Source organism: Sphingomonas olei, from assembly GCF_045369765.1.
Classification (GTDB): domain Bacteria; phylum Pseudomonadota; class Alphaproteobacteria; order Sphingomonadales; family Sphingomonadaceae; genus Sphingomonas; species Sphingomonas panaciterrae.
The window spans coordinates 280159-335965 of record NZ_JBIQEU010000003.1 but is presented as its reverse complement, the minus strand read 5'-3'; the positions used below and the strand labels follow the sequence as shown (position 1 = coordinate 335965).

Genomic DNA, 55807 nt, shown 5'->3' with positions numbered 1-55807 from the left:
GCGTGGCGACATAGCCATCGCCCGCCGCTCGTAGCGCGGTTGCCTCGATCAGCCCTGCCATGATGCGACGCCCTTCGCGGTACGCCGCATCATGCCATCAGCGCCAGAGCATCGCAGTCGATCGCCTGCGCACACCCGCCCCGCGCCATGGCAAGGAACATCGCGTCGCCGCGCTCGGTACGCTTGGTCGATGCCGAGGCGAAAACCGCGGTCGACACGCCGGACAGCAGCGTCAGGCGATAGTCACGATAAAGATCTTCATAATCATAGTCTTGCACGCCATAGCTGCGAAGATGATCGAGGTAATATTCCAGCAGGTGCCGCTCATGCCGGCGGCGATCCTCGATCGAGATGGCGAGGCCCATGAAATAGGCGACGTCGACGGCGCCCAGCCCGATCGCCGGCGATTGCCAGTCGAGCACCGCCAGCGGTACCTCACCGCCGCGCGCGTCGAACAGCATGTTGTCGAGCCGGAAATCGCCATGGGTCAGCGTGAAATTGCCCGGCTCCGGCGCCTTCGCGCTGGCGATCAAGGCGCCGTAGCGATCGCACACCGCCATATATTCCGGCTCCAGGATGCCGTCATAGCGGCGGTGGAACTCGGCAAGGCAGTCGGGAAACACGCTGATCACGAAATCGCGCGCGCCGCTGACGTTGAGGAAGGCATGGTCGCGCAGCGTCGCGTCGTTCCAGCGCGGCCCGTGCAGCGCCGCCGCCTGCTCCATCGCGCGTTCGGCATCGGCGATGTCGCAGCCGGTCAGCTGGTTGCCGGGCCGTGACGGCGTCAGATCCTCCAGCAGCAGGGCGAAGGTGCCGTCGGCCGGGTCATGCTCGGCCGTGATGCAGCCGGGCGAGCGGATCGCCACCGAATCCGCGATATGCCGGTAGAAGCCGACTTCGCGCTCATAGAGGCCGAAGCCCGCGCCGGTCTGCCGGCTGGTGGGATCAGCGCTGGCAAACTTGCCGACGAACGATCCGGGCGCCCCCTCGTCGCGGTCATAGCGCATTTCGAAGCGGATCGAATCGCCGAGCATGCCGACGCCGACCGGGGTCGCGGTGACATCGACGACGCTGGCCTCCCGCAACACGCCTGCCCCGCGCAGCCGCTTGGTCAGCCACGCAGCGTCGACGGCGCCTGCCTCTAGATCGGCGCTCATCAGCAGCCCCCGTCGCAGCGAATGACGCTGCCGGTGACGAAGCTTGACGCTGGGCTTGCGAGGTAGAGCGCGCTGGTCACGATCTCCTCCGGGCGGCCCGGGCGGCCAGCCGCGTTGTCGGCGGTTTCGCGCGCCTCCTCGGTCCAGGCCTTGGAAATGTCGGTCAGGAACGGCCCGGCGGCGATGCCGTTGATCCGGACCTTTGGCCCATATTCATGCGCCATGCTGACCACCATCGCGTTCAGCGCCGCCTTTGCCCCGGCATAGGGCACAACGCGCGGGGTGGGGCGCAGCGAGGCGATCGAGGAGGTCGCGAGGATCGCCCCGCCCTTCCCCTCCGCCATGCGATGAGCAACGTTGGCCATCAGCCGGAACGGGCCCTTGAAGTTCAGGCCGACGACGCTGTCGAACAACGCCTCCGACACCTCGTGGCTGGGGACCAGCGGCCCCATGCCGGCGTTGGCGACCAGGATGTCGAGCCTGCCGAACGCAGCCCATGCCTCGTCCGCAAGCCGGTCCATCTCGTCCCACTTCGCCGCATGCGCCGGGATCGCGACGGCGCGCCGGCCCTTCGCCTCCACCTCGGCAACCACCGCCTCGCAGGCGTCTGCCTTGCGGCTCGACACGATAATGTCTGCGCCGGCATCCGCGAAGGCGAGCGCCATCTGGCGCCCCAGCCCGCGCGAGCCACCGGTAATCAACGCAACCTTGCCCGACAGGTCGAACAACGGATGTGGTACGGCCATCCTCGTCTCCTAAGCGTCGCCGATCGTAAGCCGGCTGACTTAGGCGTGTTATGCCGATTGCGGCGGCGGCTGCAAGTGACGCGGGCAATGCCTATCTTGGCCGCGATGGGACGCGTGAAGCGGATGATGGGGTTGCGGGAGGCCGAGCGGCGGGTGGCTGCCAGCGGGCCCGAGCGATGCGCGCTGTGTGATCGGCCGCTGGGCGTGCGGACGGAGTGGCATCATGTCGTGCCGCGGAGCGAGGGTGGCACGCAGACCGCGCCGCTTCACCCGATCTGCCACCGCGCCATTCACGCCGCGGCGGACAATGCGACCTTGGCGCGGCTGGGTGATCTTGCCGCATTGAAAACCCTGCCAGCGATCACGCGGTTCCTGAAGTGGATCGCGCACAAGCCGGCCGACTTCCATGCGCCGACGCGGCGCGCGCGCTGACCCGCCGCGATCTCAGCCGGCGAGCAGCGAATCCCCGCGCACCAGCACCCGCAACGCGAGGCCCGCCTGCGCCGCACGATCCAGCGCGAGGCGCGTCGGTGCGGAAATGGTCGCCAGCAGGGGGCAGCGGGCGAGAACAGCCTTCTCCACCAGTTCGTAGGAACAGCGCGACGTCAGCAGCGCGAAGCCGCCGTTCCAGGTGAGGCCCGCCCGGGCACCGGCGCCGATCAGCTTGTCGAAGGCATTGTGCCGGCCGACATCCTCGCGAACCATCAGGATCGTGCCGTCGGCGCTGCACCACGCCGCCGCATGCACCCCGCCGGTAGCGGCATTCAGCGGCTGGTGCGCGGCGATGGCATGATAAGCGCGGAAGATCGCCGCATCCTCCCCCGCCCAGCGCGCGGCCGGGGGCAGCGGCCGCATCGCCTGTTCCATCGTCGCGATGCCGCACAGGCCGCAGGAGGCGTCCGACGCGCGATGGCGCACGCGATCATTGACCCGCTGCGCGACGCGCCGGGCGAGCGTCAGCCGCACGACGACGCCGCCCCCGGCCTCGTGAACGTCGATCGCGCGGACATCCTCCGGCGTGTCGATCAACCGCTCGGTGAGGGCGAAGCCGACGGCCAGATCCTCGAGCGCGTCCGGTGTCGCCATCAGCACGGCATAGCCGATGCCGTTGCATTCGATCGCGATCGGCCGTTCTTCCGGCACCGGGCGCGTGGCCGCTGATTGCGCCCCATCAGCGACGATCAGGCGAAACGGCCGCGCGGCGGCGGTACGATCATCGAGCAGCTGCGTCATGAGATTACCCTGCGCCCGCCCCGGGGGCGGGGCAAGGCATGAGGCTCAGCCGGCAAGTTCCTCCTCCAGCGCGGACAGGAGCGCGCGGTTGAAGGCCGGGATATCATCCGGCTTGCGGCTGGTGATCAGGTTCTCGTCGATCACGACTTCCTCGTCGACGACATCGCCGCCGGCATTCTCCAGGTCGGTGCGCACCGATGGCCAGCTGGTCACGCGGCGCCCCTCGACCACGTCAGCCTCGACCAGCAGCCAGGGCGCGTGACAGATGGCGGCGACGATCTTGTTGTCGTCCATGAATTCGCCAACGATCGACACGGCACGATCGTTCATCCGCATCGTGTCGGGATTGCCGACGCCGCCGGGCAGCAGCAGCGCGTCGAATTCCTCCGTATCGACCTGATCCAGCGTCAGATCCGGCGTGATGGTGCGCGTGGGATCCTTGTCACCCTTCACACCCTGGATCGGATCGGTCTTGATCGAGGCCAGCGTCACCTGTGCGCCGGCATCCAGCAGCGCCTGACGCGGTTCGAACAGCTCGGAATCCTCGAAGCCATCGGTTGCCAGGATAAGGACGCGGGCACGCGAAAGATCGGCCATAGGGGGTAGCTCCTGTCTCGGGGGATTGCCCTTCACAACCCGCCGGCGGGACCGCCGTTCCGGAACCGTGCGATAGCCCGCGCATTTCCTGTGCCACGCGGAGGTCTTTCCAGTGGCATCGACGACAATCGTTTATCACGACGATGAGGAACCCGGGATCACCCGGCGCAAGATGCGGCATGGCTGGGGATATTTCGACCCCGATGGTGCCCGCATCACCGATCGCGAGGAGATCGACCGGCTGAACAGCATCGGCCTGCCCCCCGCCTATCGCGACGCGTGGTTCTGCCCCGACCCGATGGGCCATATCCAGGCCGTCGGATGGGACGAGAAGGGCCGCAAGCAATATCGCTACCATCCCGAATTCCGCGCCGCGCGCGAGGATGAGAAATATAATCTGTGCGCGGCATTCGGGCGCGGCCTTCCGCGACTGCGCGAGCGGGTCGAGCAGGACCTGAAGAGCCGCCGGCACAGCAAGGAGAAGACGATCGCCGCGATCGTCAAGCTGCTCGACACCGCGCACCTGCGGATCGGGAACGAGACCTATGCGAAGAGCAACAAGAGCTTCGGCGTGACGACGCTGCGTGATCGTCATGCCCGGATCAAGGGCAGCACGCTGCGCCTGCAATATCGCGCAAAGTCGGGAAAGATGCGCACGCTGACGATCACCGACGGCAGCCTCGCCCGCTTCGTCAAGAAGTGCCAGGACCTGCCCGGGCAGAAGCTGTTCCAATATGTCGACGCGGACGGCGAGCCCCGTCCGGTCACCTCCTGCGACGTCAACGCCTATATCAAGGAAGCGATGAAGGGGGATTTCACCGCCAAGCATTTCCGCACCTGGGGCGCCAGCGTCATCGCGTTCGAGACGCTGGCGCAGGCGGACAAGGACATCAGCCTCAAGACGCTTCTCGCCCCCGTCACGGAGAAGCTGGGCAACACGCCGGCGATCGCGCGCAAATCCTATGTCCACCCGGCGCTGATCGCGCTGATCAAGGATGGGCAGGAGGCGTTCCGCGCCGCGCTGCACCTGCCGCGCTCGACCCGCTGGCTCAGCCGCGCCGAACGCGGCTTGATCGCCTTCCTTGAAACGGGTGAGAACGGCAGCGCGCAGCAAGCCGCCTGATTGAACCAGAAGGTCATAATGACAGCAAAGAAAACCGAGGCGTCGTTACCGAAGATTTCCTCGGAAGAGGTCGAGCGGCAGATCTCCACCTTTTCCTTCACCAGTATCGACTGGATCAAGGATCATTGGCTGCAGATCACGATTGCCGCCGCCATTGGCGCCGGCATCGTTCTTGCCCTGCTGTGGCTGCGCAACCTGGGGCCACGCCTCGCCCGACGATCGACGTCGGGCGCCGGCTGGTCCGCGATCATCGGCCGGGTGATCGCGCGCACGAGCACCTTCTTCATCGTCATGGTCGCCGCCCGCCTCGTCGTCGGCTATGCGGACCCGCCCGAGATCGTCGCCCGGACGATCCACTTCCTCTTCACCGTGGCGGCCGTTTTCCAGGCAGCGATCTGGGCCCGCGAGCTGATCCTGGGCGCCATCGAGCACCGTACGCGCGCGGAGAATTACTCCGGCGAGGCGCTGATGAACGCGATGGGGCTGATCCGCCTCCTCGTGACCATCGTGGTCTTTGCGATCGCGCTGGTGGTTGTCCTCGACAACCTTGGCGTCAACGTGACGGGTCTCGTCGCTGGCCTTGGCGTCGGCGGCATCGCCATCGGTCTGGCGGCGCAGGGCATCTTCGCCGATCTGTTCGCGGCGCTGGCGATCATCTTCGACCGCCCGTTCCGTCGCGGCGATTCCATCACCTACGATTCAAGCTCGGGCACGGTCGAGGAGATCGGGCTGAAGTCGACCCGCATACGCGGCGTCAATGGCGAGCAGCGGATCATCTCCAACCGCAACCTGCTCGACAAGGAGATCATCAACAATTCGCAGCGGGAGCGCCGCCGCACGAAGCTGGCAATCGGTGTCGCCTATGAGACCGACCGCGACGTGCTCCAGCGTCTGCCGGAGATCTTCAAGGAAGTGGTCGAGGAACAGGGCCTGGCGTTCGTGCGCGCCGGTTTCGTCTCGTTCGGCGCCTCCTCGCTCGACTATGAGTTGGAGTTTGAATCGCCGTCAGCCGACTATCAGGAGGCATATGACGGGCGGCATAATGTCGGCATGGCGCTGTATCGCCGGCTGGATCAGGAGGGAGCCTCGATCCCCTATCCGACGCAGACCACCTATACCGCCGCGCCCGACGGGCGGCTCATCATGCCCTTCCCCGACGTCCAGCCGATCCGCGACGTGACGACGCAGGGCCATGGCGACGCGGAACGAGCGAGCGGGAAGCGCAGCAACATCGTCTGAGGACGACTGACCGCTGGATTGAGACGGAAAGAGGGCACCATGCGAGCGGCATGGTGCCTTTTTTCTTAGCGCTGCTTGGCGAACAGGCTCGACATGAAAACGCCGGCCGCATCGCTCAGCGCGTCGACCACGCGGCTGGGATCAACCGTGGTGCCTGCGGTACCGGGAGCGCCGGCAGCGCCAGCGTCCGCCCCGGGCGCATTGTCCGCGCCGGTCGCCTGGTCCGTGGCGGCGGCGCGCTGATCATTCTTGCAGCCATGCTCGCGCGCCTGCCGTGCCGCGACGGCCGCAGCGGCGGTCGCTGCCATGGCAAGGCCGGAGGCGATCGCCTGGCGACCGGCCGGGGTGCTCGCCTTCTCGATCAATGCTTCACCGGCACGACGTGCTTCCTTGGGCACCTTGATCCCGCCGATTTCCTTGGGGATCCGAAAGCCCTTCTTGTCCTTCTTCGCCATACCGTCCTGTCCGCTGGTGTTTCGGCAACATAATACACCAACGAACTTGTTCAATAGTCACGCACCTTGCCGCGGCCGGCCTTTACCGCGCTGCGCCCCTTCTTGGCGTCGACGCGGCGCGCCTTGGCCGCGCGTGACGGCTTCGTCTTCACGCGCCGCGCCTCGCGCTCCTCCGCCTTTTCCAGCAATTCGGCGAGGCGGGCGCGCGCGTCGGCGCGGTTGGCCTCCTGCGTACGGTAGCGCCGCGCGGTGAGAACGAGCGTTCCGGCGGCGGTCAGCCGCGATCCCGCCAGCAGCTTCAGCCGGCGAAACGTCTCGGGATGCAGCCCTAGCCGATAGACGTCGACGCGCAGCTGGCACGCCGTCGCGACCTTGTTGACGTTCTGCCCGCCCGGCCCGGTGGCGGCGAGGAAGCGCTCCTCCAACGCCTCCTCCGGCACATCAACCATCGAAGCCGATCTCGGCAAAGCGCGCCGGCCATGGCGCCTGCGCCGCCGCATCCGGCTTGCCGGGGCGCGGCACGACCAGTTCCGCGGCGTGGAGCATCATGCCCGCGGGATGCGCCGTGCCGTACACCGGGTCACCCAGCACCGGCACGCCGAGCCCCTCCAGCGCGTGCACGCGGATCTGATGGGTGCGCCCGGTCGCGGGATGAAGCTCGACCAGCGCCTTGCCGTCCTTCTCACCCAGCAGGCGCCAGCGCGTGCGCGCTGCCTTGCCGGCCGGATCGCCTGTCATGCGCCAGCCGCGCTCGGCCGACGAGATCTTGACCAGCGGCAAGTCAATTTCCCCCTCCTCACCCTGCGGCACGCCGTCGAGGATGGCGACGTAGCGCTTGCGCACCGTCCCCGCCTCGAACGCCTGCTGCAATCGCGCGTGCGCCTTCGGATTGCGCGACAGGAGCAGGCAGCCGCTGGTGTCGCGATCCAGCCGGTGCACCGCGCGCGGCCAGCGGCGAAACCCGAAGGTGAGGTTCGCCAGATGGTTTTCCAGGCTGATGCCCCCGGCGCGCGGGGGATCGACCGGCAGCCCCGCCGGTTTGTCGATGATCAACGCCTCGCCATCGAGGAACAATACCCGTTCATTCAGCATGAGACTGCCCTTGCCATCGCGACCGCGCGGAGGCCAGAGAGAGACACGGATGCAACCACACCTTCCTCTTTCTCTCGCCGCGATCGCACTTGTCGCCGGTGGGCCGGCGCAGGCGCAATTGTGCAATGGCGTCAGTATCACCAAAAGCCCGGACGGCCGCGCGCTCGGCCACTTTCCCTATGGCGATGCTGCTCCCGACGCACTGATGGCGGTACCGCCGTCGATGGCGATCGGCGCATGCCGGTTGCGGCCCGAAGCCGCCGCCGCGCTGCAGCGCCTGCTGACCGCTGCGGCCGGCGACCCGGCGGTGCAGGGCCGGCTCTACGCCTTCTCCTGCCATCGCTCGCTCGTTCACCAGCAATGGACCTTTTGCCGGACGCGCGAAAGCGCCACTGGCGTCGATCGCGCCATCTCCGCCGCGCCGCCCGGACACAGCGAACATGGCACCGGCTATGCCGTGGATTTCACCGTGCGCCCGGCCGACGGCTGTCCCGATGCCGAGGCGTGCATGGCGGCCAAGCCCGCGTTTCGCTGGCTCACCGCCAATGCTCCCCGCTTCGGCTTCGAACTGTCCTTCCCCACCAGCAACAAGCAGGGCGTGAAATGGGAGCCGTGGCATTGGCGCTGGGTGGGAACGTCGAGCGCAGAGCCTGGCGCTGCGCGCGCGCGCTTCCTGTTCGCCAAGGCGCGCGCGGCCTTTCCCGCCAATCCGGCGATCGACCCGGTGTTGCCGCGCGTCGTACCCCCGGTGGTGGTGCGGACGATCGAGCAGGCGCCCGCTGACGAGAAGGGCAAGAAAAAGCGGCGCCGCAAGGAGCGACGCCGCGACTGATGTCTTCCCCCCGCACGCCAAGGATCGTGCAGGAGGGAAGCTCGTGGTCAGGCCTTCAGCTTGGCCGCAACCTCGGCAATGCGCTTGCCCTGGTAGCGCGCGCCGCCCAGGTCGATGTCGCTCGGCTGGCGGCTGCCGTCACCGGCGGCCAGCGTCGTCGCGCCATAGGGCGAACCACCGTGGATCGCCTCCATGTTCATCTGCGCCTGATAGCCATAGTCGAGACCGACCACCGTCATGCCGAAGTGCAGCAGGTTGGTGATGATCGAGAACAGGGTGACTTCCTGACCGCCATGCTGGGTTGCCGTGGAGGTGAAGGCGCCGCCAACCTTGCCGTTCAGCGCGCCCCTCGCCCACAGGCCGCCGGCCTGGTCGAGGAACGCGGCCATCTGGCTCGGCATGCGGCCAAAGCGGGTCGGCGCGCCAATGATGATCGCGTCATAGTCGGCGAGCGCGTTCACGCCCTCGATCTCGGGATGCGAGGTATCGACCTGGAAGCCTGCGGCCTCCGCCACCTCCCTGGGGGCAGTCTCCGGCACGCGGCGCACGTCGACCGTGACGCCCGCCTCGCGCGCACCCTCGGCCACGGCGTCCGCCATCTTCGCGAGGTGGCCGTAGGACGAATAATATAGCACCAGAACCTTGGTCATCGTGATTGCTCCTTGCTCCCTTTCCGCGCCGGAAAGGCGTTTGATTTGCCGGGCCAGGGGCCCGATTGGCTGTAGAACGACCTATTGCGGCCGGCTGGCCCGGCTATTCGGCGTCGACCAGCACCAGTTCGGCATCCTCGCGGGCGACGATCTCGTACGTGCCGCCGCCGAGCGCCGCGCCGTCACGCGCGTCGAACGGCTCACCGTCGATGGTGATCGCGCCGCGCGCCGCCACCAGATAGGCGTGGCGCCCCTCACCCACCGTATAGGTCACCTGCTCGCCGGCGTTCAGCGTCGCGCCCATGACGCGGGCGTCGGCACGGATCGGCAGCGCGTCGGCATCCTCGGCAAAGCCGCTGGCGAGCGTGACGAACCGGCCGGAGCGGTCGCCCTTGGGAAAGGGCTTTGCGCCCCAGCTGGGGCTGCCGCCGGTCGAGCGCGGCTCGATCCAGATCTGGAACAGCGTGGTCGGCTCATTCTCCAGATTATATTCCGCGTGGCGCACGCCGGAGCCCGCGCTCATCACCTGGACGTCGCCGGCGCCGGTGCGGCCGGCATTGCCCATCGAATCCTGATGCGTGATCGCGCCGCTGCGGACGTAGGTGATGATCTCCATGTCGCGGTGCGGATGCGGCGGGAAGCCGGTCTGCGGCGCGATCGTGTCATCGTTCCACACCCGGATCGCGCCCCACCCCATGCGCGCGGGATCGTAGTAGTTGGCGAAGCTGAAGTGATGCCGGGCGTCGAGCCAGCCGTGGTCGGCATGGCCAAGCGATGCAAAGGGCCGGCGTTCGATGCGGGTGCGGATGTCGGTCATGAGAACCTCCGAAGTGTTGCTGCGGAGATAGGATCAACCCTGCATCGCGAAAACAGAAACGATTGAAACGTATTGTTTCCGTCATGAGGTTGAGGCTATGCGGGGTGACGTTCTTTGGAGACGCCACAGATGCGCTTACCCGACCTCGAAGCCTGGGCGATTTTCGCCACCGTGGCCGAACACCGGTCCTTCACCGGAGCAGCCGAGACCCTGGGGCTCAGCAAGGCCACGGTGTCGAAGGCGATCGCGCGGCTGGAAAGTGATCTGGGCCAGTCGTTGTTCCACCGCACCTCGCGCCGCTTGGCGCTGACCGAGGCGGGCCGCCCGCTCGCCGAACGTGCCGCGATGATCCTGGCATCGGCACATGCGGCGGAAGAGGCGGCACGTGACGCGGCGCGCACACCGGTAGGCCGGGTCCGTCTGGCCGCGCCGATGACCTTCGGCGTCAGCAATGTCGCCCCCCTGCTGGCCGATTTCCTGAGCGCACACCCGGGGATCGAGGTGGAGCTGCACCTCTCCGACGCGCGGGTCGATATCGTCGCGGAAGGGTTTGACGTGGCATTGCGCATTGCCGAACTGCCCGACAGCTCGCTGCGGGCGCGGCGGCTGTGCTCGATCCAATCCTATCTGGTCGCAGCGCCCGCCTATCTCCAGCGGCGGGGCACTCCGACCCATCCGGGCCAATTGGGGGAGCATGAACTGCTCGGCTACACCAATTTGTCCGGGCCCTGGCGATTCCGCGGTCCCGGCGGTGCCGAAGTATCGGTGAAGGCGCAGGGGCCGCTGGCCGCGAACAGCGGCGAGGCGCTGATCCCTGCGCTGGTCGCCGGGCTCGGCATCGCACGCCTGCCCGCCTTCATCCTGGGCGACACGATGGAGACCGGGCAGGTGATGGAAATCCTGCCCGACTGGCGCCCCGCCCCGGTCGGCCTCCACCTCCTCACCCCGCCAAGCCCGTTGCGCCCCGCCCGGGTCGAAGCCTTGATCGCGTTCCTGGGCGAGCGCCTGCGCGATTGAGGCCGCTCAGAAGGCGGCCGACAGCGTGAAGCCCCAGGTGCGCGGGTCGCCCGGCTGGCCGACGATCAGCCCGGTCGAGCCCGACTGGGTGGCGAGCAGCTCGTAATAATCTTCGTCAAAGGCATTACGCAGCCAGGCGAACAGGTTCAGCCCGTCGTCCGTCTTGAACCCGAGGCGGAAGTTGGACAGCGCATAGCCATCGACCCAGGTATAAGCGGATGGCGAGGGATTGGACGAGAAGCGGGAGCGATAGCTGCCGTCATAGCCGATATAGACCTGCCCCTCGCGGCCGGCGATCGACGTCGGGATGCCGTATTCCGCGCCATAGCTGAACGCCCATTTGGACACGCCCGGCAGTACCTGGCCGGAAATGTCGCACGACGGCGGGCTGATCGCACCGGGCACGCCGGCGGGACCTGGCCGCTGCCCCGGCGCCGCGGCGGGGCCGCCGGACAATTCGGGCGGGCACGGCGCATCGACGAAGCGGACATATTTGGCGTCGGTATAGGCGCCGTTGATGTAGAGGTTCAGGCCGCTCACCGGCCGGAACGCGCTGTCCACCTCGATCCCGCGCGTGCGCACCTTGCCCGCATTGGCGAGATAGCCGCGCAGCACGCCGACCTGCTGGTTGTTCACCGTCGCCTGATAATCATCGATCTCGGTCCAGAAGGCGGCGACATTGACGGTGGCGCGGCGATCCCAGAACTGGGTCTTCAGCCCCAGCTCGAAATGATTGACCGTTTCCGGATCGATCGTCTGAACCGCCAGGATCGGATTGTTGGCCGCGTCGAGCGGCGGGCCCGACAGGTTGATCCCGCCCGATTTGTAGCTGTGCGCGTAGGTCGCGTAATAATGGATGTTGGAGGTGATGTCGTACGACACGGTGATGTCGCCCGAGATGTTCCAATTGTCGAATTGCGGCTGGTAGCTCTGCGGTGACAGGACGCCGCGCTGGTCGTTGGTCAGCACCGCGCTGCCGCTGCCGTTGGTGACGACGGCGACATAATCGCCCTCCTTCTTGTCGTAATTGACGCGAAGGCCCGGCGCTATTTCCAGCCGATCGGTAGGCCGCCACGTCAATTTGCCGAACAGCGCGGCCGACGTGTTCTTGAACCCGATCGTGTTGCGCGAGGTCAGCCCGTTCAGCACCGCCGGGTTGCAGGCGGCGCTCGTCGGGGTGGCGCAGCCATTGGGGCCGAAGGGCGGATTGCCGGGATTGAGCAGGAAGCGGCTGGCCGCCGACCCTTGTGACTGAAGCCCCTGCGTGTCGATCGTCTGGTAGAAGTAAAATGCGCCCACCGTATAATCGACCGGCCCCTTCGTATCCGAGGCGTAGCGGATCTCCTGCGTGAACTGGCTCTGCTGCGACGGGTTGGCCGAAACAGGGGTGATCGGCAGCCCGATGAAGTCGCGGTCGTTGGATGGGTTCCAGTGCCAGAAGCGCCACGCGGTGACCGAGGTCAGCGTGCCCGAGCCGAGCGTCCAATTGGCCAGCGCCGATGCGCCGCCAAGCTCCTGCTCGGCGCGCAGATCGGTATCGACGTCGGTCAATCGGTCAAAGGCGTTGGTCGACGGCGGCGCATAGCCGAAGGCGGCGGAGAGGGCGGCGAACTGCCGGCTGACCGGGCGCTGCGTCGTCCCTACCCGCGCATAATATTGCACGCAGCAATTGGGGTTCTGGCGGTTGTAGTCGGCGAACAAGGTGACATCGAGGTCAGGGCTGGCGCGAAACAGCATCTGGCCGCGCAGCCCGACATTGTCCTGGCTGTTCTGCCATTCGCGCTGGAGCGTGTTGTACACCGTGCCGCGCCGCGTGGTGATCGAGCCGGAGATGCGGGCGGCGACCACATCGGCGACGATCGGCCCGGACACCGAGAACTTGCCCTGGAAGAATTCGTAATTGCCGCCGCTCACCTCGACCCGGGCCTCGGGATCGAAGCTGGGCCGCCGGGTCGTGATGTTGATCGCGCCGGCGGTCGTGTTCTTGCCGTACAGCGTCCCCTGCGGGCCGCGCAGGATCTCGATCCGTTCGGTGTCGGTGAAGTCGAACGTCGCAGAGGCGATGCGGCTGTAATAGACCTGGTCGACATAGATGCCGACGCCCTGCTCGATCCCGTCGTTGGTCAGGCCGAACGGCGCGCCGAGCCCGCGGATGTTGGCCGCCGAGTTGCGCGGATTGGTCGAATAGAATTGCAGCGTGGGCTGAAGCTGGGTCAGGCGATTGACGTTATAGGCGCCCGTTTCCGCCAACGCCTCACCCCCGATCACCGACATGGCGATTGGCACGCTTTGCACCGTTTCGGCGCGGCGCCGCGCGGTGACCACGATGTCGCCGCCGCCCTGCTGCGCGGGGCCGAGCCGCCCCGCCGCCCCCGTCTCCGTCTCCGGCACTGATGCAGGGTCCTGATCCGCGGCCGGCGCCGGTGACTGTCCCTGTGCCGTTTGCGTCACGCTTTCGGATGGAGAAGCGGCCGGAGCGGCCAACAGGATGGCAAGCGTAATCGACATCGACATCGTCCCCTGAACTGTTGATGCAACGTCCATCAACAAAGTGGGGATTGCAATACCCGATCAACTTAGAGGGATTTTGAGAGGCCTCTTGAAATATGTCTTGACCTTACCAGATTTCCTCCGTGCGGCGCCGATGCCGGGCCGTACAGACGGTGGCGCGACGCTGGTCGTGCGCCTCCGCTTTCAACTCGCTCATTGGAGGAATTGAAGATGCGTCTTGACCTTACCCCCTACCGCCGTTCGACCATCGGCTTCGACCGGCTGTTTGACTTGATCGAAACCAACGCCCGCAATGCGAGCGACAATTATCCCCCCTTCAACCTCGAGCGCGTCGCTGATGATCGCTACCGGATCACGCTTGCCGTGGCCGGCTTCTCTCGCGACGAGATCGAGATCACGGCACAGCAGAACCTGCTGCTGGTGTCCGGCAAGAAGGACGACAAGGCCACTGGCCCGAACTTCCTCCATGTCGGCATTGCCACCCGCAGCTTCGAACGCCGGTTCGAACTGGCGGACTTCGTCTTTGTCGAGGACGCTCGGCTGAACGACGGTCTGCTGGTGATCGACCTGGTGCGCGAAGTGCCTGAGGCGATGAAGCCCAAGAGCATCGCCATCAAGACCGGCCAGAAGCCGACGGTCGTCGAGGACAAGTCCGGCGAGACCGCGCAGGCTGCGTAACTGTTCGGCGCCTCTTTGCTCCCTTTCGAGGCGTCGTGGGGCGTCCGGGCCAATCGGCTCGGGCGCCTTCGCTTTGTCGGGATCACGTGGCGCGCGTCGCTTGCGCTCAATCCAGCGGCGCGGCCCAGTGTTGCGGCAGCGCCATGGCGAGCGCGGCAACGTGCATTGCGTGTACGATCGCGCCGCTGCGCGCCTGCGCGATTACCTCCGCCACCGGCCTGATCGACAGGCGTAGCCGCTCGGTCGGCTCGTCCACCGGTTCGGCCAGCCGGCGAACGCCCGTGGCGAGAACGGTGTGGCAGCGGTTCGTCTGAGTCGCGGGATTGGGCGCGAGCGTCGCGGCCAGCCGCCACGCGCCGCCGCCAAAGCCGGTTTCCTCCAGCAATTCGCGCTGGCCAGCGGCGATCGGGTCCGCGTCCTCGGGATCGATCGCGCCGGTCGGCAGCTCGCGCGAGGTGACGCCCCAGCCGTGGCGATATTGATCGACCAGCAGCAGGTCGCCCGCCTCGTCCAGCGCGACCACGATCACCCAATCGGGATATTCGGTGACGAAGAAGGGCGCGATCCGCACCCCCTCCGCCGTCACGCAATCATCGGCGCGCACCCGCAGCCAGCGGTCATCGACCACCAGCCGCGATGCCTCGACCCGCCATGCCGGCAGGTCGCCCTCGCGCGTGTCAGACAAGCCGGCTCTGCTTGACCGCCGCGGCGATGAAGCTGGCGAACAGCGGATGCGGATCGAACGGCTTGGACTTCAGCTCCGGGTGGAACTGGACGCCGACGAACCAGGGGTGGTCGGGCCGCTCGACGATCTCGGGCAAGGTGCCGTCGGGCGACATGCCGGAGAACACCAGGCCGCCCTTTTCCAGCGGTTCCTTATACGCCGTGTTCACTTCGTAACGGTGGCGGTGACGCTCGTAGATCGTCGTGTCGCCATAGATGGAGGCGACGACGCTGTTGCCGGCGAGCTTCGCCTCATAGGCGCCAAGCCGCATCGTGCCGCCCAGATCGCCCTCGGCCTCGCGCTTCTCCAGCCCGTCGCGGCCCATCCATTCGGTGATCAGGCCAACCACCGGCTCGGTCGTGGGGCCGAATTCGGTCGAGGATGCTTCCTTGATCCCGGCCAGATCGCGCGCGCCCTCGACGCACGCCATCTGCATGCCGAAGCAGATGCCGAAATAGGGAATCTCGCGCTCGCGAGCGAAGCGCACGCTGGCGATCTTGCCTTCCGCGCCGCGCTCACCGAAGGCGCCGGGCACCAGGATCGCGTCGCACGGCTCGAGCTGCGCGGCGATTTCCGCGTCGTCATTCTCGAACAGCTCGGCGTCGATCCAGTTGATGTTGACCTTCACCCGGTTGGCGATGCCGCCATGGACCAGCGCCTCGTTAAGCGACTTGTACGCATCCTGCAGGCCGACATATTTGCCGACCACGCCGATGGTGACTTCGCCTTCCGGATTGGTCAGGCGATCGACAATCTCGGTCCAGCGCGACAGGTCCGGCGCGGAGGACGGGGTGATGCCGAAGGCGCGGAGCACCTCGGTATCCAGCCCCTCGCCATGATATTGCAGCGGCACGGCATAGATGCTCTTCGCATCGAGCGCCGGGATGACCGCGGTTTCGGGCACGTTGCAGAACAGCGCGATCTTGGCGCGATCCGACGGCGGCAGCGGCTTTTCACAGCGGCAGACCAGAACGTCGGGCTGCACGCCCAGCGCCGCGAGCTCGCGCACCGAATGCTGCGTCGGCTTCGTCTTCAGCTCTCCGGCGGCGGCGATGTATGGCACCAGCGTGACATGGACGCTGATCGCATTGCCGCGGCCAACCTCGTTCTTCAGCTGGCGAATCGCCTCGATGAACGGCAGCGACTCGATGTCGCCGACCGTACCGCCGATTTCGCACAGCACGAAATCGAGGTCGTCGGTCTGGTCCTTGGCGAATGCCTTGATCGCATCGGTGACGTGCGGGATCACCTGCACCGTTGCACCCAGATAATCGCCGCGACGCTCGCGCGCGATGATCTGCTGATAGATGCGGCCGGACGTAACGTTGTCGCTCTGCCGCGCCGCGACGCCGGTAAAGCGTTCATAATGGCCAAGATCGAGGTCGGTCTCCGCCCCGTCGTCGGTGACGTACACCTCGCCATGCTGGTACGGGCTCATCGTGCCCGGATCGACGTTCAGATAGGGATCGAACTTGCGGATCCGCACGCGATAGCCGCGCGCCTGAAGCAATGCGGCGAGGCTCGCCGCCATGAGACCCTTGCCGAGCGAGGAGACCACGCCGCCGGTGATGAAAATAAACCGCGCCATGGGGATATCGACTTAGCCTCGAACAAACATGGGGGACAAGCGCCCGCTTTCACGGACGCGATGAAATTCCGGCGAACCGGGGGGATCAGCGGGCGAGCGGAACGCCGTTGTCGGCCGGGGCCGTCTGGTTCGCCGCCGCTGCCGCCGCCGCGGCTTCTGCCGCCGACAGGCCGGCATCACCCTCGGGCTGCGGCGCCGTCTGGCTGACCGGGGCACGCCGCTCGAGCGAGGTGTCGACGCTGGTGCCGCCACGCGTTGCCGCCAGCACCGCCAGCGCGATCGACATCAGCACGAAAAGCGCCGCGAGCACCGAAGTCGCCCGCGTCAGGAAATCCGCCGCGCCGCGCGCCGACATCAGGCCCGACGGGCTACCGCCGGTCGTCAGGCCGCCACCTTCCGATCGCTGCATCAGAATCACCGTCACGAGGGCGGCGGCAATGATCGCCTGAACGACGAGAAGGAAGGTGAACATGTCGAATCCGATGTTGTGCCGGCGCTGGCTGGCCGATGCGCGCACATAGGCGCGGCGGGCCGCGCGATCAACCATTGCCGGATTTCGTGACAGTACTGAAACCAGCCGCGCAGGCAGACGTTATCTGTCGCGAACGGCGCGCATAAGCCGCCTGGTATCCGGATGACGCATTGTGGCAGTTCTCGCGAATTCCGAATTGAGCTCCTGGATGAACACCCTGGTGGACTATGTCCGCTCGGGGGAGCCTGACCTGACCAACCGCCAGATGGCGCTTCTGCTGGTCGTTTATCTGAAACCGGGCCCGCATACGGTGCGCGGCCTGGCCCGGATCTTAAACGTGTCGAAGCCGGTCGTCACTCGCGCCTTGAACAGACTTGGCGCGCTCGGCTATCTGCGCCGCCAACGCGACGACAGCGACAAGCGCAACATCTTTGTCGCACGCACATCCGAAGGGGCAAATTTTCTTGAGGAGTTCGGCCAGTTTCTCGGCGACGGCGATGAGCCAGTCCCCAGCCGCGCCAGCGCAACCGCAGGTGCCAGCGCGTAGATCGTTCGCGCTGGTCGGCCGTTCGCGCACGCTTGATCCGACTCGTTTTGCCGTGCGCAGCGACCTTGCCGACGTGCGGCTCGCCGATCAGGTATTCGCCCCGCATTATGCCGCGCACCAGCCGCGCCGTGCCGCCGTTGCCGCCGATCTGCGCACTGCGCGCGCGGCCGATTCGGCTGTGCTCGCGACCCTCGCGCCAGGCGATGCGTTTGAACTGCTCGACGTCACCGGTGACACGGCATGGGGCATAGCCCCGGCGTCCGGCTTTGTCGGCTATGTTCCGGCCGCGGCGCTCGAGGAGCAGTCATGACTGCAACCGTTTACATCGATGGCGCGGTCGGCACGACGGGGCTTGAGATCCGTGAGCGGCTGGAAGGTCGCAGCGACATCAGGCTCGTCACCCTGAGCGAGGATCGGCGCAAGGACGTCGCCGCCCGGCGCGAAGCGATCAACGACGCCGATGCCGTGATCCTGTGCCTGCCCGATGAGGCGGCGAAGGAAGCGGTTACCTTGGTGGAGAACCCGCGCGTTCGCGTGATCGATGCGTCCAGCGCGCACCGCGTCGCCGACGGCTGGACCTATGGCTTCCCAGAGCTTGGCTTCGACGTTGCCGGCGCGCAGCGCGTGTCAAACCCGGGCTGCTACCCCACCGGCTTTCTCGCGCTCGTCACGCCGCTGGTGCGCGCCGGGCTGATCAAGTCGGACGCTGGCCTCGTCGTGCATGGCACGTCGGGCTATTCGGGCGGCGGCAAGGCGATGATCGCCGAGTTCGAGGCGGGCAATGGCTCGGCCCACCGCGCCTATGCGCTGCACCTCGGGCACAAGCATGTGCCGGAAATGACGCGCCACGCCGCGCTTGCCTGTGCGCCGATCTTCCTGCCGTCCGTCGCGAACATCCATCGCGGCATGGTGATCGAGGTGCCGATCCACGCGGCGCAGCTCGCCCCCGGCACCACGGTCGCGGCGATCCGCGACGCGCTGGCCGCCACCTTCGACGATACGCCGCTGGTGCGCGTGTCGACCGACGACGTGACCCTGATCCGGATCGAGGATGACGCGGGCACCGACCGCATGACGCTGCACGTGTTCGGCAGCCCGGCGGGGGATCAGTTCCGGCTCGTCGCCACGCTCGACAATCTCGGCAAGGGAGCGTCGGGCGCTGCGGTCCAGAACCTGAACCTGATGATCGGGGCCGACCCGCTGACCGGGCTGGTCTATTAAGCCGCGACCGGCATAAGTCGTCGCGCGTTCCCCAAGGGCGAACGCCGACAGCCAACAGGAGAAGCAAACATGCAGCGCAACCCGGTCGGGAAGCTATTGTTGTTTGGCGCGACGGGCGACCTGGCGCAGCGCATGCTGCTGCCCTCGCTCTACGGCCTCCACGCCGACAAGCTGCTGCCCGATGGGTTGACGATCACCGGCACCGCGCGGTCGGAGCATGACGACGACAGCTTCCGCGAGTTCGCGCGCAAGGCGCTGGACGAATTCGTGCCCAAGGATCGCTGCGATCCGGACACGATCGACACCTTCGTCGCGCGGCTGCAATACCAGCCACTCGATGCCACCGACACCGACCATTACGGCGCGCTGGCCAAGAAGGTCGGCGACGTGTCGGGCGGGCTCGCCATTTTCCTGTCGACCGCGCCGTCCCTGTTCGAGCAGGTGATCCGCGGGCTCGAAGGCGCGGGCCTTGCCGGCGAGACGGTGCGCATCGGGCTGGAAAAGCCGCTAGGCTATGACCTCGCCTCCAGCCGCGAGATCAACGACACCGTCGCCACCGCCTTCCCCGAGGAGCGGATTTTCCGCATCGACCATTATCTGGGCAAGGAAACCGTCCAGAACATCATGGCGCTGCGTTTCGGCAACTCCTTCTTCGAACCGGTGTGGAATGCGCGCGGGATCGACAACGTCCAAATCACCGTCAGCGAGACCGTCGGGCTGGAGGATCGCGCCAGCTATTACGATGGCGCGGGCGCGCTGCGCGACATGGTAGCAAACCATATCCTGCAGCTCGTCGCGCTGATCGCGATGGAGCCGCCGGCGCGATATGACGTGGCCGAGATCCGCGACGAAAAGGCCAAGGTGTTCCGATCGCTGCGCCAGCTGAAGCCGGAGGAGGTCCCGCAGAACAGCGTCATCGGCCAGTATCTGGGCGGCGCGATCAACGGCGAGATCGTCAAGGGATATGACGAGGAGCTGGGCAAGGATTCCAACACCGAGACGTTCGTCGCGCTGAAGGCGCATGTCGACAATTGGCGCTGGCAGGGTGTCCCCTTCTACCTGCGCACCGGCAAGCGCATGCCGACCCGGCGCAGCGAGATAGCGATCCAGTTCAAGCCGGTGCCGCATTCGATGTTCGCCGGTCGCGGCGGCCTGCTTCAGCCCAACATGCTGATCATCCGCCTGCAGCCGGAGGAATATATCCAGCTGCTGGTGATGGCGAAGGAGCCGGGGCTGGACCGCGAGGGCATCCGCCTGCGCGAAGTGCCGCTGAACCTCAGCCTCGATGCCGAATTCGCCGGCAAGCGCCGCCGCATCGCCTATGAACGCCTGCTGCTGGACCTGATCGAGGGCGACCAGACGCTGTTCGTCCGCCGTGACGAGGTGGAGGCGCAATGGACCTGGATCGACGCCATCCGCGAAGGGTGGAAGGCGAACGACATGAAGCCCAAACATTATGCCGCCGGCACCTGGGGGCCCGCCGCCTCGATCGCGCTGACCGAGCGTGACGGCGTGAGCTGGCAGGACGATTAACAAGCGGGGACCTTGCACGGTCCCTCGGCCGTTCGTCCCCCATCATCGGGGGCACGGTTCCAGAACAGGGTCCGCCCCGTGCGGAACAACGAAAGTGACATCATGAGCGACGAAATCGAATGGTGGGAATATGACGACGCGCAGGAGATGGCGGAGGCGGTAGCCGGCGACATCCAGTTCATCATCGAAAGCGCGATTGACGCGCGCGGCGCGGCCGTCGTCGCGCTGTCTGGCGGCAAGACCCCCATCCCGATCTACAAGAAGCTGGCGGAGGCGAAGCTCGACTGGAAGCGCGTGACGATCGTGCCGACCGACGAGCGCATCGTGCCGCTGGGCGATCCGCTCAGCAACGTGACGATGATCGGCAAGACCTTCATCCCGAAGGGCGCGCGCGTGATCCCGATCGTGCCGGGCGCGACGGACGACTACAAGGCCGCCGGCCGCTCGGCGGATGCGTTGATGCAGGACCTGCACTGGCCGCTCGACCTGTGCCTGCTGGGCGTGGGCGGTGACGGGCACACCGCGTCGATCTTCCCGGGCCCCGACTATGACGAGGCGCTGAACGGCCCGCGCGAACGCCGCGCGCTGGGCGTCATGCCCGATCCGCTGCCGCCGGAGGCGCCGGTCGCCCGCGTCACGCTGTCGCGCGCGGGAATCATCTCGGCCAAGGCGCTGATGATCGCGGTCACTGGGGCCAGCAAGCGCAAGGTGTTGGAAGACGCAATCGCACAGGGCGCCGGCTCGGCCTATCCGATCGGCCGCGTGCTGGCCGATGCGGAACTGCCGGTCGACATCCACTGGGCCGAATAGCGCCTGGCGGGCGCTGGCGCGTCATCAGGCTCGTGTGAACGGAAGTAGAGTGCAACAATGCCCCAGCTGAACGCCATCGTATCCGCCGTCACCGATCGCGTGATCGCGCGATCGCGTGACAGCCGGGCGCGCTATCTCGATCTCCTGCTGCGCGAGCGCGACCAGTGGATCGGTCGCCCCGCGCTTGGCTGCGCCAACCTCGCCCATGCCTATGCCGGAACGGAGGAGGACCGCCCCGCCATGCGCACGGGCGAGGGCATGAACATCGGCATCGTCACCGCCTATAACGACATGCTCTCGGCGCACGCCGTCTATTACCGTTATCCCGAGCAGATGAAGGTCTGGGCGCGCGAGGTCGGCGCGACGGCGCAGGTTGCGGGCGGCGTGCCGGCGATGTGCGATGGCGTGACCCAGGGCTATGCCGGCATGGAATTGTCGCTGTTCAGCCGCGACACGATCGCGCTGTCCACGGCGATCGCACTCAGCCATGGCACATTCGAGGGCGCGCTGCTGCTCGGCATCTGTGACAAGATCGTGCCCGGCCTGCTGATGGGCGCGCTTCGCTTTGGTCACCTCCCGATGCTGATGGTGCCGGGCGGCCCGATGCCGAGCGGCATTTCCAACAAGAGCAAGGCCGAGGTGCGCGAGCGGTTCGCGGTCGGCGAGGCGGATCGCGAGGAGCTGCTCGACAGCGAGATTGCCGCTTATCACACGCGCGGCACCTGCACCTTCTTCGGCACCGCCAACACGAACCAGATGATGATGGAGGTGATGGGCCTCCACGTTCCCAACGCCGCCTTCGTCAATCCGGGCACCAAGCTGCGTCAGGAGCTGACCCGCGCCGCCGTGCATCGCGTGGCCGGGCTTGGCTGGCGCGGCGAGGATTACCGCCCGATCGGCCATTGCGTCGACGAACGCGCGATTGTGAACGCCGCCGTGGGCCTGCTCGCCACCGGCGGTTCGACCAACCACCTGCTCCACCTGCCCGCCATCGCGCGCGCGGCCGGCATCGTCATCGACTGGGAGGACATGGACCGGCTGTCGAGCGAGGTGCCGCTGATCGCGCGCGTCTATCCCAATGGCGCCGCCGACGTGAACGGCTTCGAGGCGGCGGGCGGCATGGCGTTCGTGATCCGGGAGCTGCTCGCCAGCGGCCATCTGCATGGCGACATCCTGACCGCGGGCGGCACGTCGCTGGCCGATTATGCCGCCAAGCCCGTGCTGGAGGATGACCGGCTCGCCTGGCGCGATCCGGGGCCGAGCGGCGACGACACGATCCTGCGCACGCCGGACAAGCCCTTCTCCGCCGACGGCGGCATGCGCATCCTGGCGGGCAACATCGGCCGCGCCTGCATCAAGGTGTCGGCGGTCGACCCTGACCGCTTGATCGTCGAAGCGCCAGCCGCCGTCTTCTGCGACCAGGCAGCGGTGCTCGCCGCCTTCCAGCGTGGCGAACTGGACCGTGACGCGGTGGTGGTCGTCCGCTTCCAGGGGCCGCGCGCCAATGGCATGCCCGAATTGCACAAGCTGACCCCGCCGCTCGGCGTGCTGCAGAACAGGGGCTATCGCGTGGCGCTCGTCACTGACGGGCGCATGTCGGGCGCGTCGGGCAAGGTGCCCGCGGCGATCCATGTGTCGCCGGAGGCGCTGCCGGGGCTGAATGGTGTCAGCGGGCCGATCGCGCTGATCCGCGACGGCGACATCATCCGGGTCGACGCCGTGGCGGGAACGCTGGAGGCGCTGGTCGACCCCGCGGAGTGGGCCGCGCGCACCCCGGCCGAGGCGCCGCCCGCGGCCGACGGGTTCGGGCGCGAGCTGTTCGGCATGTTCCGCGGGCTGGCGGACGAAGCGGAAAAGGGCGCGTCCGCCGTGCTGGCATGTGCCGGGCTGTAAGCCGAAGCCGCGCGCGATGACCGCCGCGCGTCGATGACAGTGTTTTGCGTACGGCGGTGCCGCGCGGCTTGGGAGTTTGAATGATGGACATCGTTTCGGTCGATATCGGCGGCACGCATTCCCGCTTCGCCATCGCGGAAGTGGAAAACGGCCGCGTCGTGTCGCTGGGCGAGCCGATCACGCTGAAGACCGCCGAATATGCCAGCCTTCAGACCGCGTGGCAGATGTTCGAGAAGAAGCTGGACCGTCCGGTGCCGCGCGCCGCGGCGATCGCGGTGGCATCGCCCGTCACCGGCGACATCATCCGGCTGACCAACAACCCCTGGGTGATCCGCCCCTCGCTGATCCCCGAGCGGCTGAACGTCGACAGCTATACGATCATCAACGATTTCGGCGCGATCGGCCATGCCGTGGCGCAGCTTCCCGATGAGAATTTCGATCATCTGTGCGGCCCCGAAATCCCCCTCCCCTCCAGCGGCGTGACCACCGTCTGCGGCCCGGGCACCGGGCTGGGCGTGGCGCAGGTATTCAAGACCGGCGGCAGCTATCACGTGCTGCCGACGGAAGGGGGCCACATCGATTACGCCCCGCTGGACGATATCGAGGACGCGCTGCTCAAGCGGCTGCGGCGCAGCTACACGCGCGTGTCGGCCGAGCGGATCTGCGCCGGCCCGGCAATCGTCGCCATCTATGAAATGCTGGCCGAGATGGAAGGCCGCCCGGTGCGCATGCGCGACGACAAGGCGATCTGGACCGAGGCGCTGGAGGGCACCGATCCGATCGCGCTGGCGGCGCTCGACCGTTTCTGCCTCGCCCTGGGCGCGACGGCGGGTGACCTCGCGCTGGCGCATGGCGCCAACGGCGTGGTGATCGGCGGCGGCCTTGGCCTCAGGATCAAGGATCGGCTGCTGCGTTCCGGCTTTGCCCACCGCTTCGTCGCCAAGGGACGTTTCCAATCCATGATGAGCGGCATCCCGGTGAAGCTCGTCACCCATCCGCAGCCGGGCCTGTTCGGCGCCGCCGCTGCCTTTGCACAGGAACATACGGCATGAGCGAGATCGGCACCATCATGCGGACCAGCGCGGTGATCCCGGTGCTGGTCATCGACGACGCCGCCACCGCACGGCCGATGGCCGAGGCACTGGTCGCCGGCGGGCTGAAGGTTCTGGAGGTGACGATGCGCACCCCCGCCGCGCTCGATGCGATCCGCGAGATGAAGCAGGTGCCCGGCGCGATCGTCGGCGCCGGCACGGTGGTGACGAACGAACAGTTCGTTCAGGTGATCGATGCCGGCGCCGAATTCATCGTCGCGCCCGGCCTGACCGAGCGGCTGGCCGATCCGATCATCGCCAGCGGCGTGCCGTTCCTGCCGGGGGTGGCCACTGCGGGCGACATCATGCGCGGGCTCGACCTTGGCCTGACTCACTTCAAGTTCTTCCCCGCCGAGACATCGGGCGGGCTGAAGGCGCTGAAGGCGCTCGCCGCGCCCTTCTACCAATGCCACTTCTGCCCGACCGGCGGCATCACCGAGGAAAGCGCCCCGACTTGGCTCGGGTTCGATCGCGTGCTGTGCGTCGGCGGCAGCTGGGTCGCCAGCGGCACCCCGGCGGAGATCGAGGCCAAGGCCCGCGCCGCCGCCGCGCTGCGCGGCTGACGCCTGTCCCCTCCACGGGCCGCGCGCCATTGCGGTGCGCGACCGGGGCGGCATTCACGCCGCGGCGTCTGCCTCCGCGATCAGCTTGGTAAGCGGGCGCGCCGCCTGTTCCACCACCGGCGGCGCCTCGATCGCCTTGCCCGCGGTGTCGATCTTCAGCGCCTCGAAGCGGCGCGCCTGGGTCAGCACCTGCGATTCCAGGCTGCCGACGAACTGATTGTACGCCGTCATCGCGGTATCGAGGTTCTTGCCCAGCTTCGCGACATGGCCGCCCATCACCGACAGCCGCGCGTACAGGTCCTTCCCCAGCTGGGCGATCTCGCGCGCTTCCTTCGCCAGCATCTCCTGTCGCCACACCGCCGCGACGGTGCGCGAGATGGCGATGAGGTTGGTCGGCGTGGCGAGCAGCACCTTGCGATCGAAGGCATAGTCCCACAGCGACGGATCATGCTCCAGCGCGGCGGACAGGAAATGTTCGCCCGGCACGAACATCACCACATAGTCGGGCGCGTCGTCGAACTGGTTCCAATAGGCCTTGGCACCCAGACCGTTGACGTGCGCGCGCATCGCGGCGGCATGGGCGGTGAGGCCGGCGGTCCGCTCCGCCTCATCCACCGCGCCGAATGCATCCTGATAGGCGTTGAGCGACACCTTGGCGTCGATGACCAGCGACTTGCCGCCGGGGATCCGCACGATCACGTCAGGGCGGAAGCGCGCCCCTTCCGCGTCGGTCACCGACACTTCGGTCTGGAAATCGGCATGTTCGGAGAGGCCACAGCTTTCCAGCACGTTGCGTAGCTGCTGCTCGCCCCAGCGCCCGCGCGCCTTGGGGGCGTTGCGCAAGGCGTTGACCAGCCGCGCTGCCTCGCTGCGCACCGATTCCTGCCCGATGCGCATCTGTTCGATCTGGCCGCGAAGCTCGCCAAAGGCGTCGCGACGCTCGGCCTCGACCTTCGCCACGCCTTCCTCATAGCGTTGCAGCCGGTCGCTTACCGGTTGCAGCATCGCCTTCAGGTTCTGCCCGGCGGTTTCCTCTGACTCGCGGAAACGTTCGTTGGCGCGCTGAAGGAAGCGGTCCTGCGCCTCGGCGAGCAGCTTCTGCCCCACCTGTCCGAATTGCGCGGCGAGTGCGTCCTTTGCCTCGCGAAGCTCGGTCAGCCGCGCGTCGAAACCGCGCGCCTCCGCCTCCAGCCGGGCGATGTCGGCGCGTGCCGCATCGCGATCGTCGCGGATCACAGCGAGTTCCTGACGCAGCGCGTCAGCGGCCCGGGCGCGCTCCTCCGCGCCGGCCAGATCGACAATCGCCTTCTTGAATTCCGTGGCGCGGGCATCACGCTCGGCCCGGAGCGTGGCAGCGGTGCGGCTGGCGAACCACCAGCCCGCGGCCAGCCCAAGCACCAGCGCCACGAAGATGAACAGGACGGCGACAGGCTCCACGCTTCCTCCAATCTGGAACGAAGCGCGAACCTATCCGGCACATCCTGTTGTGGCAAGCCGCCTCAGGCGGCGTTCTTGCGTGCCTTCGCCAGCTTCTTCAGCAGCATGTCGCGCTTCAGGCGCGTGATGTGATCGATGAACAGCACGCCGTTCAGATGGTCGATCTCGTGCTGCATGCAGGTGGCGAGCAGCCCGTCCATTTCCTCTTCGTGGCGATTGCCATCGACGTCGAGCCACGCGACGCGGCAGCGCGCGGGGCGCTCCACCTCGGCATATTGCTCGGGGATCGACAGGCAGCCTTCCTGATAGCGCGACAGCTCGTCCGACACCCACAGGATCTCGGGATTGATGTATGCCTTGGGATCGCGGACGGTGGCTGGCGCCTCGCCCTCCTCCACCGGCTCGTCGCTCTGCCGGTCCTGCAGGTCGATGACGACCACGCGGCGCAGCACGCCGACCTGGATCGCGGCAAGGCCGATCCCGTGCGCGTAATACATCGTGTCGGTCATGTCGGCGACGAGCTGACGCACCTCGTCATCGATCGTGGCAATGGGTTCGCACATCTGGCGAAGGCGGGGATCGGGAATCTCTACGATTGGAAGAACGGCCATGGCGGGCAGATATTGGCAGCAGTCCGCTGAATCAAGCGAAGGGGGTGCGCCGCGCCCCGATCACGCCACCGGACGGCGCGCGCGCAGCGCCTGCGCCAGCGTGCCTTCGTCGAGATAATCGAGCTCGCCGCCGACCGGCAGGCCGTGCGCCAGCTGAGTCAGCCGCACCGGATAGCGTTCCAGCCGCTCGGCAATGTAATGCGCCGTGGTCTGCCCCTCCAGCGTGGCGTTCATCGCCAGCACCACTTCGTCGATCCCGCCCGCCTCGATCCGGCGGACGAGCTGATCGATCGTCAGATCCTCCGGGCGGACACCCTCCAGCGCGGACAATCGCCCGCCCAGCACGTGGAAGCGCCCCGGAAACAAGCGCGATCGATCGAGCGCCCAGAGGTCCGCCACCTCCTCCACCACGCACAAGGAACGCGCATCACGGCGGGGATCGGCGCAGATCGCGCAGGGATCGACGGTATCGACATTGCCGCAGATCGAGCAGGTCGCCAGCCGTTCCTCCACCGCCTGAAGCGCGGACAGCAAGGGGATCAGCGCGCCTTCGCGCTTCTTGACGAGGTGAAGCACCGCCCGCCGTGCCGATCGCGGCCCCAGCCCGGGCAGCCGCGCCAACGCGCCCGTTAGCGCCTCGATCTCCTGTGATGCCATCGCGTGAACAGATAGGGGGTTGCGTCCGCGTCCGCCAGCGCGTTGAAGCGCGCCCCATGCGGATCATCTTCATGGGCACGCCCGCGTTCGCCGTGCCGGCGCTGGAAGCGCTGGTTGCCGCCGGTCATCAGGTCGTCGCGGCCTATAGCCAGCCGCCACGGCCCGGCGGGCGGCGCGGGCGCGCCCTGGTCCCCTCCCCCGTTCACGCGGCGGCCGAGGCGCGCGGCATCCCGGTGCATACGCCCGTGTCCCTGCGCAATGCGGAGGAGCAGGCGGCGTTCGCCGCGCTGGAGGCGGACGTGGCCGTGGTCGCGGCCTATGGCCTGATCCTGCCGCAGGCGATCCTCGATGCCCCGCGCTTCGGCTGCCTCAACATCCACGGATCGCTGCTGCCACGCTGGCGCGGCGCGGCGCCGATCCAGCGCGCGATCCTCGCGGGTGACGCAGAGACCGGCGTCGGCATCATGCAGATGGAGGCCGGGCTCGATACCGGCCCGGTCAGGCTGGAAGGTCGTACGCCGATCGCCGGCAAGACCGCGGGAGAGCTGACCGACGAACTGGCGCAGATGGGCGCGCGGCTGATGGTGGAGGTGCTGGCCGATCTCGATGCGCACCCGGCGGTCGCGCAGCCGGCGGACGGCGTTACCTATGCGGCCAAGATCGCCAAGGAGGAGATGCGGCTCGATTTCGCCCCCGCCGCCGAGGTGGTCGAACGGCAGGTCCGCGCCTTCAACCCGCCGGGTGCCTGGTTCGAGGTGAATGGTGAGCGGGTTCGGCTGCTGGCGGCCGATGTGATCGCGGATGCCGGCGCCCCGGCAGCGCCCGGCGAGGTAGTCGACGATCGGCTGACGATCGCCTGCGGCAGCGGCGCGCTGCGCCCGACCCGGGTCCAGCGCGCCGGGCGCGGCGTGATGAGCGTCGACGAACTGCTCCGCGGCTTCCCGATCCCCGCCGGCACCCGCCTGTGACCCGCTTCGCGCTGACCGTCGAGTTCGACGGCCGGCCCTTCATGGGTTGGCAACGGCAGGATCACGGCCCCAGCGTTCAACAGGCGATCGAGGACGCGGCCTTTGCCGTCACCGGCGAGCGCACCACGGTCCATGCCGCCGGGCGCACCGATGCCGGCGTCCACGCCACCGCGATGCGCGCGCATGTCGACATCGCAAAGCCGATCACCGCCTTCCGGCTGGGCGAGGCATTGAACGCCCGGCTTCGCCCCAACCCGGTCGCGATCCTCGCCTGCGAGATCGTGCCCGACGGTTGGCACGCGCGCTTCTCCTGCCTTGGCCGCGCCTATGAATATCGCATCGTCAACCGCCGCGCGCCGCTGACATGGGAAAAGGGGCTGGCGTGGCAGGTCGCCCAGCCGCTCAATGCCGCGGCGATGCACGATGCCGCGCAATTGCTGGTCGGGCGGCACGATTTCACCACCTTCCGCTCGGCGCATTGCCAGTCGGCCAGCCCGGTGAAGTCGATCGACCGGCTCGCCGTCCGGCGGGAGGGCGACCGCATCATGGTGGAGGCGGCGGCGCGATCTTTCCTCCACCATCAGGTGCGCTCGATGGTCGGCTGCCTCGCGCTTGTCGGCCTGGGCCGCTGGTCCGCCGCTGACCTGCGCGACGCGCTGGAGGCGGCGGATCGTGCCCGGCTCGGCCTCAACGCCCCGCCCGACGGGCTGTTCTTCATGGGCGCGCGCTATCCCGCGCGCCCCGAAGCGGCGGCCTAATAGGCGAGCGCGCAGCCGTCGGCGCGCATTTCGCTCGCCGCGCCATAGACCCGCGTCGCACCGTCCATGCGATGCTCGACGCATTGATAGCGGCCGAAGCTGCCGTCGGGATCGCCGATCGACCAGCCCATCTCGGCGAGCTTCTGCCGCGTCGCCAGCGGCACGCCGCTTTCCAGCCGCAACCGCCCCTTGGGCCCGAGCCCCGGATCATCCTCGCCCATCGACTGCGACGATCCTTCATGGTGCCAGCGCGGCGCATCGCCGGCGGATTGCGCCTCCAGGCCGTAATCGACGCGATTGACGATGATCTGCGTCTGCCCCTGCGGCTGCATGTCGCCGCCCATCACGCCGAAGCTCATCCACGGGTCCGCGCCGCGCGTCGCAAAGCCGGGGATGATCGTCTGGAACGGCCGCTTGCCCGGCGCATAGATATTGGGGTGGCCGTCCTTCAGGCTGAACAATTGCCCGCGATCCTGGAACATGAAGCCGAGGCCATCCGCGACCAGCCCCGATCCCATGCCGCGGAAATTGGACTGGATCATCGACACCATCATGCCGTCCGCGTCGGCGCAGGAGAAATAGGTGGTGTCGCCGCGGCTGGGCGCCTGCCCCGGATAGACCGGCGTCAGGATTCGGTCGGGGCGGATCAGCTTGGCGCGCTGCGCGGCATATTCCTTCGACACCAGCCAATCGACCGGCACGTCGGCGAATTTGGGATCGGCATAGAAGCGCGCACGATCCTCATAGGCCAGCCGCTTCGCCTCCGCCTGCAGGTGGATCGACAAGGGCGACTGGAAGCCCGCATCCTTCAGGTCGAAATGCTCGAGGATGTTGAGCATCTGAAGCGTTGCGATGCCTTGGGTATTGGCCCCCAGTGCATGGACCGTCGTGCCGCGATAATCGGTGTGACTGGGCTGGATCCATTCGGAGCGGTGCGCCGCCAGATCCTCATAGCGCAGCCAGCCGCCGATCCGCTTGAAATAGCGGTCCATCGTGCGCGCCAGATCGCCGGCGTAGAAGGCATCGCGCCCGCCGGCAGCGATCGCGCGATAGGTGCGCGCCAGGTCGGGATTGCGGAACACCTGCCCCGCCGCCGGCCCCTTGCCGTCCGCCATGCCCCATGTCTTGAGCGCATTGGCAGTCTCCTCCACCCCGTTCCCGGGGCGGGCGAAGTTCGCCATGCTGCGGCGGATATAATAAGCGATGATGTCGGGCACCGGAGTCCCCGCCTCCGCCATCGCGATCGCCGGTTCGAACAGAACCTTCCACGGCAGCTTGCCGTAGCGTTGGTACATCGTCCACCAGCCGTCGACCGTTCCCGGCACCGAAACGGTGATCGCGCCCAGCGGCGGCAGCGCGCCGTTCTTCGCACGCCCGCGCACCGTTTCCAGCGACAGGCCGCGCGGGCTGGCGCCCGATCCGGCGAGGCCGACCACCTTCTTCTGCCGGGGATCCCAGATCATCGCATAGACGTCGCCGCCGATCCCGCTGGCAGTCGGCTCGAGCAGGCCGAGGCACGCGTTCATCGCGATCGCCGCGTCGACCGCCGATCCGCCGCGCTTCAGCATGTCGATACCGGCTTGCGTGGCGAGCGGATGCGCCGTCCCCGCCGCGCCGTTCAGGCCATAGACGGCGGTACGCGAGGCGAAGCTGGCGCCGACCGGCCGGTCGCCGGCATGGACATCGGGGCGGATGAAGCGATCCTCGCCCGGCTTCCAATATTTCGGCAGATCGCCCGCCTTGGCGGTGACGGGCTGCGGCGCACCGCCCTGCCCCGGCCCCTCGGTCCCCTGCGACTGGCTGGGCGTCCCCTGCTGCGCCCGCGCGAGCGAGGGAGCAAGGGCAAGCGCCGGCAGCGTGGCAACAAAGGTTCTACGTCGCATGGAAGGCTCCCCGTTTTCAGCACCTTGTCGCGACAAACGCCGGGCGCCGCAAGCAGCGGCCCCGCCATCAGGGAACGAAAAGCGCCGCTCGGGCACTCCATCGGCGATGACCGTCACCGATCTGGCCACGCGCACCTACAATCACAGCTTCCGGCTGGATCCGATCGTCCGCAGCCTGCTCGACACCGATTTCTACAAGCTGCTGATGCTTCAGCTGATCTGGTCGCGGCACGCGAACACGAACGTCACCTTTTCGCTGATCAACCGCACCCGCACCGTCCGGCTGGCGGAGGTGATCGACGAGACGGAGCTTCGCGAACAGCTCGATCATGCGCGGACGCTCCGCTTCACCAAGAAGGAGCTGATCTGGCTCGCCGGCAACACCTTCTACGGCGTCGAACGCATGTTCCGGCCCGATTTCATCGCCTGGCTCGCGCGCTATCGCCTGCCCGATTATGAGCTTCGCCGCGTCGACGGCCAGTTCGAGCTGAGCTTCACCGGCCCGTGGATGGACGTGACGCTGTGGGAGATCCCGGCGCTGGCGATCGTCAACGAGCTGCGATCGCGCGCCGCGCTTCGCCATCGCGGCCGCTTCGCGCTCGACGTGCTGTACGCGCGCGCCAAGGCGCGGCTGTGGAGCAAGGTGGAGCGGCTGCGTGACCTTCCCGAGCTTGCGCTGTCCGATTTCGGCACCCGCCGCCGCCATGGCTTCCTGTGGCAGCGCTGGTGCGTCGAGGCGTTGAAGGAGGGGCTTGGCGAAAGGTTGATCGGAACCTCCAACGTGCTCCTTGCGATGGACGCCGACCTGGAGGCGATCGGCACCAATGCGCATGAACTGCCGATGGTCGCCGCAGCCGAGGCGGCGGACGATGCCGCGCTCGCCCACGCCCCCTACCGCGTGCTGGAGGAATGGCAGCGGGATTATGCCGGCAACCTGCTGATCGTCCTGCCCGACACTTATGGCACTGCGGCGTTCCTGCGCGACGCGCCCGATTGGGTCGCCGACTGGACCGGCTTTCGCCCCGACAGCCTGCCACCGATCGAGGCGGGAGAGCAGATCATCCGCTGGTGGCAGGACAAGGGCCGCGATCCGCGCGGCAAGCTGCTGATCTTCTCCGACGGGATGGATGTCGACAGTATCGCGGCGACGTACCGGCATTTCGACGGCCGGGTGCGGATGAGCTTCGGCTGGGGCACCAACCTGACCAATGATTTTCGCGGCTGCGATCCGGAGGGCGACGCGCCGCTCGCCCCCTTGTCGCTCGTTTGCAAGGTGACGCGCGTCAACGGCCGGTCGGCGGTCAAGCTGTCCGACAATCCGGCCAAGGCGACCGGCGACCCCGCCGAAATCGCCCGCTATTTGCGCGTGTTCGGCGAGGCCGGGCGGGTCGACCAGACGGTCAGGGTCTAACCGCGTGACGGGCGCGCCCGTGCCTCAGAAGCTTCGCGGCATCCCCAGCACATGTTCGCCGACGAAGCTCAGGATCAGGTTCGAACTGATCGGCGCGACCTGATACAATCGCGTCTCGCGGAACTTGCGCTCGACGTCATAATCCGCCGCAAAGCCGAAGCCGCCGTGCGTCTGAAGGCAGGCATTGGCCGCCTTCCACGATGATTCCGCCGCCAGATGCTTGGCCATGTTCGCCTCCGCGCCGCACGGCTGATGCGCGTCGAACAACCGGCACGCCTCGTAGCGCATCAGGTCCGCCGCGCGGACCTCCATATAGGCCTGCGCGATCGGGAACTGAACGCCCTGGTTCTTGGCGATCGGCCGGTCGAACACGATCCGCTCCGACCCGTACTGCACCGCGCGTTCGACGAACCAATAGCCATCGCCGATGCACTCCGCCGCGATCAGCGCGCGTTCGGCGTTGAGCCCGTCGAGGATGTAGCGGAAACCCTTGCCCTCCTCGCCGATCAAACTGTCGGCAGGCAGCTCCAGATCGTCGAAGAACACCTCGTTGGTCTCGTGGTTGACCATATTGCGGATCGGCCGGATCTCCATGCCATTGCCGATTGCCGCCTGCAGGTCGACGAGGAAGATCGACAGGCCGTCGGCCTTCTTCTTCACCTCGTCGAGCGGGGTGGTGCGCGCGAGCAGGATCATCAGGTCGGAATGCTGGATCCGGCTGATCCACACCTTCTGCCCGTTGACGACATACTTGTCGCCGCGGCGCTCGGCGCGGGTCTTCAGCTCGGTGGTGTTGGTGCCGGTGGTCGGTTCGGTTACCGCCATGGATTGCAGGCGCAGCGCGCCGCTCGCGATCTCGGGCAGGAAGCGCTGCTTCTGCGCCGCCGATCCGTGCCGCAGCAGCGTGTTCATATTGTACATCTGGCCGTGGCAGGCGCCCGAATTGCCGCCCGCGCGGTTGATCTCCTCCATGATGATCGACGCTTCGGTCAGGCCAAGCCCCGCGCCGCCATAGCTTTCGGGGATCAGCGCCGCCATCCAGCCCGCCTTGGTCAGCGCGTCGACGAACGCCTCGGGATAGGCGCGCTGGTCATCCACCTCGCGGAAATAGCTGTCGCCGAACTCGCGGACGAGCGCGCGCACGGCATCGCGGATTTCGAGGAAATCGTTGCGGGCGGCGGGGATCATGCACGGGCCTTTCTGGACGGCGGTGATGGTTTGTGGTCGAGCGCCGCGATCTCGGCGGCAAGCGCGACCAGCGCGGCGGCAAGGTCGGCGAACTCCGCCTCGCTGCGTGATCCGGCAAAGACGGAGGCGGATACGCACAGCGACTGCGCTTCATCCGGCAGGCACACCGCGATCGACGATATGCCGGCGTAGCTCAGCCCGTCGTCGACGCCATACCCCTGCGCCACCGCCGCCGCGACTTGGGCGGCATAATCCTCAAAGGCGACCGCTCGCTGCCAGCGCACCGCGGCAAAACGCCGCGCCAGTTCCTCGCGGCCGACGCGCTGCGCGGCGGCAAGCGCACGGCCCACCGCGCCGCTGCCGATCGGCTGGCGCTGTCCCTCTTCCATATGGATCCGTGTCGCGGCGACGCTCTGGCCCAGTGCGACCAGTTGCAGCCGGTCCCGCCCGGTGACACGCCACAAGCCGATCGGCGCGTGCCAGCTACGCGCCGCCCGCTCCAGCAACGGCCGCGCCCGCGCCACCAGCCGCGTCGACCGATCGAGGTCGCTCGCGGCGATTTCCGACCAGGGCGGCGACAGCGCGTACCGCTTGCCCTCGCCCAGCGACAGCACGCCCTCCCCCACCAGCGTGCGCAGCAGGCCAAGGCAGCTCGACGGGCTGATCCCGCAGCTTTGCGCCACTTCGGACAGCGTCAGCGCCCGGCCGTCCGCCAGCGCGCGCATGATGGCAAAGGCCTGAACGACCGAGGGGACTGGCGAACTCATCACCCGATGCATAAACTTCATTGGAGTGAAACCGCAATGCGCCATCTTGAAATAGCGTCCCCCGCGCCGTAACCCGTCGGCGATCAGTTTCAGGAGGTGGAGCATGGGCATTCTCGACGGAAAGGTCGTGGCCGTGACGGGCGCGGGCCGCGGCATCGGGCGTGAGATCGCCCTGTTGTGCGCGCGTGAGGGCGCCGCGGTGGTGATCAACGATCCGGGCGTCGGCGGCAGCGGCGAAGGCGGCGAGGCTGGTCCGGCGGAGCAGACCGCATCGGACATCGTCGCCGCTGGCGGCAAGGCGATCGCCAACCTCGCCAGCGTCGCCGATCCCGCGGCCGCGGCGACGATCGTCGAGGATGCGGTGAAGCAGTTCGGCCGCATCGATGCGGTGGTGAACAACGCCGGCATCCTGCGCGATTCGATCTGGCACAAGATGAGCCATGAGGATTGGCGCGCGGTGATCGACGTTCACCTGAACGGCGCATTCAACGTGTCCAAGGCCGCCACGCCCTATTTCCGCGAGCAGCAATCGGGCAGCTTCGTCCACTTCACCTCGACCAGCGGCCTCATCGGCAACATCGGCCAGGCGAATTATTCCGCGGCGAAGCTCGGCATAGTCGGCCTGTCGCAATCGATCGCGCTCGACATGGCACGCGCCGGCGTCCGGTCGAACTGCATCGCGCCGTTCGCGTGGAGCCGCATGACCGCCTCCATCCCGGCCGAAACGCCCGAGGCCAAGGAGCGCGTCGCCCGCCTCCAGACGATGAGCGCGGACAAGATCGCGCCGCTCGTCGCCTTCCTCGCATCCGACCTGTCGAAGGACGTCAGCAACCAGATCTTCGCGGTGCGCAAGAACGAGATCGTGCTCTTCTCCAAGCCGCGCCCGATCCGCTCGATGACCAAGCTTGAGGGCTGGTCGGCGCAGGCGATCGCGGATGAGCTGATCCCCTCCTTCCGCCCCAGCTTCGCGCGGGCCGACGAAGTGTCGGCCAACGTCTTCCCCTACGATCCGATCTGAGGACCATCATTATGTCCACCCTCAACCCCGCCCCGAACAGCGGCCCGAATCCCGGCATGGACGCCGAGACGTTCGACCAGTTCATCGACCAGCTGCGCCGCTATGTGCGCGACCGGCTGATCCCGGCCGAGAAGGAAATCCTCGAGACCGACCGCATCCCGGACGAGATCCTGAACGAGATGCGCGAGATGGGCCTGTTCGGCCTCACCATCCCCGAGGAATATGGCGGCGCGGGGATGAACACCTATCAATATACCCAGACGATCCGCGAGCTGGCCTATGCCATGCCGTGCTTCCGCTCGATTATCTCGATCACCATCGGCATGGTCAATTCGGCGCTGCGCAACGGCGGCACCGAGGAGCAGAAGGCCGAATGGCTGCCCAAGATGGCGGCGGGCATGATCGTGTCCTTCGGCCTGACCGAGCCCGGCTCGGGCAGCGACAGCGCCGGCATGCAGACGATGGCGGTGCGTACCGGCAACGGCTGGGTGCTGAACGGTACGAAGCGCTACATCACCAATGCGCCCGACGCCGAGATGGCGGTCATCATGGCGCGCACGTCGAAAGAGGCGCTGCCCAAGAACGCGCACGTCTCCGCCTTCATCGTGCCGATGAACACGCCGGGCGTGACGGTCGGCAAGCCCGACAAGAAGATGGGCCAGGCCGGCACGCATATCGCCGACATCATCCTGGAGGACGTTCACCTTCCCGCCGACGCGCTGCTCGGGCTTGAGGAAGGCAAGGGCTTCGTCACCGCGATGAAGAGCCTCGACAACGGCCGTTTGTCGGTCGCTGCGGCCTCGATGGGCTATGCCCGCCGCGCGGTGGATTCGGCGCTTCGCTACGCCACCGAGCGCAAGGCGTTCGGCGAACCGATCGCCAATTTCCAGCTGATCCAGCAGATGCTCGCCGACAGCGATATCGAGATCTACGCGTCCGAGACGATGCTGGCCGATTGCGCCCGCCGCGTCGACGCTGGCGAGCCGGTGCTGCGCAAGGCAGCGGCGACCAAGGTCTTCGCCTCCGAAGCATGCGGCCGGATAGTCGATCGCGTGGTGCAGATCTATGGCGGCGCGGGCTATCTCGCCGAATATGACGCCGAGCGTTTCTTCCGCGATGCGCGCATCTACCGCATCTACGAGGGCACGACCCAGATCCTGCAGCTGCAGATCGCCAAGCACATGCTGCGCGAGTTCAACGCCGGAGTGAATTGAGATGTACAACCTCCTCCCCGGCCTGACCGTGATCGAGGCGTCGTCCTTCGTCGCCTCGCCCACCGCCGGGCTTTATCTGGCGCAGATGGGGGCGGAGGTTATCCGCGTGGACCAGATCGGCGGCGGGCCCGATTTCCGCCGCTGGCCGGTCACGGAAGGCGGCGATTCCCTCTATTGGGAAAATCTCAACCGCGCGAAGAAGAGCCTGGCGCTCGATCTCGGCCGGCCGGAGGGGCGCGAATTGCTCCAGGCGCTGGTCCGCGCGACCGGGCAGTTCGTCACCAACTTCCCGGTGAAGGGCTTCCTCGCGCATGACACGCTGGCGCAGGGGCGTCCCGATCTCATCACCGTACGCGTGATGGGCTGGCCGGACGGCAGCCCGGCGCTCGACTATACCGTCAACAATGCGGTCGGCTATCCAATGCTGACCGGGGCGGGACCGGACCCGGTCAACCACGTCCTCCCCGCCTGGGATCTGCTCACCGGCGCCTATGCCGCCTTCGCGATGATGGCTGCGCTACGCCGGCGCGATACGACCGGCGAAGGTGGCGAGATTCGCATTCCGCTGTCCGACGTCGCGATCGGCACCGTCGCCAATCTCGGCGGCATCGCCGAGGTGATGCACACCGGCACCGACCGCCCACGCCTCGGCAACACGGTCTTCGGCCTATTCGGGCGCGATTTCACGACGCGCGACGGCAAGCGGACGATGATTGTCGTCGTCACGCATCGCCAATGGGCCAACCTCATCGCCGCGCTTAACCTCGGCGATGCAATCGCGCGTGTGGAGGCGGACCGCGGGGTCAGCTTTGCGCACGACGATGGCCTCCGCTTCACGCATCGCGACGCGCTGTTCCCGCTGTTCGAGGCCGCCATCGCCGCGCGCGACCATGATGATCTCGCCGCCGCTTTCGATGCGGGCGGCATCGTCCACTCTGCTTACGGCACCATGGCGGATGCGGTGCGTGATCCCCGGTTGGTCACCAACAACCCGATCTTCGGCACTACCGATGACCCCAGCGGCACGCGCTACCCCGCGGTCGGCGCCTTCGCGACGCTCCCCGCCGAGGATCGCCGCCCGCCCGCGCCCGCCCCGCGTAACGGCCAGCACAGCGAACAGATACTTGCCGAAACGCTCGGCCTCTCGTCCGGCGAAATCGCGCGCCTGTTCGACACGGGCATCGCCGCCACGACCAAGTAGAGGCCGCGACGGGGGCCGCCGTATCTCTGCGGTCGACCGGTCTTGCCGTGTCGTAGCGCGAAAGACCGAAGCAACGCTGCGGTCCATTACGGATCTCGCGTTGACGGGATCTGGCGCAGAAACCAGCGCCCGCGATCGGCGGGCGCTGGTTCCTCCTTCACTTGCCGACGGTCGCCTCGGCCATCGCCGGCGCCGAATGAATGTCCGGCGCGCCGCCCATGTCGCCGCCCTTGGTGCGGCCAGCGCCCGGCCCAGCGCCAAGGTCCGCGCCCGTCGTCGGATCGGCCGTCGGATCGGACATGGTGCGCTCCGCCATCTTGGTGGCGACCTTCTTGTCCTTGGCGGGCAGCGTCACGCTGGCCGTGCCGTCGCCGCCATCGGCCGGCATCACCTGCTGCAGGTCGTCCACCCGCTCCCATTGATCACCGCTGTTCCACGGCCCGGTGGTGTCGCCTTCGCCCTGCGAGGTGTTGACGTACATGTTGGCATATTTCTCCACGCCCGGCAGCTTGCCCGACGGGAAGTTGTTCTCGATCGCGTAGAGCGCCTTCTCGAACGATTTCTGGTGCGCCACTTCGCGCGTCATCAGGAAGCCTAGCGCATCCTTGATTCCGGGATCGTCGGTGATGTTGATCAGCCGCTCATAGACGATCTTCGCGCGCGCCTCGGCGGCAATGTTCGATCGCAGGTCGACGGTCGGCTCGCCGCGCGAATCCACATAGGCCGCGGTCCAAGGCACGCCGGCGGAATCGCACAGGGCGGGGCCGCCGCCGAACAGGATCGATTCCTTCGCGCTGGTCCCGGTCGAGCCGACCAACTGGTACAGCTCGGCCTCCTTCATCTGCCCTTCGGCCAGCTGCGCCTTCACGCCCTTGGTCAGCATGGCGATGATCGAGCCGATGATCTCGAGGTGGCTGAGCTCCTCGGTCGCGATGTCGAGCAGCATGTCCTTGCGGCCGGGATCATCCTCCGCCAGCCCCTGCGTGAAATAGCGCATCGCCGCGGCTAGCTCGCCATCGGCGCCGCCGAACTGCTCCATCATCAATGTTGCAAGTCGCGGGTTCGGCTCGGCGACGCGCACGGTGTATTGCAGGCGCTTGTTATGCATAAACATAGGTTAAACTCCGGCAAAGTAACGACTTTTCGCCCTGCCAGAGCGAACCAGCGACATAAGCGTTCCGCCGCGCTCAAAACATTCCGCAGCATCTATTCCGATCCTTTGCCATCCCTTTCTCCAGGGCATGGCGGCCTTGCGTGCACCAGCGGATGGGTCAATGGAGGTGGCCTATCTCCACAAGAAGAGTTGTTCGTGACCAAGCACTTCCTTCTCGCGCTCATCGCCACGTCCGCCCTCTCTGCCGCCCCCCTCGCAGCTCAGGAAAAATCCGACGCCAAGCAGCCCCCCGCCCGCTCTTATGCCGAGACGGTGAAGGCGGAGGCGGAGGCCGGCTGGGCCAAGGCGCCGGTGGAGGAAACCGAGACCCGCACGCGCGACAGCGTTACGATCAACGGCAAGCGGTACAATTACATCGCCTCCGCCGGCACGCTGACCACCCGCGACAATGAGGGGAAGCCCACCGCCTCGATGTTCTACACCGCCTATACGCTGGACGGGACGAAGCCGGGCACGAAGCGGCCGATCACCTTCCTGTTCAACGGCGGCCCCGGCTCGCCCTCCTTCTGGCTGCGCATGGGATCGTTCGCCCCGATCCGCATCCGCACCACCAATCCCGAATTCGTCCGCCCGGCGCCCTATGACGTCGGCCCCAACCCGGATTCGCTGCTCGACAAGACCGACCTCGTCTTCCTCGACGCGATCGGCTCGGGTTATTCGCGGCCGCTGGGGGATGCGAAGCCCGGCGATTTCTATGGGGTCGATGAGGACGTCGACGTCTTCGCGCGCGCGATCATGCGCTACGTCACCAAATACGGCCGCTGGATGAGCCCCAAGTTCATCCTGGGCGAAAGCTACGGCACGCTGCGCGCCGGGGCGCTGGCGTATCAGCTGCAGGATCGCGGCATGGCGCTGAACGGCGTGATGCTGCTCAGCTCGATCATGAACTACGGCTATCGCCAGCCGGGGCTGGACCAAGTCTATATCAACTACCTGCCCAGCTACGCCGCGACCGCCTGGTATCACAATCGCGTGCAGAACCGCCCCGCCGACGTCGCCACGATCGTCGCCCAGGCGCGCGCCTTTGCCACCGGGCCGTACATGGCCGCGCTGGCGAAGGGGCAGTTGATCTCCCCGCAGGAGCGCGATCAGGTGGCCGAGCAGATGAGCCAGCTGACCGGCCTCAGCGCCGATTTCATCAAGCGGGCGAACCTGCGCGTCGACCTGCCGCGCTTCCAGAAGGAGCTGCTGCGTGGCTCCAACCGCACCGTCGGCCGCTTCGATTCGCGCTACATGGGGATCGATACCGATGCCGTGGGCGAACGTCCGGAAACCGATGCCTCGTCAGACGCGGTGTCGGGGGCATATATCGCCTCGTTCCAGGACTATGTGCACTCGACGCTCGGCTACAAGACCGACCTGCCGTATCGCCTGTCGGCGCGCGACGGCGCCGGGTTCAAGTGGAACTGGGCGCACCGGGCACCGGGCGGCGGCTATGGCAGCCAGAACAATCCCAACACCGCGATCGATCTCGCCGCCGCGATGCGCACCAATCCCTATCTGAAAGTGCTGTCGCTGAACGGCTATTACGACATGGCGACGCCGTTCTTCGGCACCGAGAACGATCTCGGCCGCATGATGCTGGAACCCGCGCTTCAAGCCAACCTGAAGTACACTTATTATCCGGCGGGCCACATGACCTATCTGAACCCGGACGCGCTGCGCGACATGAAGCGTGATCTGGCGAGCTGGTATGACGAGGCGGTGAGCGACGCGCGCTCCTCCACCCCGCCGGTGCCAGTGTCGGGTCAGGCCGGCACGATGACCGGCAACACGCCGAACTGAGCCTGCCGGATACCCGCTCGCCACATGGTGAGCGGGTATCCCGGCGGCGTCAGGCGGCCAGTTTCAACGCACCGACATAGCGGTCGCGCAACTCACGCTTCAGCACCTTGCCGATCGGGCCGCGCGGCAATTCCTCGACGATGCTCACGTCCGCCACGCGCTGCATCTTGCCGACGCGCGCGTTGATCCACTCCTTGATCGCACCCGCGTCAGCACCCGGGGCGACCACGAAGGCGACCGGCGTCTCGCCCCAGGTCTCGCTCGGCACGCCGACCACGCTCGCCTCCTGCACCTCCGGATGCGCTGCGACGACCGCCTCGATATCCGAGGGGTAGATGTTGAACCCGCCGGAAATGATCATGTCCTTCTTGCGGTCGACAATCGTCAGGAACCCGTCCTCGTCGATCCGCCCGATGTCGCCGGTGCGCTGCCATACGCTGCCGTCGGGCGCGATCCAGCGGCTGGCCGCGGTTTCCCCGGGCCGATTGTGATAGCCGATCATCATGCCGGCGGAGCGGGTGACGATCTCCCCCTGCTCGCCCGGCGCAACGTCGCGATCATCATCATCCAGCAGCCGCACCTCGCCCCCACCCGGCGCGATCCGGCCCACCGTGTGCAGCTTGTCGGGATGCTCATGCGCGAACAGAACGAAGCTCGCGCCCCCTTCGGTCATGCCATAATATTCGACCAGCCCGCCGGGCCAGCGATCCAGCATCTCGCGCTTCATCGCCGGCGCGAAGGGCGCCGAGGTGCAATATTTGACGCGAAACGCGCTAAGGTCGGTACGGTCGAAATCGGGATGCGCCAGCAGCCGGGCGCACATCACCGGCACCAGCATGGCATGGGTCACGCGATGCCGCTCGGCCAGCGCCAGCCATCGGCCGGCATCGAACTTCGTCATCAGCACGATCGTCCCGCCCGCGCCGATCGTCTGCACCAGCGCCGACAGCGTGGTGTTGGAATAAAGCGGCGTCGCCAGCAGCGTCACGGCATCGGGGCCGTACCCCCGTGCGCCGCCACTCTCCAGCATCCGCGCGCGATAGCGGAACGGCTGGACGATTCCCTTGGGTGTGCCGGTGGTGCCGGAGGAATAGATGATCGTCATCGGCGCATCGCCATCCACCGCGACCGGCGCCTCATCGTCCGCATCGGCCGCGCCGTCCTGCGCCAGCCACCGGTCGAACGGCTCGCCCAGCATCACGACCTCGGCTGAAACCTTGAACGGCAGCGCCTCGTCGGTGAACAGCAGCGTCGCGCCGGAATCGCGGATCATCGCCTGCTTGGCGCCATCCTCCGCCGACACGGGAATGGCCGCCAATACCATGCCAGCCCGCGCCGCCCCGACCATCAGCGCCAGATAGGCTGGCCCGTTCGCCGCCAGCACCGCAATTGTGTCCCCGGCGCTGGCGCCTGATCGACGAAGCGCGGCCGCAATCCGGGCACCCAGCCGGTTCATCTCGCCATAGGTCACCCGTGCGTCGTCGCTGATCAGCAGCACGTGATCGCGCGCCCCCTCCGCGCGCCGCGCAATCACGTTCGATAGGGTGGACAGATGTTCGTCGCTCACCGCAGCTTCCTCTCGCCTTTTCCATCCGGTAAAACCACAGGCGCATTTCGGCTTGCGGCTCCCCTCCGCCTGTTTTAACGGCCATAAAGACAAATTGGCAAGGGAGCGGATGCGCATGGCACGCTGCCCGCCCGATGTTGGGAGAGAGACGATGAACCGCGACGACCTGATGTTCCGCGACAATCTGCTTGAGGGTCATCGCATCCTGGTCACCGGCGGCGGCACTGGCCTTGGCAAGGTAATGGCGGAGGCGTTCCTGATCCTCGGCGCCGACGTATTCATCTGCGGGCGTCGTGGCAGCGTGCTCGATCAGACGGCCGATGAATTGATGACCGTGCATGGTGGCAAGATGGTCGGCCTCGCCTGCGACATCCGCGATGAAGCCGCGATCGAGGATATGCTCGATCGTATCTGGAACAATGGCGGCGCGCTCACCGGCCTCGTCAACAATGCCGCGGGCAATTTCGTCAGCCGCACCGAAGATCTCTCGATGCGCGGCTTCGACGCCATTTCCTCCATCGTGTTCCGCGGATCGTTCGCGATGACGCTGGCCTGCGGCAAGCGCTGGATCGACCAGGGCGTCTCCGCCTCCGTGCTGTCGATCCTCGCCACCTGGGTGTGGAACGGCTCTGCCTTCACCGTGCCCAGCGCCATGTCAAAGGCGGGCGTCAATGTAATGTCGCAGAGCCTGGCGGTCGAATGGGCCGATCGCGGCATCCGTCTCAACTGCATCGCACCGGGCACCTTCCCGACCGAGGGCATGTCCGCCCGGCTGCGCCCGACCGATGGTGAACAGGCGTTCCGCGACACGACTGATTACCCGATGGGTCGCGTCGGGCGGATGCCGGAACTGGCCAATCTCGCCGCCTTCCTCATGTCGCCGCAGGCGGAATATGTCAGCGGTCAGACGATCGCGATCGACGGCGCGCGTTACCTCGCGACGGGCGGCAACTTTTCCTCGATGCGGTCGTGGAGCGACGAACAATGGGCCGCGGCGCGCGATTCGATCCGCGCCACCACCGCGAAGGACAAGGCCGCACGAACCGCCTGACCATCGCGGCCGCGCGCAATATTGCCGCGCCGCTGATTACTTTACGGCACGCGAAACTTTTACGCCAACGTTCAGGCTTTGCTTGAACAATCAGAAACCAGCACGTTAAATGGTGCACAAGCGATCGGCGACAGCCGGACGCAGGACGGGAGTGGAAATCATGTTGCAGGGCATTCGAGTGGTCGAACTGGCCAGCTACGTTGCAGCGCCAGGCGCATGCGGGATCCTGGCCGACTGGGGTGCAGAGGTCATCAAGGTGGAGCCGCCAGCGGGCGATCCCTTCCGTCAGTTCTTCGGCTCGATCGGTCTTGAAAACACCGAAAATCGCGTGTTCGACAATGACAATCGCGGCAAGCGCTCGATCGCGCTCGACCTGACGAATGCGGAGGATGCCGAGGTGCTGCGCCGGCTGGTCGCGACCGCCGATGTCTTCGTCACCAACACCCGCCCCGCCAGCCTGGAACGGCTCGGCATCGGCTGGGACCAGCTGAAGGCGATCAAGCCCGACCTGATCTTCGCCAATTTCACCGGCTATGGCAGCGAGGGTGCTGAGGCGGACAAGCCCGGCTTCGACATCACCGCCTTCTGGGCGCGCTCCGGCCTCTGCTCGCTCACCACGGTGAAGAACGGCGATCCGGCGCAACTGCGCACTGGCATCGGCGATCACATGGCCGCAATGGGCCTCGTCGCCGGGATCATGGGGGCGCTGTTCCACCGCGCGCGCACCGGCGAAGGGCAGAAACTGGAAACCTCGCTGTTGCGCATGGGCATCTACGCCGCCTCCTGCGAACATGCCATCCAGCTTCAGATGAACAAGCTCGCCTCGACGAAGTCACGGCCGGAGGCGGTCAATCCGCTCAACAATTTCTTCAAGACCGCGGACGGCCAGTGGTTCGTCATGGTGCCACGCCAGGGCTCGGGCGACTGGCCGCGCATCGCCCGCGCGATCGGCCGCCCGGAATTGCTGGAGGACACGCGCTTCACCGGCGTGCGCGATCGCCGCAGCAACGGGCCCGCGCTGGTCGGCATTCTCGATGAGGCATTCGGCGCGATGACCTGGCCCGAGGTTCAGGTCGCGCTGGAAGCGGAGAAGGTGATCTTCGGGCCAGTGCAGAGCGTGGCGCAGGCCACCCGTGATCCGCAGGCGCTCGCCGCCGGCTGCTATGTCGACGTCGCCGGGCCGCAGGGCGAGATCCGCCTCCCGGCCACGCCCATCGATTTCGAATCCCACCGCCCGTCCGCGCGGCTCGCGCCTGCACTGGATGCCGATGGCAATGCAATCCGGGAAGAACTCGGTATCGAGACCGCCAAGACGGCGGCATAACGGTCGTAAAGGCCGAACAAGGGGACAGAATGGCGAAAGCGGTCGAAAGTAGTAGCCCGGGGGCACATAATGGGCGGAGCGAAGGACCGGCGCGGGAGGTGTTGCTACAGGCCGCCAGCGACCTGATGATCGAACTAGGCACGCCGGAAGTATCGCTCCACGCCATTGCACGGCGCGCCGGCGTCACCGCCCCGCTCGTCAAATATTATTTCGGCAGCAAGGAGGGGCTGCTGGTGGCGCTGGTCGAACGCGACACGTCGCGCTCGCTGGCGCAGCTCGACGGGCTGAACGCGATGGCGATCGATCCGCTGGCGAAGCTGAAGATCCACATCGCCGGCATCGTGCGCACCTACAGCCGCTATCCTTATCTGGTGGGCCTGCTCAACCATCTGCTGCGCGAATCCCGCACGGAGGGGTCGGACCAGATCAAGGCCAATTTCGTGATCCCGCTGATCGACGCGCAGCGCCGCATCATCGAGGAAGGCGTCGCCGCCGGCCAGTTCCGCCCGATCGACCCGGACAAGCTCTACTTCATCATCGTCGGCGCCTGCCAATATCTGTTCTCCTCACGCGTCGCCTTTGCGGAGATCATGGACGGCAAGCTCAGCGACGAGGCGTTCGCGCATGATTTCCCGTCCGCGGTGCTTGACGTGATCCTGAACGGGCTTCGCGCCTGATCCCTGGGCGTTGATCGCGGGGCGCAGGTCACGGCCGGCGCTCCGCGATTGACCCGTCGGCGCCGCGCCGCTAGACGCCGCCCCGCGGCGACCACGTTCCCGCCCCGCCAAGGGTGTCAAGTCCGGGACGGCCCGGCAGTCCTGAATGGAGGCTGCTGTGGCGTGGATCTATCTTGTTGTTGCCGGTATTCTCGAAGTGGTCTGGAGCTTCTTCATGAAGCAGTCCGACGGCTTCACCAAATGGCAGCCGACGCTGATCACCTTTGCCACCATGTTCGTCAGCTTCGGCCTGCTGTCGCTGTCGATGCGTACCCTGCCGCTTGGCACCGCCTATTCGATCTGGACGGGGATCGGTGCGGTTGGCGCCTTTGTCGCTGGCGTGCTGCTGCTCGGCGAACAGGCCAGCCCGATGCGCATCCTAGCCGCCGCGATGATCGTCGGCGGCCTTGTCCTGATGAAATTGTCCTCCCCCGCCTGACACCTGCCTGGCTGCCGCTTGATCGCGGCGGCGCGGGACTTCATCCTCTCACCCGTCGATCGCGAACGGTTGGAGGCCCCGATGAAGGTTCATCGCTACGCGCTGGATGTCGAATGGACCGGCAATCGCGGGGAAGGCACCCGGACGATCGCTGGCTACAGCCGCGATCATCGCATCACTGCGCCCGGCAAGCCGCCGATCCATGGCTCCTCCGACCCCGCCTTTCGCGGCGATCCGACACGCTGGAACCCGGAGGAGCTGCTGCTCGCCTCGATCTGTGCCTGTCACAAGCTCTGGTACCTTGGCCTCTGCGCGCAGGCGGGGGTCATCGTGCTCGCCTATCGCGACCGGGCCGAAGGGGTCATGGAAGAGGAGCCGGGCGGCGCCGGGCAGTTCACCGCGGTAACGCTATCCCCAACCGTGACGATCACCGCAAGTTCGGACCCGGCGCTGGCCGCCGCGCTGCACGAACGCGCCCATGCCATGTGCTTCATCGCCCGGTCTGTCGCTTTCCCAATCCACCACACGCCCGTCATCGAAGTGGCGCCCGCGACCTAGCCGCTGCCTACGGGGCACCCCGATTGCTTTTTGCGGAACAAACCATGTATTTCTGCCGGTTCATCGATAGGCCTACGCCGAATGTCGCGATCAGAAGAGCTTAGCCGCGAGCAGTTGCTCGACCGACAGACATTCCAGCTCCGGCTGCTGGATCAGTTGCACGACCTGAGCGATCCCCAGCAGATCGTGGCGACGGCCGTCGCCGCGCTGGGCCAGAAGCTGGGCGTGGGCCGCTGCGGCTATGCGACGGTGTGCGATGACGGCGCGACGCTTCAGATCGAGGCCGACTGGTCCCCCGCCCTCCCGGAACTCACGGGCCGGATACCGAGCGCGAAGCTGATCAGTGCGCCCTCGCTGGCGCTGCTGCGCGCTGGCGAGACGCTGATCATTCCCGATGTCACCGCTAATGCGCAAACCGAGGGTGATGCGCCCGGTGGCGCCCAGGCGATGATCGTCTTCCCGCTGCTCCGCTACGGCAGGCTCGACGCCTTGGTGTATGTGCAGGAGCCCGCGTCCCGCGCCTGGACCGCGCAGGAGGTGACGCTGGTTCAGGATGTCGCGCTGCGCGTGCGTGACGCCTTCGACCGCGCGCGTGCGGAGGGGCAGCTGCGCGCCAGCGAGCAACGCTATCGCGAATTGTTCAACGCGATCGACATCGGCTTTTGCGTCATCAAGGTGCGCTTCGATCCCGATGGCCGGGCCAGCGATTATTGCATTCTCGAGGTGAACGATGCGTTCGCCGCGCAGACCGGCATTGCCGATGCACGTGGTCGCTGGATGCGCGACATCGCGCCCGATCACGAACAGCATTGGTTCGACCTATACGGCCGGGTCGCCAAGACCGGCATTCCCGAGCAGGTGGAACTGCCCGCCACGACCCGCGACGGGCGCTGGCTGATGGTGAACGCCTACCCGCTCGACGCGCCCGAGGAGCATCATGTCGCGGTGCTCTTTTCCGACCTCACCCAGCGCAAGCGCACCGAACGCGCGCTGGAACGCAGCCGGGAGGAACTGGAGGCCGCCGCCGCCGCCGCTGATCTCGGCCGCTATGATTATCGGCCGCGCGAAGGACGCCTGACATGGGATGATCGCTGCCGCGCCTTGTTCGGCCTCTCGCCCGGCGTCCCGGTCAGCTACGACGGATCCTTCATGGCCGGCGTCCACCCGGATGATCTGGCGGGGGCGGTCGCCGCGGTGAGCGCCGCGCTCGACCCCGCCGGGCCGGGCCGGTTCGCGGCGGAATATCGCACGATCGGCATCGAGGATGGCGTGCTGCGCTACGTCAGCGCGCATGGCCTCGCCTTCTTCGAAAATGGCGTTGCCACCCGCCTCATCGGCACGGTGCAGGACGTGACCCGCGACCGCGAGGCGACCGCCGCGCTGCGCGAGGTGAGCGAACGCCTGCGCCTCGCCAGCCGGGCGACCAACGACGCGATCTGGGACTGGGATCTGCGAACCGATCACGTGACCTGGAACGAGGCGCTGTACGCGGTCTACGGCCACCCGCCGTCAGAAACGGAGGAGACCAGCCAGTGGTGGCTGGACCACATTCATCCCGACGACCGCGCCCGCGTCTATGCCATCCATCTGGTGATCGACAGCCAGGGCACCGACTGGTCGGACGAATATCGCTTCCAGCGGCAGGATGGCAGCTACGCCGACGTGCTCGACCGCGGCTATCTGATCCGCGACGGCGATGGCGCGCCGATCCGCATGGTCGGCGCGCTCCTCGACGTGACGGCGCGCAAGGCGACCGAGCGCCTGTTGGAGCAGGAACACCAGCGGCTCGTGCACGAGATCGAGGAGACCACGGCGGAGCGTGACCGCGCCGAGGAGGCGCTGCGCCAGTCGCAGAAGATGGAGGCGGTCGGCCAACTCACCGGCGGCCTGGCGCATGATTTCAACAATCTGCTGACCGGCATTTCGGGCGCGCTGGAGATGATGCAGGTGCGCATCACGCAGGGCCGGGTTGCGGAGCTGGAGAAATATTCCGTCGCGGCGCAGGGTGCGGTTCGCCGCGCCGCGGCGCTCACCCACCGGCTGCTCGCCTTTTCGCGCCGGCAGACGCTCGATCCCCGCCCGACCGACGTCAACCGGCTGATCTTCGATGTCGAGGAACTGATCCGCCGCACGGTCGGCCCTCATGTCGAGGTGGAAACCGCCGGCAAGACCGGCCTGTGGACGACCCTGGTCGATCCGAACCAGCTCGAAAATGCGATCATCAACCTGTGCATCAATGCGCGTGACGCCATGCCCGACGGTGGGCGGATCACGATCGAAGCCGCCAATTGCCGCCTCGACGATCGTGACGCACGGGAGCGTGATCTCGCGCCGGGCGAATATGTGTCCATTTCGGTCACGGATACCGGCACCGGCATGCCGCCCGATGTCGTGTCACGCGCCTTCGACCCCTTCTTCACCACCAAGCCGATCGGCGAGGGAACGGGCCTTGGCCTGTCGATGATCTACGGTTTCGCGCGCCAGTCGGGCGGCCATGTCCGGATCGACACCGAACTGGGCGCGGGCACGACGATGTGCATCTACCTGCCGCGCCATATGGAGGCGCCGGATGTGGAGGCGGCGCAGGCCGGAACCGGATCGTCGATGCTGGAACAGGATGCGCAGGCGGATGCCGGCTGCATCCTCGTTGTCGATGACGAACCCACCGTGCGCATGCTGGTCGTCGAGGTGGCCGAGGATCTCGGCTATGACGTGCTGGAAGCGTTCGACGGCCAGAGCGCGATGCGCATCCTGCAGGCGCATCCGGGCATCGACCTGCTGATCACCGATGTCGGGCTGCCCGGCGGCATGAACGGGCGCCAGATCGCCGACGCGGCGCTCAGCCTGCGGCCCACGCTGAGGGTGCTGTTCATCACCGGCTATGCCGAAAATGCCGTGATCGGCAGCGATCAGCTGGCGCCCAACATGGCACTGGTGACGAAGCCATTCGCGATGGATGCGCTCGCCGCGCGGATCCGCGAGATCATGGACTGATCACCCCGCCGACGCGCACGCGGGCAGCATCGCCGCGCGTCGGCCGGGATTGCCGTCAATCCTTCTTGGCGGTCAGATGCTTGCTGAGATGCTTGTTCATCTCGAACATGCTCGCCGATTTCTTGCCGAAGATCTTCTCCAGCTTGTCGTCGGCGTTAATCTGCCGCCGGTCCTTGGCGTCCTGCAGGTCGTTCTTCTTGATATAGTCCCAGACCTTGCTGACCACTTCGCTGCGGGGCAGGTCGTTCTTGCCGACGATTTCGGCCAGTTCGGCGGACGGGGTCACGGGCGCGGTGATGCCGCCGCGCGCGCCGCCGGCCGACTTCCCGGTCGACTTGACCTTCTTCTCGGCCGCCTTGGTTTCGTCCTTGCCGCGTTTTTCCGCCGTACGGGCCATGATATTCATCCTCCTCTGCCACCCACCGCGCACTGGGCGGCGGAGCCACCGTCCTTAAGCGCCATCGCCCTTCATGGTTCCCTGTAGCTGGCGAGCGGCAGCCCCGCCGTGGCTGGCGGGCGGCAGGATGATGCGCATCCTCGCTGCGGTCGCGGGAACGCCGCGCCGCGCCGCCCGTTCGGTGAACCTCACTACAGCGGATGCAACCACCCGACATGCGCCCCCGATCCGAAGCGGAGATTGCCGTAATGACTCCGCGCGCCGACGTGCCCGCCCCGACGCTCAGCATCGCGGAGGCGAGCGCGGCGGTGGCGGAGCTTCTGGCTGACGCGAACGTCATCGTCGCCGTCGCCGACGAGACCCGCGCGCTGGCATTGACGCGGATGGTCGCGGCGCTCGTCCCGGATGCGACCACCATGTTCTGCCCCGGCAGTGACGCGCTCCCCGGCGACAATGCCCCTGCCTCCCCCGCCAATGTCGGGCAGCGCGTGTCCGCGCTCCGTGCCATACGCCGGGCGCTGGAGGCGGAGGCGCCCGGCCGGATCGCGCTGATCACGTCGGGTGAGGCGCTCGCCCGCGCCTATCCGGCGCCTGCCGCCTTCGACGCCGAGCCCCCTTCCGTCGCCGTGGGTCAGCCATGCGACCTCGCGCAGTTGCACGACGACCTGCTGTCGCTCGGCTATGTCGCCGACGAACGCGTCGACGAGCCTGGCGAAGTCGCGCTGCGCGGCCAGGTGCTCGATGTCTTTCCCGCCGACAGCGACCTTCCGCTCAGGATCGAGGTCGCCGACGGCGTGATCGCCGGCATCCGCCGCTACGACCCGGCGGACCAGCGCAGCACCGACGAAATGGAACGCCACGAACTCGGCCGCGTGATGGAGCCGCCGCTCGACGGCGATCGCACGACGCTGCTCGATCACCTTCCCGGCGCGCTGGTCGTCGTCACCGCCGCGGCCGACGAGCGTCGCCGCCGCCTGCTGCTGCTCAGCGCCGACACCGCCAAGCGCGGCAGCCGCCGTGCTCCGGCCGACATGATCGTCGACGCCGCCTGGCAGAAGGCGCTGGCCGCCCGCGACACCGCATCGCTCGACCGCACCGGAGAGCCCCCCGCCCGCTTCGTCGAACAGCGCGCGCCGCTCGCCGCTTTCGCCCGCGCCGCGCAGGCGGCCATCGCGGATGGCGAGCGCGTCGTCCTCATCGGTGGCGAGCGGGACGTTCGTTTCCTCACCCGCCGCATCGAACAGCGGCTGAAGCTGACGGCCGAGGCGGTGGCGGATTGGGCCGGTGTCGGCGCCGCCGCGCCGGGCACCCTGCTGACCCTCACCGGTCCCGCCGACCAGGGTTTCCGCCGCGACGGTGTGCTCGCCATCGCCGCGGCCGACCTGATCGGCAGCCGGGCGGAGCGCGAGGACGGCAGCGCGCACCGCGTCGACCTGTCGCTCGTCCACACCGCGGAGATCCGCGTCGGCGACACCGTCATCCATGAGGATCACGGCATCGGCGTCGTCAACGGGATCGAGCCGCTGCCTGCCGGCGAGGGCGTCGGCGGCGACACGATCAAGCTCAACTATGCCAAGGACGCCGTCCGCCTCGTTCCCGTCGCAGAGGCTGACCGCCTGTGGCGCTACGGCGCGGAGGACGACGCCGTCACGCTCGACACGCTCGACGGAAAGAGCTGGCATGACCGCCGGGGAGAGATTGCCGCCGCCATCGCCGAAACCGCCCGCGGGCTGACCGAACTCGCGGAGGAGCGCGCCACCCGCACCGCCCCCGTGCTCGATCCCCCCGTCGCCGCCTATGAGCGGTTCGCCGCCGGCTTCCCCTTTTCGGAAACGCCGGATCAGCTCGCCGCGATCGAGGCGGTACGCAACGACCTTTCCTCCGGCCGCCCGATGGACCGGCTGGTCATCGGCGACGTCGGCTTCGGCAAGACGGAGGTCGCGCTGCGCGCAGCCGCGCTCGCCGCGCTCGCCGGCAAGCAGGTGGCGATCGCCGCCCCCACCACCGTTCTCGCGCGCCAGCACCTCGAAAGCTTCACCGCAAGGTTCGAGGGAACCGACGTGGTCGTCGCCGGCCTGTCGCGCCTCACCAGCGCAGCCGACAAGCGGCGCGTGAAGGCGGGGCTCGCCGACGGCAGCATCCATATCGTCATCGGCACCGGCGCGGTCGCGGGCAAGGGCGTCGCCTACAAGGATCTCGCGCTCGTCATTATCGACGAGGAACAGCGTTTCGGCACCGCCGACAAGAACAAGCTACAGGCATTATCCGCCGGGCATGTGCTGACGCTGTCCGCCACCCCCATCCCGCGCACGCTGCAGGCGGCGCTCGTCGGCCTGCGGCAATTGTCCGTCATTGCGACGCCCCCCGCGCGGCGCCAGCCGATCCGCACCGCCGTCTCCGCCTTCGCGCCCGAAACGCTGCGCGCCGCCCTGCTGCGTGAGCGCGCGCGCGGCGGCCAGAGCTTCGTCGTGGTCCCGCGCATCGCCGACATGGCCCCGCTCGCGGAGAAGCTCGCCACGCTCGTTCCCGAGCTCGAGATCCTGCACGCGCATGGCAAGATGCCGGCCGCCGATATCGACGACACGATGGTCCGCTTCGGCCATGGCGACGGCGACGTGCTGCTCGCCACCAACATCATCGAGGCAGGGCTGGACGTGCCGCGCGCCAACACCATGGCGATCATCCACGCCGACCGGTTCGGCCTGTCGCAGCTTCACCAGTTGCGCGGCCGCGTCGGGCGCGGGCATCGCCGCGGTCAGGTACTGCTGTTCACCGATGCCGATGACGCGATCGCCCCGCGCACGCTGAAGCGGCTGCGCACGCTGGAGGCGTTCGACCGGCTCGGCGCCGGCTTCGCGATCAGCGCGCGCGATCTCGACATGCGCGGCGCCGGCGACCTGCTCGGCGACACACAGGCCGGGCACATGCGGCTCATCGGTGTCGAACTCTATCAGCAGTTGCTCGAGGACGCGCTGCGCACCGCACGCGGCGAGACGGTGGAGCGCTGGACGCCGGACCTCCGCCTCGGCATCGACGGCCGCCTGCCTGCCGAGTGGATCCCCGACGAGGATCTGCGCATCTCGCTCTACGCGCGCCTCGGCCGGCTGCGCAGCGATGCCGATCTCGACGCCTTCGAGGCGGAGCTGGAGGATCGCTTCGGCGAATTGCCGGAGGAAGCTGCGCTGCTCCTGTCGATTGCGCGGGTGCGGGAGCGCGCTCGCGCACTGGGCATCGCCCGGATCGACGCTGGCCCAGCCGCCATCGCCCTCACCCCCCGACGCGACGCACCGCCCGCGCTGGGCGAGATCGACGGCCTTGTCGAAAAGGATGGCCGCCTCCTCCTCAAGGAGCCGCATGAGGATGCGGCCGAGCGGCTGGAGCGGCTGGCGGCCCTGCTCGCCTGACCGCTGGCGAGGCGGCCGGTCCGGCGATCAGGCGGCGGCGGCGCGCGTCGGCCGCCGCCGGTCGAGCAGCAGCGACACCGCCCAGATCGCCAGCCCGCCCAGCGCCAGCACCATCCCGACCCACCCGGTCGAGGTCCAGCCAAGCCCCGCGCTGATCGCCATCCCGCCCAGCCATGGCCCTAGCGCATTGGCGACGTTGAACGCGCTGTGGTTGAGCGCGGCGGCCAGCATCTGCGCCTCGCCCGCCACGTCCATCAGCCGCGTCTGGAGCACGCTGCCCAGCCCGCCGCCCATGCCGATCAGCACCACCACCCCCAGGATTGACCAGCTCTGCTGCGCCGCCATCGGATAGAGCGACAGCGACAGGGCGCTGAACGCCAGCGTCAGCCCCGCGGTGGTCATCAGCGCGCGGTCCGCGCCCCAGGCGCACAGGATCGTGCCCAGCGTCATGCCGACGCCAAACAGCGCCAGCGCCACCGGGATCAGCCCCGGCGCCCCCGTGACCGCGGTCATGGTGGAGGCAAGGTAGGTATAGACGCAGAACAACCCGCCAAAGCCGATCGCCCCGGTGGCGAGCGTCAACCACACCCGCCCGTTGCGCAGCGCGCCCAGCTCCCGCATCGGATTGGCCGTACGATCGGCCGGGGTGCGCGGCGCAAAGGCGAACAGCATCACCGCGGTCGCCACCGCCAGCAGCGCGACGATGCCGAAGCCCCAGCGCCAGCCGAGCGCCTGACCGACGACATTGGCGAAGGGCACGCCAGCGACGGTCGCCAGCGTCAGCCCCAGCATCATGCGCGATATCGCCTGGCTGCGCCGCTCGTGCGGCACCATGCCGGCAGCGACCAGCGCGCCGACCCCGAAAAAGGCGCCATGCGGCAATCCGCTGAGGAAACGGAACACCAGCATCCAGCCAAGGTCGGGCGCCAGCGCCGACAGCCCGTTGGCCAGCGCGAAGAAGCTCATCAGCGCGATCAGCAAGGTACGCCGCGCCATGCGCGCGCCCAGCACCGCCAGCAGCGGCGCACCGACGACAACGCCCAGCGCATATGTGCTGATGACATGCCCCGCTGTCGGCTCGTCAATCCCCAGCCCGCCGGCGAGCTGCGGCAGCAGGCTCATCGAGGCGAATTCGGTGGTGCCGATTGCGAAGCCGCCCATCGCGAGCGCCAGCAACGCGATGGGAACGTTGACGTGATGCCCGGCGGCGGCATTGGCAGGACGCGACATCCTCAGGCCCCGCACGCGGCGCAATGGCAAATGGCAATGGACACGCGGGCCCGTGACGGCGGCTGCATGCTGTTCTCCGATGGGGATGTTGGCCGGGCTTCGCCAGGCGTCGGGCACTTCACCGTGCGTCTGCCGCCCGATTATCGTCATGCTGCATTGCAAAATCAACGCCGTCTGCCGGATCGCCATGGCTCATGCCGCCTCGGCAATTCCCCGCGCCTGTGGAACGCTCGCCTGTCCAACCGGTTCGTCTGACACACAGGGACGGGATTGATGACGACGATCGATGGGGATGGGCACCGGCAGCCGACCGGACAGGATCACGGACATGCAGCAACGCGCCCCTGGGCGATCCCCGCGGGCGGCTGGAAAGACGTTGCGCTGCGCAGCTGGAAGGAATCCGGGCAGGACAATATCAGCCTGATCGCGTCGGGCGTCGCCTTCTGCGCCATCCTCGCCATGGTGCCGATGCTGGGCGCGGTGGTGCTCAGTTACGGTCTGATCGCGACCCCCGACACTGTGCTCGCCAATGTCCGCTCGCTTACCTCGGTCATGCCGGCGGAGGCTGCCCGGCTGATCGGCGAGCAGCTTGCCAATATCGTCAGCACGTCGGACGGGAAAAAGGGCTTTGGCCTCCTCATCGCGCTGGCGATCGCGCTTTACGGCGCCATGAAGGGCGCGACCGCGATCATCACCGCGCTCAACGTCGCCTATGATGAGGAGGAGACACGCGGCTTCATCCACCTCAACCTCGTGGCGCTCGGCATCACTGCCTGCGCCGTGCTGGTCGCGGTGCTCGCCATCTTCTCGATCACCGCCATGGCGGCTGTCGAGACGCTATTTCCCGAGCTTCCCGGCCCGCTCGCCTTCCTCGCGCGGCTGATACCCTATTTGCTGATGGCGGTGGTCGGCTCGGCAGCCGCCGCCAGCCTGTATCGTTTCGCGCCCAATCGCAGCCACGCGCGGTGGGTCTGGCTCACACCAGGCTCGGTCCTCGCCGCTTTGTGCTGGGTGCTGATGACCTTTGGCTTTGGCATCTATGTCGCCAATTTCGGCAGCTATGACGCAACCTATGGCTCGCTCGGCGCCGCGGTGGTGACGCTCACGTGGCTGTATCTGTCGGCCTATGTCTTGCTGCTCGGCGCGGAGTTCAATTGCGAGCTTGAACGCCAGACGGCGCGCGACACCACCACTGGCCCGGAACAGCCGCTCGGCAGCCGCGGCGCGTTCGCCGCCGATACCGTGGCCGAGGGGCCGGAGGCGCAATCCGCCCCCGGGCTCGCCGCCCACCAGCAGCCCGCGCCCCCTCCCGCCGCAGCGACGCCGGCCCGCGCCGCCCCACCCGCGCCGGGCATGCGCCAGAGCCTGCTCGCGGCGGAGGGCACCAATCGCGCCTTGCGCATCGCGCGGGTTGGAAAGGCCGGTCTTCTCCCCACCGCGCTTGCCACCTGCGGCCTCGCGCTGAT

54 protein-coding genes (2 of these 54 running past the window's edge) are annotated in these 55807 nt (G+C 67.4%); 30 read left to right on the top strand and 24 right to left on the bottom strand.

Translation table 11 applies throughout. The annotated features are described in order from the left end of the window. The 3 genes in view from ACH0BU_RS06085 to ACH0BU_RS06075 are tightly spaced (at most 28 nt apart) and all read right to left on the bottom strand, a layout consistent with a single transcriptional unit that may run on beyond the window. Positions 1 to 61 carry the 5' portion of a thioesterase family protein gene (locus ACH0BU_RS06085; RefSeq protein ID WP_296218109.1) on the bottom strand. The gene continues 770 nt to the left of window position 1, outside the view, so 61 of the gene's 831 nt are visible here — the first part of the coding sequence; the start codon lies at positions 59 to 61; its stop codon lies off the left edge, out of view. A 28-nt stretch (positions 62 to 89) separates the two neighbouring features. Further along, entirely contained in the window at positions 90 to 1157 is a 1068-nt protein-coding gene (locus ACH0BU_RS06080) for an oxidoreductase family protein (RefSeq protein WP_296218111.1), read from the bottom strand. Then, positions 1157 to 1903 carry an SDR family NAD(P)-dependent oxidoreductase gene (locus ACH0BU_RS06075; protein ID WP_136451372.1) on the bottom strand — a complete coding sequence of 249 codons (747 nt, stop codon included), beginning with the start codon at positions 1901 to 1903 and terminating at the stop codon, positions 1157 to 1159. The genes ACH0BU_RS06080 and ACH0BU_RS06075 overlap by 1 nt, the downstream gene beginning before the upstream one ends. A gap of 123 nt (positions 1904 to 2026) precedes the next feature. On the opposite strand from ACH0BU_RS06075, the gene ACH0BU_RS06070 reads away from it, so the two are divergent. Beyond that, complete coding sequence (locus ACH0BU_RS06070) at positions 2027 to 2335, top strand: HNH endonuclease (RefSeq protein WP_136451462.1); 309 nt, start codon at positions 2027 to 2029, stop codon at positions 2333 to 2335. 12 nt (positions 2336 to 2347) lie between these two features. Here ACH0BU_RS06070 and fdhD read toward each other — a convergent pair whose 3' ends face one another. Next, entirely contained in the window at positions 2348 to 3136 is a 789-nt protein-coding gene (gene fdhD, locus ACH0BU_RS06065) for a formate dehydrogenase accessory sulfurtransferase FdhD (protein ID WP_125944699.1), read from the bottom strand. A gap of 45 nt (positions 3137 to 3181) precedes the next feature. Continuing rightward, a complete protein-coding gene (locus ACH0BU_RS06060) occupies positions 3182 to 3733 on the bottom strand; it encodes a type 1 glutamine amidotransferase domain-containing protein (RefSeq protein ID WP_046411293.1) in 552 nt (183 codons plus the stop codon). A 172-nt stretch (positions 3734 to 3905) separates the two neighbouring features. Between ACH0BU_RS06060 and ACH0BU_RS06055 the strand changes: the two genes are divergently transcribed. Next, on the top strand, positions 3906 to 4856 hold the full coding sequence (locus ACH0BU_RS06055; protein WP_082103278.1) for a DNA topoisomerase IB: 951 nt from the start codon (positions 3906 to 3908) through the stop codon (positions 4854 to 4856). Positions 4857 to 4874: 18 nt separating this feature from the next. Then, entirely contained in the window at positions 4875 to 6095 is a 1221-nt protein-coding gene (locus ACH0BU_RS06050; protein WP_136451373.1) for a mechanosensitive ion channel family protein, read from the top strand. A gap of 65 nt (positions 6096 to 6160) precedes the next feature. Here ACH0BU_RS06050 and ACH0BU_RS06045 read toward each other — a convergent pair whose 3' ends face one another. From ACH0BU_RS06045 to ACH0BU_RS06035, 3 genes are read right to left on the bottom strand one after another with little or no spacing between them, the layout of a single operon-like run. Continuing rightward, positions 6161 to 6550 (bottom strand): hypothetical protein, encoded by a 390-nt coding sequence (locus ACH0BU_RS06045; protein WP_296218122.1) that lies wholly within the window; start codon positions 6548 to 6550, stop codon positions 6161 to 6163. A 50-nt stretch (positions 6551 to 6600) separates the two neighbouring features. Then, the gene (arfB, locus tag ACH0BU_RS06040; protein ID WP_125944702.1) at positions 6601 to 6999 is read right to left on the bottom strand and encodes an alternative ribosome rescue aminoacyl-tRNA hydrolase ArfB; all 399 of its coding nucleotides are present in this window, start codon (positions 6997 to 6999) and stop codon (positions 6601 to 6603) included. Further along, complete coding sequence (locus tag ACH0BU_RS06035) at positions 6992 to 7642, bottom strand: RluA family pseudouridine synthase (protein WP_296218125.1); 651 nt, start codon at positions 7640 to 7642, stop codon at positions 6992 to 6994. The genes arfB and ACH0BU_RS06035 overlap by 8 nt, the downstream gene beginning before the upstream one ends. A gap of 49 nt (positions 7643 to 7691) precedes the next feature. On the opposite strand from ACH0BU_RS06035, the gene ACH0BU_RS06030 reads away from it, so the two are divergent. Next, a complete protein-coding gene (locus ACH0BU_RS06030) occupies positions 7692 to 8474 on the top strand; it encodes a M15 family metallopeptidase (protein ID WP_296218126.1) in 783 nt (260 codons plus the stop codon). A 47-nt stretch (positions 8475 to 8521) separates the two neighbouring features. Here ACH0BU_RS06030 and wrbA read toward each other — a convergent pair whose 3' ends face one another. Together wrbA and ACH0BU_RS06020 are read right to left on the bottom strand one after the other, a co-directional pair. Beyond that, the gene (gene wrbA / locus ACH0BU_RS06025) at positions 8522 to 9124 is read right to left on the bottom strand and encodes an NAD(P)H:quinone oxidoreductase (RefSeq protein WP_046411301.1); all 603 of its coding nucleotides are present in this window, start codon (positions 9122 to 9124) and stop codon (positions 8522 to 8524) included. Positions 9125 to 9227: 103 nt separating this feature from the next. After that, on the bottom strand, positions 9228 to 9941 hold the full coding sequence (locus tag ACH0BU_RS06020) for a pirin family protein (RefSeq protein WP_046411302.1): 714 nt from the start codon (positions 9939 to 9941) through the stop codon (positions 9228 to 9230). Positions 9942 to 10070: 129 nt separating this feature from the next. Between ACH0BU_RS06020 and ACH0BU_RS06015 the strand changes: the two genes are divergently transcribed. Further along, positions 10071 to 10958 (top strand): LysR family transcriptional regulator, encoded by an 888-nt coding sequence (locus ACH0BU_RS06015; protein ID WP_136451377.1) that lies wholly within the window; start codon positions 10071 to 10073, stop codon positions 10956 to 10958. Positions 10959 to 10964: 6 nt separating this feature from the next. Here the strand turns inward: ACH0BU_RS06015 and ACH0BU_RS06010 are convergent, their stop codons facing one another. After that, positions 10965 to 13466: a TonB-dependent receptor gene (locus tag ACH0BU_RS06010; protein WP_500263860.1), complete on the bottom strand. Its 2502-nt coding sequence runs from the start codon at positions 13464 to 13466 to the stop codon at positions 10965 to 10967. Positions 13467 to 13679: 213 nt separating this feature from the next. Here ACH0BU_RS06010 and ACH0BU_RS06005 point away from each other — a divergent pair, with 213 nt between their 5' ends. Further along, positions 13680 to 14147, top strand: a complete 468-nt coding sequence (locus tag ACH0BU_RS06005; protein ID WP_046411925.1) for an Hsp20 family protein — start codon at positions 13680 to 13682, stop codon at positions 14145 to 14147. A 106-nt stretch (positions 14148 to 14253) separates the two neighbouring features. Here the strand turns inward: ACH0BU_RS06005 and ACH0BU_RS06000 are convergent, their stop codons facing one another. From ACH0BU_RS06000 to secG, 3 genes are all read right to left on the bottom strand, one after another. After that, positions 14254 to 14832, bottom strand: coding sequence for an NUDIX hydrolase (locus ACH0BU_RS06000; protein WP_296218133.1), 579 nt, complete (start codon positions 14830 to 14832; stop codon positions 14254 to 14256). Further along, positions 14825 to 16459 (bottom strand): CTP synthase, encoded by a 1635-nt coding sequence (pyrG, locus tag ACH0BU_RS05995; protein WP_125944708.1) that lies wholly within the window; start codon positions 16457 to 16459, stop codon positions 14825 to 14827. Before pyrG ends, ACH0BU_RS06000 begins: the two co-directional genes overlap by 8 nt. Positions 16460 to 16544: 85 nt before the next feature. Continuing rightward, a complete protein-coding gene (gene secG, locus ACH0BU_RS05990) occupies positions 16545 to 16931 on the bottom strand; it encodes a preprotein translocase subunit SecG (RefSeq protein WP_046411928.1) in 387 nt (128 codons plus the stop codon). 208 nt (positions 16932 to 17139) lie between these two features. Here secG and ACH0BU_RS05985 point away from each other — a divergent pair, with 208 nt between their 5' ends. From ACH0BU_RS05985 to eda, 8 genes are all read left to right on the top strand, one after another. Then, on the top strand, positions 17140 to 17478 hold the full coding sequence (locus tag ACH0BU_RS05985) for a MarR family transcriptional regulator (RefSeq protein ID WP_046411308.1): 339 nt from the start codon (positions 17140 to 17142) through the stop codon (positions 17476 to 17478). Continuing rightward, the gene (locus ACH0BU_RS05980; RefSeq protein WP_296218136.1) at positions 17465 to 17788 is read left to right on the top strand and encodes an SH3 domain-containing protein; all 324 of its coding nucleotides are present in this window, start codon (positions 17465 to 17467) and stop codon (positions 17786 to 17788) included. The genes ACH0BU_RS05985 and ACH0BU_RS05980 overlap by 14 nt, the downstream gene beginning before the upstream one ends. After that, complete coding sequence (argC, locus tag ACH0BU_RS05975; protein ID WP_296218138.1) at positions 17785 to 18699, top strand: N-acetyl-gamma-glutamyl-phosphate reductase; 915 nt, start codon at positions 17785 to 17787, stop codon at positions 18697 to 18699. The genes ACH0BU_RS05980 and argC overlap by 4 nt, the downstream gene beginning before the upstream one ends. 69 nt (positions 18700 to 18768) lie before the next feature. Next, the gene (gene zwf / locus ACH0BU_RS05970) at positions 18769 to 20232 is read left to right on the top strand and encodes a glucose-6-phosphate dehydrogenase (RefSeq protein WP_296218140.1); all 1464 of its coding nucleotides are present in this window, start codon (positions 18769 to 18771) and stop codon (positions 20230 to 20232) included. 102 nt (positions 20233 to 20334) lie between these two features. Then, entirely contained in the window at positions 20335 to 21042 is a 708-nt protein-coding gene (gene pgl / locus ACH0BU_RS05965) for a 6-phosphogluconolactonase (protein WP_125944712.1), read from the top strand. A gap of 57 nt (positions 21043 to 21099) precedes the next feature. Further along, positions 21100 to 22935 carry a phosphogluconate dehydratase gene (edd, locus tag ACH0BU_RS05960; protein ID WP_500263859.1) on the top strand — a complete coding sequence of 612 codons (1836 nt, stop codon included), beginning with the start codon at positions 21100 to 21102 and terminating at the stop codon, positions 22933 to 22935. Positions 22936 to 23018: 83 nt separating this feature from the next. Beyond that, positions 23019 to 23987: a glucokinase gene (gene glk, locus ACH0BU_RS05955; protein WP_046411931.1), complete on the top strand. Its 969-nt coding sequence runs from the start codon at positions 23019 to 23021 to the stop codon at positions 23985 to 23987. Next, entirely contained in the window at positions 23984 to 24589 is a 606-nt protein-coding gene (gene eda, locus ACH0BU_RS05950) for a bifunctional 4-hydroxy-2-oxoglutarate aldolase/2-dehydro-3-deoxy-phosphogluconate aldolase (RefSeq protein WP_296218143.1), read from the top strand. Before glk ends, eda begins: the two co-directional genes overlap by 4 nt. 54 nt (positions 24590 to 24643) lie before the next feature. On the opposite strand, the gene ACH0BU_RS05945 is transcribed toward eda, so the two are convergent. From ACH0BU_RS05945 to recR, 3 genes are all read right to left on the bottom strand, one after another. Further along, complete coding sequence (locus ACH0BU_RS05945; protein ID WP_296218144.1) at positions 24644 to 26026, bottom strand: DNA recombination protein RmuC; 1383 nt, start codon at positions 26024 to 26026, stop codon at positions 24644 to 24646. 62 nt (positions 26027 to 26088) lie between these two features. After that, on the bottom strand, positions 26089 to 26637 hold the full coding sequence (gene def / locus ACH0BU_RS05940; RefSeq protein WP_296218145.1) for a peptide deformylase: 549 nt from the start codon (positions 26635 to 26637) through the stop codon (positions 26089 to 26091). 60 nt (positions 26638 to 26697) lie between these two features. Beyond that, positions 26698 to 27294: a recombination mediator RecR gene (gene recR / locus ACH0BU_RS05935; RefSeq protein WP_046411322.1), complete on the bottom strand. Its 597-nt coding sequence runs from the start codon at positions 27292 to 27294 to the stop codon at positions 26698 to 26700. A gap of 56 nt (positions 27295 to 27350) precedes the next feature. Between recR and fmt the strand changes: the two genes are divergently transcribed. Together fmt and truA are read left to right on the top strand one after the other, a co-directional pair. Then, complete coding sequence (gene fmt, locus ACH0BU_RS05930) at positions 27351 to 28262, top strand: methionyl-tRNA formyltransferase (protein WP_125944716.1); 912 nt, start codon at positions 27351 to 27353, stop codon at positions 28260 to 28262. Continuing rightward, the gene (gene truA, locus ACH0BU_RS05925; RefSeq protein WP_046411326.1) at positions 28259 to 29020 is read left to right on the top strand and encodes a tRNA pseudouridine(38-40) synthase TruA; all 762 of its coding nucleotides are present in this window, start codon (positions 28259 to 28261) and stop codon (positions 29018 to 29020) included. The genes fmt and truA overlap by 4 nt, the downstream gene beginning before the upstream one ends. Here truA and ACH0BU_RS05920 read toward each other — a convergent pair. Continuing rightward, positions 29017 to 30903, bottom strand: a complete 1887-nt coding sequence (locus tag ACH0BU_RS05920) for a gamma-glutamyltransferase family protein (RefSeq protein ID WP_296218147.1) — start codon at positions 30901 to 30903, stop codon at positions 29017 to 29019. The genes truA and ACH0BU_RS05920 overlap by 4 nt on opposite strands. A gap of 106 nt (positions 30904 to 31009) precedes the next feature. Between ACH0BU_RS05920 and pncB the strand changes: the two genes are divergently transcribed. Continuing rightward, positions 31010 to 32314 carry a nicotinate phosphoribosyltransferase gene (gene pncB, locus ACH0BU_RS05915; protein ID WP_314470527.1) on the top strand — a complete coding sequence of 435 codons (1305 nt, stop codon included), beginning with the start codon at positions 31010 to 31012 and terminating at the stop codon, positions 32312 to 32314. A gap of 24 nt (positions 32315 to 32338) precedes the next feature. On the opposite strand, the gene ACH0BU_RS05910 is transcribed toward pncB, so the two are convergent. Further along, positions 32339 to 33502 carry an acyl-CoA dehydrogenase family protein gene (locus ACH0BU_RS05910; RefSeq protein WP_296218149.1) on the bottom strand — a complete coding sequence of 388 codons (1164 nt, stop codon included), beginning with the start codon at positions 33500 to 33502 and terminating at the stop codon, positions 32339 to 32341. Then, positions 33499 to 34269, bottom strand: a complete 771-nt coding sequence (locus ACH0BU_RS05905) for an IclR family transcriptional regulator domain-containing protein (protein WP_296218151.1) — start codon at positions 34267 to 34269, stop codon at positions 33499 to 33501. The genes ACH0BU_RS05910 and ACH0BU_RS05905 overlap by 4 nt, the downstream gene beginning before the upstream one ends. A gap of 103 nt (positions 34270 to 34372) precedes the next feature. On the opposite strand from ACH0BU_RS05905, the gene ACH0BU_RS05900 reads away from it, so the two are divergent. Genes ACH0BU_RS05900 through ACH0BU_RS05890 form a run of 3 tightly spaced genes read left to right on the top strand, consistent with a single transcriptional unit; the run spans position 34373 to position 37702 of the window. Next, positions 34373 to 35287: an SDR family NAD(P)-dependent oxidoreductase gene (locus ACH0BU_RS05900; protein ID WP_046411334.1), complete on the top strand. Its 915-nt coding sequence runs from the start codon at positions 34373 to 34375 to the stop codon at positions 35285 to 35287. A gap of 11 nt (positions 35288 to 35298) precedes the next feature. Beyond that, positions 35299 to 36501 carry an acyl-CoA dehydrogenase family protein gene (locus ACH0BU_RS05895; RefSeq protein ID WP_231622014.1) on the top strand — a complete coding sequence of 401 codons (1203 nt, stop codon included), beginning with the start codon at positions 35299 to 35301 and terminating at the stop codon, positions 36499 to 36501. A 1-nt stretch (position 36502) separates the two neighbouring features. Continuing rightward, the gene (locus tag ACH0BU_RS05890) at positions 36503 to 37702 is read left to right on the top strand and encodes a CoA transferase (protein WP_145119619.1); all 1200 of its coding nucleotides are present in this window, start codon (positions 36503 to 36505) and stop codon (positions 37700 to 37702) included. Between the two features lie 157 nt (positions 37703 to 37859). On the opposite strand, the gene ACH0BU_RS05885 is transcribed toward ACH0BU_RS05890, so the two are convergent. Continuing rightward, a complete protein-coding gene (locus tag ACH0BU_RS05885; protein ID WP_245995358.1) occupies positions 37860 to 38810 on the bottom strand; it encodes a manganese catalase family protein in 951 nt (316 codons plus the stop codon). Positions 38811 to 39011: 201 nt separating this feature from the next. Here ACH0BU_RS05885 and ACH0BU_RS05880 point away from each other — a divergent pair, with 201 nt between their 5' ends. Then, positions 39012 to 40661 carry a S10 family peptidase gene (locus ACH0BU_RS05880; RefSeq protein WP_046411934.1) on the top strand — a complete coding sequence of 550 codons (1650 nt, stop codon included), beginning with the start codon at positions 39012 to 39014 and terminating at the stop codon, positions 40659 to 40661. A gap of 49 nt (positions 40662 to 40710) precedes the next feature. Here ACH0BU_RS05880 and ACH0BU_RS05875 read toward each other — a convergent pair whose 3' ends face one another. Beyond that, complete coding sequence (locus tag ACH0BU_RS05875; RefSeq protein WP_296218156.1) at positions 40711 to 42228, bottom strand: class I adenylate-forming enzyme family protein; 1518 nt, start codon at positions 42226 to 42228, stop codon at positions 40711 to 40713. Positions 42229 to 42379: 151 nt separating this feature from the next. Here ACH0BU_RS05875 and ACH0BU_RS05870 point away from each other — a divergent pair, with 151 nt between their 5' ends. The 6 genes from ACH0BU_RS05870 (at position 42380) to ACH0BU_RS05845 (ending at position 49310) form a co-directional block, all read left to right on the top strand. Then, complete coding sequence (locus ACH0BU_RS05870; protein WP_296218157.1) at positions 42380 to 43279, top strand: SDR family oxidoreductase; 900 nt, start codon at positions 42380 to 42382, stop codon at positions 43277 to 43279. Positions 43280 to 43439: 160 nt separating this feature from the next. Then, entirely contained in the window at positions 43440 to 44603 is a 1164-nt protein-coding gene (locus tag ACH0BU_RS05865; RefSeq protein ID WP_301089624.1) for a CaiB/BaiF CoA transferase family protein, read from the top strand. 29 nt (positions 44604 to 44632) lie between these two features. Next, positions 44633 to 45280 (top strand): TetR family transcriptional regulator, encoded by a 648-nt coding sequence (locus tag ACH0BU_RS05860; protein WP_136451394.1) that lies wholly within the window; start codon positions 44633 to 44635, stop codon positions 45278 to 45280. 157 nt (positions 45281 to 45437) lie between these two features. Next, positions 45438 to 45758 carry a DMT family transporter gene (locus ACH0BU_RS05855; RefSeq protein ID WP_046411939.1) on the top strand — a complete coding sequence of 107 codons (321 nt, stop codon included), beginning with the start codon at positions 45438 to 45440 and terminating at the stop codon, positions 45756 to 45758. A gap of 81 nt (positions 45759 to 45839) precedes the next feature. Then, positions 45840 to 46316, top strand: coding sequence for an OsmC family protein (locus ACH0BU_RS05850; protein ID WP_296222700.1), 477 nt, complete (start codon positions 45840 to 45842; stop codon positions 46314 to 46316). Positions 46317 to 46397: 81 nt separating this feature from the next. Then, a complete protein-coding gene (locus tag ACH0BU_RS05845; RefSeq protein WP_500263858.1) occupies positions 46398 to 49310 on the top strand; it encodes a PAS domain-containing protein in 2913 nt (970 codons plus the stop codon). 55 nt (positions 49311 to 49365) lie between these two features. On the opposite strand, the gene ACH0BU_RS05840 is transcribed toward ACH0BU_RS05845, so the two are convergent. Beyond that, the gene (locus ACH0BU_RS05840) at positions 49366 to 49707 is read right to left on the bottom strand and encodes an SWIB/MDM2 domain-containing protein (RefSeq protein ID WP_125944728.1); all 342 of its coding nucleotides are present in this window, start codon (positions 49705 to 49707) and stop codon (positions 49366 to 49368) included. Positions 49708 to 49955: 248 nt separating this feature from the next. On the opposite strand from ACH0BU_RS05840, the gene ACH0BU_RS05835 reads away from it, so the two are divergent. Then, entirely contained in the window at positions 49956 to 53111 is a 3156-nt protein-coding gene (locus ACH0BU_RS05835) for a TRCF domain-containing protein (protein WP_314470510.1), read from the top strand. A 27-nt stretch (positions 53112 to 53138) separates the two neighbouring features. Here ACH0BU_RS05835 and ACH0BU_RS05830 read toward each other — a convergent pair whose 3' ends face one another. Beyond that, on the bottom strand, positions 53139 to 54341 hold the full coding sequence (locus tag ACH0BU_RS05830; protein ID WP_296220722.1) for an MFS transporter: 1203 nt from the start codon (positions 54339 to 54341) through the stop codon (positions 53139 to 53141). 36 nt (positions 54342 to 54377) lie between these two features. Here ACH0BU_RS05830 and ACH0BU_RS05825 point away from each other — a divergent pair, with 36 nt between their 5' ends. Beyond that, positions 54378 to 54596: a hypothetical protein gene (locus ACH0BU_RS05825; RefSeq protein ID WP_296220720.1), complete on the top strand. Its 219-nt coding sequence runs from the start codon at positions 54378 to 54380 to the stop codon at positions 54594 to 54596. Between the two features lie 18 nt (positions 54597 to 54614). After that, a protein-coding gene (locus ACH0BU_RS05820; protein ID WP_500263857.1) for a YihY/virulence factor BrkB family protein crosses the window boundary here: on the top strand, positions 54615 to 55807 show its 5' portion. The gene runs 115 nt beyond the window's last position; the window shows 1193 of its 1308 coding nt (coding positions 1–1193); its start codon is at positions 54615 to 54617; the stop codon falls past the right edge of the window.

Bases quoted from the DNA above. Each gene is read 5' to 3' on its own strand.
- ACH0BU_RS06080 (WP_296218111.1), bottom strand. From the start codon at position 1,157: ATGAGCGCCGATCTAGAGGCAGGCGCCGTCGACGCTGCGTGGCTGACC.
- ACH0BU_RS06075 (WP_136451372.1), bottom strand. From the start codon at position 1,903: ATGGCCGTACCACATCCGTTGTTCGACCTGTCGGGCAAGGTTGCGTTG.
- ACH0BU_RS06070 (WP_136451462.1), top strand. From the start codon at position 2,027: ATGATGGGGTTGCGGGAGGCCGAGCGGCGGGTGGCTGCCAGCGGGCCC.
- fdhD (WP_125944699.1), bottom strand. From the start codon at position 3,136: ATGACGCAGCTGCTCGATGATCGTACCGCCGCCGCGCGGCCGTTTCGC.
- ACH0BU_RS06060 (WP_046411293.1), bottom strand. From the start codon at position 3,733: ATGGCCGATCTTTCGCGTGCCCGCGTCCTTATCCTGGCAACCGATGGC.
- ACH0BU_RS06055 (WP_082103278.1), top strand. From the start codon at position 3,906: ATGCGGCATGGCTGGGGATATTTCGACCCCGATGGTGCCCGCATCACC.
- ACH0BU_RS06050 (WP_136451373.1), top strand. From the start codon at position 4,875: ATGACAGCAAAGAAAACCGAGGCGTCGTTACCGAAGATTTCCTCGGAA.
- ACH0BU_RS06045 (WP_296218122.1), bottom strand. From the start codon at position 6,550: ATGGCGAAGAAGGACAAGAAGGGCTTTCGGATCCCCAAGGAAATCGGC.
- arfB (WP_125944702.1), bottom strand. From the start codon at position 6,999: ATGGTTGATGTGCCGGAGGAGGCGTTGGAGGAGCGCTTCCTCGCCGCC.
- ACH0BU_RS06035 (WP_296218125.1), bottom strand. From the start codon at position 7,642: ATGCTGAATGAACGGGTATTGTTCCTCGATGGCGAGGCGTTGATCATC.
- ACH0BU_RS06030 (WP_296218126.1), top strand. From the start codon at position 7,692: ATGCAACCACACCTTCCTCTTTCTCTCGCCGCGATCGCACTTGTCGCC.
- wrbA (WP_046411301.1), bottom strand. From the start codon at position 9,124: ATGACCAAGGTTCTGGTGCTATATTATTCGTCCTACGGCCACCTCGCG.
- ACH0BU_RS06020 (WP_046411302.1), bottom strand. From the start codon at position 9,941: ATGACCGACATCCGCACCCGCATCGAACGCCGGCCCTTTGCATCGCTT.
- ACH0BU_RS06015 (WP_136451377.1), top strand. From the start codon at position 10,071: ATGCGCTTACCCGACCTCGAAGCCTGGGCGATTTTCGCCACCGTGGCC.
- ACH0BU_RS06010 (WP_500263860.1), bottom strand. From the start codon at position 13,466: ATGTCGATTACGCTTGCCATCCTGTTGGCCGCTCCGGCCGCTTCTCCA.
- ACH0BU_RS06005 (WP_046411925.1), top strand. From the start codon at position 13,680: ATGCGTCTTGACCTTACCCCCTACCGCCGTTCGACCATCGGCTTCGAC.
- pyrG (WP_125944708.1), bottom strand. From the start codon at position 16,459: ATGGCGCGGTTTATTTTCATCACCGGCGGCGTGGTCTCCTCGCTCGGC.
- secG (WP_046411928.1), bottom strand. From the start codon at position 16,931: ATGTTCACCTTCCTTCTCGTCGTTCAGGCGATCATTGCCGCCGCCCTC.
- ACH0BU_RS05985 (WP_046411308.1), top strand. From the start codon at position 17,140: ATGAACACCCTGGTGGACTATGTCCGCTCGGGGGAGCCTGACCTGACC.
- argC (WP_296218138.1), top strand. From the start codon at position 17,785: ATGACTGCAACCGTTTACATCGATGGCGCGGTCGGCACGACGGGGCTT.
- zwf (WP_296218140.1), top strand. From the start codon at position 18,769: ATGCAGCGCAACCCGGTCGGGAAGCTATTGTTGTTTGGCGCGACGGGC.
- pgl (WP_125944712.1), top strand. From the start codon at position 20,335: ATGAGCGACGAAATCGAATGGTGGGAATATGACGACGCGCAGGAGATG.
- edd (WP_500263859.1), top strand. From the start codon at position 21,100: ATGCCCCAGCTGAACGCCATCGTATCCGCCGTCACCGATCGCGTGATC.
- glk (WP_046411931.1), top strand. From the start codon at position 23,019: ATGGACATCGTTTCGGTCGATATCGGCGGCACGCATTCCCGCTTCGCC.
- eda (WP_296218143.1), top strand. From the start codon at position 23,984: ATGAGCGAGATCGGCACCATCATGCGGACCAGCGCGGTGATCCCGGTG.
- def (WP_296218145.1), bottom strand. From the start codon at position 26,637: ATGGCCGTTCTTCCAATCGTAGAGATTCCCGATCCCCGCCTTCGCCAG.
- recR (WP_046411322.1), bottom strand. From the start codon at position 27,294: ATGGCATCACAGGAGATCGAGGCGCTAACGGGCGCGTTGGCGCGGCTG.
- fmt (WP_125944716.1), top strand. From the start codon at position 27,351: ATGCGGATCATCTTCATGGGCACGCCCGCGTTCGCCGTGCCGGCGCTG.
- ACH0BU_RS05920 (WP_296218147.1), bottom strand. From the start codon at position 30,903: ATGCGACGTAGAACCTTTGTTGCCACGCTGCCGGCGCTTGCCCTTGCT.
- pncB (WP_314470527.1), top strand. From the start codon at position 31,010: ATGACCGTCACCGATCTGGCCACGCGCACCTACAATCACAGCTTCCGG.
- ACH0BU_RS05910 (WP_296218149.1), bottom strand. From the start codon at position 33,502: ATGATCCCCGCCGCCCGCAACGATTTCCTCGAAATCCGCGATGCCGTG.
- ACH0BU_RS05905 (WP_296218151.1), bottom strand. From the start codon at position 34,269: ATGAGTTCGCCAGTCCCCTCGGTCGTTCAGGCCTTTGCCATCATGCGC.
- ACH0BU_RS05900 (WP_046411334.1), top strand. From the start codon at position 34,373: ATGGGCATTCTCGACGGAAAGGTCGTGGCCGTGACGGGCGCGGGCCGC.
- ACH0BU_RS05895 (WP_231622014.1), top strand. From the start codon at position 35,299: ATGTCCACCCTCAACCCCGCCCCGAACAGCGGCCCGAATCCCGGCATG.
- ACH0BU_RS05890 (WP_145119619.1), top strand. From the start codon at position 36,503: ATGTACAACCTCCTCCCCGGCCTGACCGTGATCGAGGCGTCGTCCTTC.
- ACH0BU_RS05885 (WP_245995358.1), bottom strand. From the start codon at position 38,810: ATGCATAACAAGCGCCTGCAATACACCGTGCGCGTCGCCGAGCCGAAC.
- ACH0BU_RS05870 (WP_296218157.1), top strand. From the start codon at position 42,380: ATGAACCGCGACGACCTGATGTTCCGCGACAATCTGCTTGAGGGTCAT.
- ACH0BU_RS05865 (WP_301089624.1), top strand. From the start codon at position 43,440: ATGTTGCAGGGCATTCGAGTGGTCGAACTGGCCAGCTACGTTGCAGCG.
- ACH0BU_RS05860 (WP_136451394.1), top strand. From the start codon at position 44,633: ATGGCGAAAGCGGTCGAAAGTAGTAGCCCGGGGGCACATAATGGGCGG.
- ACH0BU_RS05850 (WP_296222700.1), top strand. From the start codon at position 45,840: ATGAAGGTTCATCGCTACGCGCTGGATGTCGAATGGACCGGCAATCGC.
- ACH0BU_RS05845 (WP_500263858.1), top strand. From the start codon at position 46,398: ATGTCGCGATCAGAAGAGCTTAGCCGCGAGCAGTTGCTCGACCGACAG.
- ACH0BU_RS05840 (WP_125944728.1), bottom strand. From the start codon at position 49,707: ATGGCCCGTACGGCGGAAAAACGCGGCAAGGACGAAACCAAGGCGGCC.
- ACH0BU_RS05835 (WP_314470510.1), top strand. From the start codon at position 49,956: ATGACTCCGCGCGCCGACGTGCCCGCCCCGACGCTCAGCATCGCGGAG.
- ACH0BU_RS05830 (WP_296220722.1), bottom strand. From the start codon at position 54,341: ATGTCGCGTCCTGCCAATGCCGCCGCCGGGCATCACGTCAACGTTCCC.
- ACH0BU_RS05825 (WP_296220720.1), top strand. From the start codon at position 54,378: ATGGACACGCGGGCCCGTGACGGCGGCTGCATGCTGTTCTCCGATGGG.